This window comes from Leptospira ainlahdjerensis (genome assembly GCF_016919175.1).
Classification (GTDB): domain Bacteria; phylum Spirochaetota; class Leptospiria; order Leptospirales; family Leptospiraceae; genus Leptospira; species Leptospira ainlahdjerensis.
Genome location: NZ_JAFFPU010000063.1, coordinates 1 through 57,671, shown reverse-complemented (window position 1 = coordinate 57,671; position 57,671 = coordinate 1). Strand labels below are relative to the sequence as shown.

Below are 57,671 nucleotides of genomic sequence, written 5' to 3'. Positions count from 1 at the left end.
ATATAAAAAACCATTGTAGTCTCGCATTAGATCCTGTTTAGCAGTATCGCCCGCCTTTATCGTAATTTCTACCATGGTAACGTTTGCATAATTTTGAGTGTTCGATTTTATATCGCCGGAAGATCCTGAAATGACTCGGTATTGAACTCCATCTTCATTCCGTATCGGCGTATCACGATACAAAATATCCTGATATCGCGGCTCGCTCATTTTTTTATCAGCCGGTAAATTTACCCACAATTGAAGTAGATGAGCGAAGTGACCTTCTGGGGCTTCTTCCAAATGCAACAAACCCTTTCCTGCGCTCATCCATTGTGTATCACCTTTATTTAATGTTCCTTTGTTCCCTGTGTTGTCCCTATGATCCATTACACCATCAATCATATAAGATACGGTTTCAATACCACGATGGGGATGAAAATCAAATGCTCCTTTTCGCATGTTATCCTCTGCCATCAAAAGGAATGGATCAAAACGTTCCCAATCACCAGGCGGTAAAATGATGCCGGCTTTATGTATCGGCGAATCAACGCGAGGTATGAGGTTCCATTTTTCTTCTATTTCTCTTTGTATGACGTTATACGTTTTCATAACCTCAGGTTATCGTTAAAAATGAAATCCGTAAATCTAATTTTAGAGAGAGCAATACCATTGTATAATAATACAAGTGATTCATTTTGGAAATTTTAAAAGAATAAAACCATTATAAAAGAATCATAAAGCTTCCTTGAATCAATTTCGAAAATTCAAATTGAGGGATCGAATTGAAAATTCCAAAATAACGCTTTTCTTTCTTTGAAAATCGACTCCTTCCTTGTTTACTTTTGGTGAATTTATTAACCGCATTTTTACCATTTTTTATCTTGTAGCTGGATACGATTACGATTCTCCCTTTCCAATTGAGATAAGGGATCGCGTGAAGTGTATGAATTCACTTTTCCAAGAAATTGATTTGAACAATTGGTCTAAAGATTAAAAATATTTGGGGTTTGTTTGCAAATATCTTTCCGCGCCCACTTCTACCTTAAATTTCGACTCAAAATAAATTTTTGAAATACCGGAGGAGGATTTGTTTTTTTACCGATTTTGTAAGAATCACAAAGTTTGCGATTGTTCTCAGTAGACAAGGTATAATCGCAAGCTTTGCAAATGAAAAGAAATTATGGATTTTAGTTCTAACTTTCCTGACTCGACAATTGCTCATTCTTCGAATTTTGAATTACTGACGAATGGAGTGCTAAATATTTACGATAATCTGACCGAGATGGACTGCAGATCCATTTTAAAGTCAGGTGAACTTAGTAGTATTCAATTTGGGCGACGATTTGAAGTGAGTGATAAAACGTTCGGACTGATCAATCGTAAATTACTGACAATCGCAAAAGCTCCTGATTTACGTCTGATTTTAAATGGATTCGGTGCAGTCGACAATTTGGATTGTTTAGCCCAATTGCCGAATTTAAAATTTCTTCAGGTTGATATGTTCAAAAACGATCAACTCGATAAGATGAATCGATATTTGAAACTGAAATTTCTAAGAATTTCCGGGAACGGCATTTCCATACGTCCTATTGTGGAGCAAACAGAATTGGAAGAGATCTCCCTTGCCGAAAAACTAAAAGATATCGAAGTGATCGGCTCTATGAAAAATTTGAAAAGAGTTTCCTTTACAAAGGTTTCATTAAAGAATCTAGATTTTTTACTACCTCTTAAGAACTTAGAGGAACTTCATTTTATGTTAGGCTCCGCACCGGATTGTAGTCGACTACCTGAAATTGGAAAAATAAAAAAATTGTCTTTCATGTTGGTTCCGAAATTAACTATCGAAAATCTTTTACCGATCAATCGGATGAAATTCTTAAAAGAACTTGAGTTCAGAATGCAACCTCATCTATATCATTTGGATTGGCTTACAAATAAGAAAATTAAAACGAAAGTTGTAAAATGTAAGAATTTTAAACAATAGTAATGCAGTTTATCGTAAGTGTAGAAATTTTGAGGCGCAGTTAAAAAAATAGAATAACAATCGGTTTATTCTAAAATGTTAGAATGCGGAATGATTTGAATTTTCGCAAATTTGATTCTATTGTATTTAAAAGAAGTTTTATTCATGTTTCAGATTGATTCGGAATTATTAATTGGAAAAACGCAAGACAGCAAAGAGGTTGCTAACTTTTTCATTGCTCTCAACGAAAATCCTAATATTGAATCTTTTGCTGAGTTTCAAATTTGGGATTTCCCTCGAAACGGAATCACCTTCTACTTGAATGAAGATCAACAGGTGGTCGTAATATTTTTATTCGGATCGGCTGATGAAGAACATTTAGAATTCAAAGGAGTTCTACCTCGAAATATCTCTTTTGAATGTGGAAGCAGAGATGTTGCGGAGAAACTTGGTTTGCCGAGCTTGAGCGGTGCGGGAAATTCCGATCGTGGAGAATGGGAGCGGTTTGATTTTACTGACGTTTCCATTCATTTTGAATATTTGCTTTCCACAAAATGTATTAAGGTGATCACATTGATGTCGCCTTCGTTTCTCAGCGGAATCGGGTAAGTTCGGGAACGGACTGATCAACGTTATATAGATACCGATAGAATATCATTGAACTTTAAGGAAATGGAATGCCGAATTGCGACTGGTATGGAACCGTAGAAGATCATAGAATCATACTCGATTTTTTATTCCAGGAAAAGAACTGTCTGATCTACGAGCTTTATTCAGACTATGAAAAGCCTCTCAAGTTATTTTCTAATACGAATGAAATCATTGAAGAGTTTGAAAGAACTTATCCAAATAATAAAAAATGGAATACGATCCATTTGAATATTTATGTCCAGGGAAGTGGTCCGAAGTTTAAACCGACAAAAATACGATTGGATCCCAAAAAATGCCAGGGAGCTACATTTCGATACAGCGCGGATGGGTTAGGGATGATCCAGTTATATTTAAGTGTAAGTGAAGATGGGAATTTAAAAAAATCTCATACAAACCATAATTCATTTAAGAGGATTGAGAAATGGAAAGAATTTAATTTTACGAGTATTTTCTCAAAAAAATGGAATTCCGAAATTATCAATAAATTTTCAAATAAACTAGTTAGAAAAATTAGATCAATGGCCTACGCAAAAATTGGTTCTCGAATCATAACAGAGAATGCCTTCCTCCTATGGGAAAATGGATATTCATTCGATCAGTATAAAAAAGAAACGGATCCGATTGAGATACTTTCAAAGAAGCCAAAACTCGGTAAATAAATTTTGCTTCTCGATCATTTTGTGAATTGTATTATTTTTGAAAATCGAGGTTTCTTTCAATTGATTAGCTTTCGATTCTGGTGCGAGTTGTTTGACTCTGGAGTGATTGCTCAGGATCAATTCGAGAAGCGTAAGCGGCTATAGAAACAAAGCCGATTTTGAAGATTGTGCATGATACAGATGTTGAGACCTTTTGTTGTGTGATCCTTCCCGAATTGTAAACCGCTCCGACCTTGAAACACATTTCAACATTCTAAAAAGAAATCGAATGGAATTATTCTTATTGACACTGTCTATTGAGAATGTTAAGAATTTTTCCCATGGCCGGTGCATATTCCTTTCCTACATTTCACACATCGGCAAATCCCCACTCCAACCCGTCTCTCCGGAACGTCCAGGTAGCAGCATTTTTTACTGCTTCGGTAAGAAAAAAATTTCTAAAGTGTATTCCAGCTTCTTTGCATTCTTCGCCTAAACCTAAATTATCGAACGGCAAGGATCGTTTTACTCAAAAAAATCATCGCTTAGACGTCGATAAATATACACAGATCAGTAAGAATCTATTATCTATTCTCAATCCCAAAAATTCTTCTGAGTGGTATTTTTCTTTTAACAAAGAAGTATTCACGAGAGAGTTTGTGACTCTTTGTTCTGAATGGAATTGCTTAGGCTCAAAGACTTCTTCTACTTATTTAGAACATTTGAAATTACCGGTATGGGTGTTCTCTTATCTATCCATTGAATTGATTGAACTCATTCCATTTATTAAGGAATTTGAATCGTTCGTTTAGGAAGACCCATTGGTAAAAAGAAGTTTGGACTATTGCGGTATTGGAGAGAATGGAAGTGCGTCATAAGCTTTGTCGGGCGCTTGCAACACCCTGCGGGATGTGGACCTGCTCTTGCGGGCGAGTCCCGATATTGTTTTAGTCGCTTCCGTGGAACCTCGGTCTGTTTGACAATTTTCAATTCTGAAATAGGAGAATCTTTATGCCGTCTTTTGAAAAAGAACCCTTTCGGGGATTGTTTACGATCGACTGCGATTACATTTCTCCCGGTATCGCTTGTGCTTACCTCGTCGTGGAGGGGGACGAAGCGGCTTTTGTTGAAAACAATACCAATCACTCGGTTCCGATCCTTTTAGAAGAATTGGCAAAGGCCGGTCGCAAACCCGAAGAAGTAAAATACATCATCGTCACTCATGTTCACCTCGATCACGCGGGTGGAACCGGACTTCTTGCAAAACACTGTCCGAATGCTACGATCCTCGCACACCCGAAAGCGGCGAAACATCTGATTTCCCCCGAAAGGCTGATCCAGAGTTCGATCCAAGTTTACGGAGAGGAGAATTTCAAAAAACTTTACGGTGAAATCGTTCCCGTTCCCGCGGAACGTGTGAAAAGCCCCGAAGACGGAGAAGAGATTCGATGGGGAAAAAGAAGATTCAAATTCTATTATACACGCGGTCACGCAAATCATCATTTTTGCATATACGACTCTCTGAGTAACGGAATTTTTACCGGAGATTCTTTCGGTCTGGGTTATAGAGAATTTGCTGTCGGCAAAAATCCCGTCTTGTATCCTTCCACAACTCCGACCGATTTCGACGCGGAGGAAGCGATGAATACGGTGGACACGATTCTTGCGACGGGAGCGGATAAGGCGTATCTGACTCACTTCGGGGTTTGGAGAGATTTGCCTTCCGGCGCACGCCAGATGAAACAAGGTCTCCACGCGATGCAAAATATTCTTTCCTCCGGTGAAAGATCGGGTCTGGAAGGAGAACCTCTCTTGGAATTTTGTACGGGAAGAATTCGTTCTTATTTGGAAAGAGAAATTTCCACTCAGGGAATTGCCTTCGGAGAAAGGGAAGAGAGGCTCCTCGGGTTCGATTCTAAGATCAACGCCCAGGGACTGGTCTTCCAGATTGAGAGGAAAAAGCGAAAGAAGATCTGAAAAAGAATTGTCTTTTAGAATGATTCTAAATAGAATCTATTTTTAGAATCATTCTAAATTAAATAGAGAGAGGAACTGGTATGAAAAAATCTACATTGGGGGCCCTTTTTTTGGTGCTCCTCGGGGTCGTTTTGGTTTCCTGTGGGCCGTCTGAAAAGACGAAGAAGCTGATCGAAGATTCTAAAAAGATCTTCGGAACCATTCCGGAAAAAGTTCCGGGTGGGGAAGGGGATACTCCGGAACTGATCCAACTCGGAGAAAAGTTATACTTTGAAAAGAGGCTCTCTGCGAATGACACGCAGGCTTGTAACTCCTGTCACAACGTTGCCGGAAAGGGCGCCGGTGTGGATAACCTTCCAACTTCTCCGGGAGCCTTTGGGAAGAATGGGGATAGAAATTCTCCTACCGTTTTGAACGCGGGTTTTCACATCGCTCAGTTTTGGGATGGAAGAGCAAAGGATTTGAAAGAACAGGCGAAAGGTCCGATTCTAAATCCCGTAGAGATGGCGATGCCAAACGCCGCCGAAGTTGAAAAGAAAATCGGCGCGATTGCGGAATACCAAGACCTCTTTGCAAAAGCGTATCCTAAGGATGATAAAAAAATTACCTATGAAAATCTCGCCGGTGCGATCGCCGCTTTCGAGAGAACTCTCGTTACCAAAGACCGGTTTGACGATTTTCAGAAAGGCGATCACAGAGCTCTTTCTTCAGAAGAACAAGAAGGTCTGGAGAAGTTTTTGGCGACCGGTTGTACGGCTTGTCACGTGGGTCCTCTTTTTGGCGGTAACTCTTTCCGAAAATTAGGTCAGGTGAATCCTTATGAAAATACCACCGACAAAGGCCGCGTTGCGGTTACAAAGAATCCGGCCGATGCTTTTGTTTTTAAAGTTCCGTCTCTTAGAAATATTGCGATTACCGGTCCTTATTTTCATGACGGGAAAGTCGCTTCTCTGGAAGAAGCCGTCAAAAAAATGGCTCATCTTCAACTCGGTAAGGATCTCTCGGATTCCGATACAAAGTCAATTGCGACTTTCTTGAAGGCGTTGACCGATAAGAAGAGGTCTAATTAACTGGACTTACAGAATTGAAACCTATTCAGCCGGCGGTTGCAAACGCGATTGGCCGGTCTTTTTTGTACATCGGCTTTTGCCGTTTTTTTAGGTGAAATTTGTGGGAACTCCCCGTTTTTCGCTTTGAGGCTTTGCTTTGAAAGCGGCACCTTCTCCGAGAAAAGTGTGAGTTCCTACTTTTTCGAAATCTTCAGAAACACTTTGATCTCCCAAGAAACGTGGGAACTCCCCCGAAAATTCGGATTTTCATTCTAAACCCCGTTTTTAAAACTTTTTTCAGGAAACCTTTTCTTTCAGACCGGACAAACCCTTTCCCGAAGTGTCAGCGTTTGCGAGGAGTTCCCGCAAATCTTCCGGAAGAGGAAGGGAAGCAAGGATCGGAACATTCGCCCCGCCCGTATTTCCGACCGGAACCCGATTGAAAAGAGAACCAAAACCACCGACGGAAACCCGCAAGAGCTGACCCAAAAACTCTCTCCAGTCAGCCCTCCGAGTTGCAAAGACGAGCATTCGAAAATGAATCCCGGTATGCGGAACCGGATGATATTGACCGATCAGGTGAGCCCTCTCCAGAAATTTCCAAGCTTTATCCCAATTCTTCTCTTTGAGATTGAAACGATAGGAATCCAGTTCTTGTCTGTAAGCTGCTTTGAAATGTTTCGGCATTCTAAAATTCATAGGACCTCTCGAATAAAAGATCTTTGAATGATAGAAGAAAACGAACGAAACGTCTTGAAAAAAGGGGCTGTTCTCAGGAAAATATTGTTCGATCGGGAGAAGAGTGGAAAGGGGGACGCGCCGATTTCATATGGAAATCTCCTTCGAGGATTTCTTGCCGCGGCTTTTAGAACGAATCTATGCCGTTTGTATCAAACTGAATGTAGAGTAAAAGAGGCGAATTTTGAAACGGTCCGCTTTGAAAATGGAATCTTTCCATTTTTTCGAATCGATAGAAGGTAGAATTGAAACTTTTAGAATCTTCTTTTCGTATTCTTTACCAAAACAGACGGATATGAAGAGATCCGAACTTTTTTGGATCCACGTTCGGGATATAGGAATCAAAATCGAAACTTCCTTGGAAAGAAGTATATTACAAAATTGGAATCATCTCTGCGAAGACCGTTTTCCAAAAACCGGGATATTGACTTTGTTCTCGGATCTTCTCCCATTCTTCTTCCGTATAAACGAATAAGTTCCATTCGACAGGAATTTGCAAGAGTTCTTGTCTTTTTAAAAAGGGAAGATCCGTTTTCGTAATCACGATCAAATCGACATCGCTATAAGCGTGTGCGGAATTTCTTGCGACGCTTCCGAATAGAAACGTCTTGATTACTTTTTCCCGAAGGGCAGATTGAATATTTTGGATCAATTCTTCTCGACTCATTCCGTCGAGAGGATTTCTTTTTGGAAAAACGATCACGCTCATTTGAGTTTTTCTTTTACGATGCGAATCAATGTTTCCGCAAATACGACGGCTTCTTTCGCCTGTGATTCTTCAAAGTATTCGAACGGCGCTCCGTCCGTAAACGCATCGGGGTAACGAGTGGGAATATAATACAAATCTAATTTTTGTCCGATGGATTCGATTTCTCCGTTTTCGTTCAGCTCTTTTGCGATCGTCTTTACGGAATTTGATTTTACGAGATCAGCACCGCGAAAATAAGCAAGAGCATTGAGAGTTTTTTCTCCCACTTGTTGGCAGACAAAACACGTCTGCGCAAAGAAACCCGATTGCAAAGAAGCTTCCGCCCATTCCAAATCTCTTTCGGCTTGGGCGAGCCAGTCTTTCCCTCTCGGGTTTTGCATCGTCGTTTATCTTTCAGAAAGAGGAACGTATTTTCTTCCCATCTCTCCTGTATAGATTTGTTTCGGACGAGCTTTGCTGTAGTTTCCGGAAACACGCTGTTCTCTCCAGTGGGCTAACCATCCTGGGAGTTTTCCGATTACCTGCATCGCAGTGAAGAGTTCTTTCGGAATTCCTATCGAGTTGAAAATTACGGCGCTGTAAAATTCAAGATTCGGATACAGGTTTTGATTGATATAATATTCATCATTTTGCATGTATTCGTCGATCTTGAGAGCTACTTCCGCGATCGGATTGAGCGGATGTTTTTTATAGAATTCGTGAAATAGTTTTCCGGCGATGATCGCTCTTCTGCTCTTTGCGGCGTAAGCTTTGTGACCAAAGCCGTTTGAAAAAAGTCTTTCCGAATCTCCTTTGAACTTCTCGAAGTATTCCGCGACCGTCTTTCTGGATTTGATGATGTCTTCGATCAAACCGACCGCCGCGACTTGACGTCCGCCTTCTCTGGAACCCCAGAGCGCGTTGATCGCGGAAGAGATCGAAGCAAAAAGATTCGCCTGAGTCGAACCGATCACTTGAACGGTCGTATTGGAAACGTTCTGTTCGTGATCCGCGTAAAGAATCCAAAGTTGATTGAGAATCCGATCCACGTCTTCGCTTGGAACGTGATCCTTGGAAGGAATCGAAAACAACATATAAAGAAAGTTCGTACAATACGGATGTTTGTCCAAGGGATAGACGAAAGGTTGACCCGCGATTTTTTTGTAACTGAAGGCGGCGATCGTTCTTATCTTTGCGAGAAGTCTTGCGGAATGATCGATTCCTTTGTCCAAGGATTCTTCGTATTCTTCCGGATAATAACTGGAAAGAGAAGTCACCATCACGGAAAGAACCGCGAGCGGATGTCCTTTACCGGGAAAGCCGTCGAAGAGATTTATCATATCTTCGTGAATCAAAGAGTGTTTCGAAAGTTTTAAGGAGAAGTCCTTGAGTTGTTGTTCGGTGGGAAGTTTTCCGTAGATCAAAAGATAACTCGTTTCCACAAAGGTGGAGTGTTGAACGAGGTCTGCGACGTCGTATCCTCTGTATTGCAGATCACCGGAGTCCGGATCTCTTCTAGAAATACGACTCACTGCATAGGCGGTATTAAAAAAACCGGGATCGTAAGAAATGAGTCCGGTTTTTTGATGGAGTTCGCGAATATCGATTCCCTTTTTTCCATCCGTTCCGGCGATCAATGGCAACTGGTAGGATTTCTCCCCAACTTTGATTTCAATGAATTCACTCATACCGATAGGGAACCTTAGAGAATGGTATGCGTCAATTCTTCTAATTTCGGGAACGTTGATTTTTCCCGTTTCTTCTGGACAAAACTTCGGGGTCGGCTTTCCTTCTCGCATTTCCTATGTACCCGAATTTCACTCCGGACTTAATCTGGCTCGGCCTCCAATTTTTGATCCAACTCGGTCCCGGATATTGTATTCTTCTTTTTTTCGTCGAGTTAGCCAAACACAAGCGCGGAGAAGAATTTACCGGGATGTTTTTCTTGGCTCTTCTCCTGGCCTCGGTGGAATCTCGGATCGGATTTGTTTCGATTCCAGGAACGGAAACTTATCCGTTTCTCTGGATGTTCTTTTTTTCCTCACTTCTCGCGATGGGCCCGGCGCTACTTCTCGTTTTGGGAAGAATGTTAGAATTTGCACTGGAGAAAAAAATCCCTCTAAGGAGACATTTTTTTCCGGCATATCTCGCGATTCTTTGCGAGTTGATTTTTTTTCTTTTCCCCTTGGATTCGAGGAAGGAACTGCTTCAGGACGCTTTTATTCATCGAGATAAAAGCCCGATTTCTCTACTGATCGGAATCGGATATCTTCACCTAACACTCTATTGTTTTTATTCGGTTTATCTTTTTTGGAAATCCTTTCGGGAAATCGACTTTCATCTTTCGAAGCTCGCGTCTTGGATTCTTCTCATCACGATCGTTTCGGTACAGCTTTCCGGGATCGGATTCTATTTGGATTTTCCGAAACTTTTCGCGTTCGCATCGATTCTAATGACGTTCGGAAACGGTCTCGTCTTCGTGTTCACGGCGCGATATCCGAACTTTTTCAATTCTCTAAAGTTAGAATTACAACAGAAGAGATACGAGAAAACACAACTCGGTGGAATCAACTTGGAAGCGATTCGCGCCCGATTGACCGAACTCATGGAAGTGGAAAAAATTTATCAGGAAGAAGAATTGCGGATGCAAGATCTGGCCGAAAAACTTCTGATCACACCACATCAACTTTCCAGGATTCTCAACGAAACGTATGAGAGGAATTTCAATGAGTTCGTCAACGGATTCCGAGTAAAAGAGGCCCAAAAGATGCTTCTGGAAGAACCGGAAAAGACGATTCTTTCGATCGGATTCGAAGTCGGTTTTAATACGAAGTCCACGTTCAACGCACAATTCTTAAAAATCGCGGGAATGACACCGGCGGAGTGGAGAAAAAAAATCTAAAAATCGGTCGGAAATCATAAGATCGGACGAATACTCCTGTAACATGCGTTAAAATCTCCAAACCGAACCGGCGTCCAAGAGTTCGAAAGGAGAGGAAGAATGTCTCGTGAGTATTATACATCTGCGGATCTAAACGATTTTAAGAATGTGCAAAAACTTGCATACGATGCGGTGGAGTGGGTCCGCGAACGCCTCGTAGAAGGGATGACCGAAAAAACCGCGGCTTCTCTGATCGATTCTTATATCTACGAAAAGGGCGGAAAGAATTTCTTTCATTACGGATTTGCGTGGTTCGGAGACCGTACCTGCTTTCGAGGATTCAGAAGGCCTCTCACTTGGAAACGAATCGGAGGAGACGGACTTCTTCCTCACTTTGGATTTCAGTTTCAACCTTCCGATCGAAAGTTAAAAGAGGGAATGGCTGTGATCTTGGACGTTGCGCCTAACGTGAGGGGTGTGACCGCCGACGTGGGATATTCTTTTTCATTTGGAAAAAACGCGGAAGTAGAGCAGGGACGCAAGGATCTAAAAGAATTTAGAACTCTTATCTTAGAATTGGTTCTCGCTGAAAAAAACATGGGCGAGATCTATCAAGCCTGCGACGATCTCATCCACGATCTCGGTTATTCCAATTGTCATACGATTTATCCCAACGGAGTTTTGGGTCATAAAGTAGGAAAAGTTCCGGCCTCGAGTTTTCCGGCGGGAAGACTTCTCGGTTTTCCGCCTCAGACTTTTCTTTATCTGGTTCCTCAAATTCTCAAAGGGATCTTTGCACCTTCCTCCAACGCTTCTCCTCTTTGGGGAGAATTTACGAAATCGAAAGTGGACGCGGGGCTCTGGGCCGTCGAACCGCATATCGGAAAGATTCATTTTGGTTCGAGAGCCGAAGAAAGTTTCGGAGTGAAATGGGAAGAAATTTTAGTCGTAAGCGATACGGAAGCGTTCTGGCTGGATGAAAATCTTCCTCACGTTCGTTTCTGGGAAGAAGAGGAACGGATTGCAAAATTAAAAAAGGTTCTTCCGAAGACAAAAAAGACAACCAAACTCCGAGTCGGCGCTGCGTAAAACCGGATGGGAACGGTTCCATCCGCGGAGATTTTCCGGAAATGAATCTTACTATAGAAAAAAGTCAATTCTGAACTTAGAATATTCCAAAATAATAATAATTACGGAAGAATAATGAACCAAATCGAAAAGCCGGACTATCCGGTTCGAAAGCCCCGATTTCAATTTTCAAAGGACGTCCCGAAACACTGGTGTGGAGGAAACGCTTCCCTTACTCATGTTTTGAACGCGTGGACGATCCTTTTTCCGGAAGGAGAAAAATACTTTATTCGAACGATTCAGAAATACATTCCCAAGCTCAAAGAGGGAAAGGTGAAAAGAAACGCGATCGCTTTCGTTGGTCAAGAGGCGCAACACGCGGGAGAACACAAAAAATTCTGGGAGAATCTCAAAGACCAAGGATATCGTTTCGAAGGTTTTATGAATTTTGTGGTTTGGTTTGCCTTCGGCCTTTTGGAGAAACTTTTCTCCGAAAAAATGAATCTGGCCGCAGTTGCGGGGTTGGAGCACTACACGTCTCTTGTCGCGGATCTGGGATTACGAAGCGGACTTCTCAAACCGGCTCATCCGGAAATGAGAAGACTTTTCGAATGGCACGCGGCCGAAGAATTGGAACACAAGTCGGCTGCCTTTGACGTGTTGAAAGAGGTCACTCAAAGTTATTGGATTCGAATCGTGGGAATGTGTATCGCGTCCGCCATATTTTTTATGTTTACGTTTGTCGCGGTCTTACTTTTTCTCTGGCAGGATGGAATTCTTTTTCGAATTCAAACTCAGAAAGAATTGTTTCAGCTTCTCTTTACAAAGGAGAAGATTTTGCCTTTGACGATGCGAGCGGCGTTTCGATATTTTAGGTTTTCCTTTCATCCGGAACAAGAAGACAATCTCTACCTAGCCAAAGAAATTTTTTCATCCCAAGAACACCAATACAGAGAAGTGATATGAGCAAATTGAAAGAGAAGACGATTTTAATCACTGGAGCCAACGGAGGTTTCGGAAGAGAATTGACCAAACAACTTTTGGAAAAGGGGGCCGATCTGATTCTTACGGATCTTAAGGCTCCAAATACGGACGCGGATTTTTATCTGCAGAGAAAGTGGATCGAAAACTATAAAAACGGTTCTCATCCTTCCTACGTTGGAAAAATTCTCGGAAGTTTTTCCGGAGACTTACAAACGCGAGAAGGTTGTAAGGACGTTTATCAAAATACGTTGCAGATTTCTCCGAAGGGAGTGGACGTGTTGATCAACAACGCAGGCCTCGCTTTTAAAGGCGGGCTTTTAGACGTTCCCGATAAAAATTGGAATCTGATCCTGGATGTAAATCTTTACGCCCCGATTCATCTGAGTCGTTTGTTCGTTCCCGCGATGTTGGAAAGAAAACAAGGGCAGATCGTAAATCTATCTTCCGTAGCGGGTCACGTCGCCGCCGGAGAACTGATCTACTATTCCATTTCCAAATTTGGAATTCGTGCGATGGGAGAAGCGATGGACGCCGATCTTCGTAAAAAAGGAGTCGCGGTGACGAACGTATATCCGTTCTTTGCTGACACCGGAATTCTCAAGTCGCAACAATTCGGAAAACAACAGGATATTCCGATGGGAATCGTGGACAGTCCCGTAGCGGTCGTAAAAGCGATCGTAAAAGGAATGGAAAAAAGAAAACTCCATGTCTTTCCAGGTATAAAATCCAAGACAATCAGCTTTTTTAGTCGAATGACTCCGAATATCGTTCATAAGGTCACGAGTCTCAGCGACCGACTTTAGGAAAGTAGATTAAGAATACATTGTATAACCTCCGGCCCTATTTTGATAAGCGAAATCGGGTCCATGTGATTCTTATTTTAAAATTTACGCGGGGAGAATCTGGTAACGATCGAAAGCCGTTTCATCCAGGCACGAGCAAATTCTTAAAAATGGAAAAATGAAATGATAGCCTTATCATCCGAAAAACAAGAAACATTCCAAAAAACGAAAGCGATTTCTTCGTTTCAAACTACCTTTGTTTGTAACGGAAATTTGAATCTCTTTTTAAAATACAATACGACCGCTTCGCAACGTCCGGATCGAGAAACAATTCTTTTTGTCCACGGATTTCCGGACGAACATTCGACCTGGGATTCGCAGTTACATTCTTTATCAAAAGAATTCAACGTGGGCGCTTTTGATTTGAGAGGCGCGGGAAATTCGAGTAAACCCGAAAAACAAAAAGATTACAATGCGCAAGTCGTCTTTCAGGATTTTGAAGCTGTGATTCGTTTTATGGGAAACGGAAAACCCGTGCACCTCGTGGCTCACGACTGGGGAGCCATCTTATCTTGGGGGTTTGTAGGCGATTTAGAATATTCTAAAATGATTCTTTCTTACACCGCGATGGGAGGACCACATCCGATCCTCGCGAGAAATCTGATGTTGAGTTATTTTTTCAGCCTGAGTCCCAGGAAAATCTGGACTTCTCTGAAACAATCGGCGAAGTCGTGGTATATTCTATTCTTCCAGATCCCTTGGCTTCCGAATTTCTTACTTTCCAAGTTTACTATGTTTTTTTGGAAATATCTGATGTATGCGGCCGAGATTCCAAAAAAAGATCCGATGCGAAATTTTTCAAGAGAGGAAATTCTAAAAAGCGCCCTTTATCCGATCCACTTATACCGAGAACTCATCCAAGGAAAAAAATTTCCAACGCCTAAAAGAATTTCGATTCCGGTTCGAGTTTTCGTGCCGTTACGCGATATGGCGATTTGTCCCGAAAGTTACGATTCCCACGCGAACGTTTGCGATTTTTTAGAATCGACTCTTGTGGATTGTAATCATTGGATTCAAAAAGAAAAACCCGATTTTGTAAGCGAAGAGATTCGAGCTTTTGTGAATCGAAATTCTTCCCAAAAAAATCGAAACCGCAAATAAACCGAGAATTTTCGGCGTATATCTTGAGAGATGGATTTTCATTCGGAGTTTGAGAAAAGGTAAAAGAAAAAAAACATAGCCGTGAGGCTCACTCGCGTAAATTTAGTATTTTGATATACTAGATTAGAATTTTTCACCTGCTCCATGATATATGCACAACTTAGAAATCAAACGATTTCAATCCGGCCGATTTTAGGCGTTTTTCTTTTTTGCTTTTTAGTTTTTCCTAATTTTGCGGAAACAAAATCAAAAGATAAAGATTTACAAGACATCGTTCCTTTCGCTCAGGCGAACCTGGAGACAAAAATAGATCCCGTTCCGGCTAACGTAGATCCGAAAAAAATTGAGGCTGAACGAAGGGTCGATCAACGAAAGGGGAATTGGAGTTTTCAGTGGGGTTACAACCGCGATTATTACACACAGAGCGATATCACGTTTAAGGGACCGGGTTACAATTTTACGCTCAAAGACGTAGTTGCAAAGGATAAACCGGAAAAATTCGATACTTCGGTTTATCTCAATCCCAGTCTTTGGGAAATTCCGCAATACAACTTCCGCTTAACTTATTATTTTGCGGACCGATTTTTCGTCGCCTTCGGTCAGGATCACATGAAATACGTGATGAGCCGCGGTCAGGCGTCGAATATCACCGGTTATATAGATCCGCTCGCGATTCAAAGGGCTCATCTTGGGACTGCGTCCGATATGGCGGTTTATCTTTTTTTATTTCCGGATGCCTACAAAAGATTGGAAGGATATCACGGCGGAGAACCGATCAGCGTTACCCCCGACTTTTTGAAATTCGAACACACGGACGGTTTAAATTTTCTCTACCTGGACGTGGGGACGATTCAGCCTTTGTGGGTTTCGTCTAACGGAGAAAATGCGTTGAGTTTTGTTTCTTCCGTGGGCGGAGGGCCGATCATCGCACGAAGCGACGTACGGCTGTTTGGCGAAGGAAAGAACAATCACTTTCACACATCCGGATACGGAGTATCCGGTTACGTGGCCGGAAGAGCTGATCTTTATAAATATTTCTTTTTTGAATTCGGCGCAAAGGGGGGATACATCGACCTTCCGAATATCTTTACGACGGGGCGCTCCAAAGATCGTGCAAGTCAGAATTTCGGTTTTTTGGAGATCATAGTTTTCGGCGGAGTTAATTTCTAATTCGTCTAATGTAGGAATGTATCCTTCCAAACTTGTTTTCTTTTTTTATCTGTGTATGATCGCGGTTTGTTTTGCGATCTTACACGGAGAAAAAAAGAATCCGGACGAATCCGAACTTCGGAAATACTTTCAGATCAATCATAAAATTTCCATTGGCCCGAAGGATTCTCTTTCTCTCTATAAAGAAGTCTATCGTTGGCTCGGAACTCCTTACAAAGATTACGGAACCGACGAATCCGGGATCGATTGTTCCAGTTTTACGAGTAAAATTTTATCTAAAGTTTACGGATCGAATTTGAGCGGACCGAGTTATACGATGGTTCCTCGAACCACTTTCATCTCAAAAGAAGAATTGAAGGAAGGCGATTTGGTTTTTTTTACGATCTCCGGAGAAAAGGTGAGTCACGTAGGAATCTATCTCAAAGATCAAAAGTTTGTTCACGCTTCTACAAAACGAGGTGTGACGATCAATTCCTTAGAAGAAGAGTATTATAAAAAATATTATACTTCTTCCGGAAGACTTTAGATTCAAGATTCAACCGCCTTGCGGCTTTTATTCGAGTTCTCGTCGTTAGAAATCGTAAATTCGGAAAATGGAATATTCGGAAAATGGGATCCATTCCCCGCCTACGAAATTGGAGGACGGGGAATCTTGAAAGACACAGAGGTCATTTTCAAATTATCTTATTTGATCGTAACGTTACAATCACCTGAAATTTTATTGTCGGTGTCGATCTTGATATCGCATGCGACGTCATAAGTGAACTTATCCTTGTTATAAGTTCTGCTTACGTTTACTGTACCGCCGCCCACGGAGCCGGAGACGGAGACGGTTCCTGTTACGATATCCACATAGCTTGCCTTGAACTTGAAGTTGTTGCTCGAAAATGTGGGAGCTTCCGTAATCGTAGGTTTGCTATTGAGTTCGATATTTACGTCTTGTGTAACGCTTACTGCCTGTGCAGAGCCGCCGTTGATCGCCAAATTGGGAGAAGTTGTAGTATTTTTTTCCACATACTTGATGGTCATCGTTTGCGTTGCCATGTCCGCACTTGCAAATTCTACTTTAGAATCTCCTGTTAGGGTGATATCTCCGCTTGAGACCGAGGTTGTTAAGCTTGGATAGTTGAACCAGTCGCTGCTCTGAGAGGCACATTTATCCATTTTCACTTTTCCGTCCAAGTTCATAGAAAAGGACATTCCACCTGCTCCCATTCCGGCGGTATAAACTACTTTCATTTTGTCCAGGGTTGCGGTTCCGGAATTGTTACCTCCGATTTTACAATCGACGGTACCGTTTAAAGTAGCCGAACAAGAAGTCGCGTTGCATGTACCGGACTCTCTGGTTAGGCTCGTTGGGAAAGATTGGATCCCCTTTTGTAAAACGGCTACACTTGATTTTTTTTGGACATACGCTACCAGTTTGTTCTTTTCCATTTTTGGAACCGAAAAATTAAAATTCGTAGCAACGCCGCCTTGAATACTGGAGCTGATCGAATTGGATAAACCGGCAACCGCGGCTCTCACCTGCGTACTTGTTTTAGTGGCGTTCTCATTCGCACCCGTAGCGATTCCTAACAGAAGTAATGCGCTGACATCGTCCGATTTCTCCTTTTTACAGACATAGAATTGACCGATCAGTATCGTTAGGCAAATTATTTTTGTAAACTTTCTCATCATTAAATACACTTCCTTATAAGCAGAAAAGTGATAATACGACACGAAGATTTTGTCAAATAAATATTTCTATATATATATGAATTCTTAGTATAGGTCGCGCAAAAAAACTTTTAGGTAACCGTAAGGAATCACCAATCCGATTTGACTGCCTTCGGTGATACCGATTGAAGAACGGACGATTCCAAATGCTTTTCCGTTTTCCAAAAAAACACAGGAGCCGCTTGCTCCGGGATAGGCGATCTGGTTTACTTGAATAAAAGGAATTTCCGGAAAGGATGGATCGAATTTTCTTCGTTCAACATGGGAAATATATCCGAAATAAATACCCGGTGTTCCTCCATAAGCGCCGGTCCACGCAAAAACTTTAAGGCCTTCTATAATTTCGGAACGGTCAACAAATTCTAAATTATCTTTTGGGAAGATGTCCGAAGTTTCTTGAAGCTGGAGCGAGGCCAAATCGAATTTTTTCTCCACCTTAAGTAGTGTCACTTTGAAGAAATTTTTTCCATCATAGGAAACTAAAATTTCGTTATAAAGATCCCGAAGAATATGTTCCGTTGTCAGAATTTGATTCTTTCCAAAAACACATCCGGTTCCTAACGGAGCCAAATTTTTATCTCTATAAATCAAAACGGAGCGATTTTTTTTATCCTCCCATTTCCCTGCGGATTCTTTAGGAGTGTGGCAATTCGTAATAAAAAGAAAAAGAAAAACGTATAAGAAGGATAATTTTTTATGTTCTTGCATGAAATCGTCTCCGAGAAACTTTCGATACAGCCAAAATGATTTTAAACGAATCATCAAGAAATTTATTTTTTACAATTCTCGCACAAAACTAGCAGTCGAATCGTTCCCGTTAAAATAGAAATGTCATAAAAGTCAAATCGACCGATTTCGTAAACGTTAGCCGTCAGTGTTCCTGTGAAACGATCTTTTGAAGAATGAATTTCGGTTCAACGGAGATTCGGATCGTTGGCCGGCGATTCTAATTCTTACAAAGATATTCGTTGATTCCCGTTAAAGACATTTGTGAAAACGATGAAGCCGAATCGTTTCATAAAAAATAAAAAGACCGGACGCTTTTAGAAAAAGCTTTTTGATTCACGGAAGACATTCTCAAAGAAAGTTAGCGATCTTTCGACATTCTTCGATCCAATGGGAACGCTCCAAGTCGGTTGCGTGTTTCAGATTATGGCGATAATACCGTTCGACGTTTCGAAACCCGCAAAATCGGAATATGCCGTATTTAATCGCAAGCCAACCCGGATCTATAAGTGCGATGAGAAAAGGTGCATCGAGGGTGTAAAAGCAGGAGATCTTTTTTTGACTCATGTATCCTTGCGGGAAAATCGAATTACGTGGACGATCCTTGAATGAATAGACGAAATCGGATGTGATCACTCTATCGATAAAACCTTTTAGAATCGCCGGGAAGCCGTGCCACCAAACAGGATAGATAAACACAAGATGATCCGCTTCCAAGATGAGCTCGCGATAGGAAGCCATAGAGGGATCTTTGTATAAGTCGCGTCTGCGATGAGCTTCATCCACTTGTAAAACGGGATCGAATTTTTCGGCGTAGAGATCGATTATCTTCACAGAGTGATTCAGAGATTCGAGCGTTTCCGAAATCGCGTCTAAAATCGCCTTGGTAAAACTCTTAGGATTGGAATGACAATAAACGAGAAGAAATTTCATAATGGAAAACTTTGACCGATTTTATTTACAACGATTGAGTTGAAGTTCGAAGAATCTGACTAAAAACTTTTTAAAAAAGACTCTCTTTTTTTCGGAAAAATACAACCTTAGCCTGGATTTAATAACGCCCGGATTCTCATTTCGACATCTAATGAATTTTAGGAAACATCCTTCTTAGAAAGGATCACCTTACCCAAAAGTTGTCTGGATTTTTGGAAAAACCGTCGGAACTACGACAATTCATCCGTAAAAGTCGCGGGCCCCACCCAAGTTTTGGGTGGGGGGCGGGTGGTGGAAAAATTCCGGAAACTTTCCTCTATCACAAAATTCTAATTTTGCAAGCGCAAATTCCCGTGTAGGAATTCCTACAAAACCTTTTCTTGTAGGATGCTCTCGTTGCAGTTTGCGGGTAAGGATTTTCTTAGAAAGCGAAGGGCCGTTTGATAAAAGATCTTTCCTTTTTGTTTTCGAAGTTTGCGGCCAAAGGGAATTTGCGAGCACTCAGTCTTCCAAGAAGAATTTCTTTTTAAGCCGAGTATTTTTTTACAAAGTTCTGAATGAGATCCGTCACTACTTTCGGTTGCTCTCTGTGTACCCAGTGATTGGAATTTAATCTGTGGATTTCAATCTTCTCCACATAATCGCGGGAGTTTTCGTAAACTTCGGGAAGGACTATGAAGTCCTTTTCCGGAACGATCAATTGTACGGGAACTCGAATGGTGGAAGGTTCGGAGATTACGGTTTTACCGAATAATAGTTCTCGAAAGAGATTGATCGGAGCGATCGTCGCGCTATAGATATCATTTCGACTAATCTGCCTTAGACGATCCTTCTCGGGAACACCTCCCAGGTCCATCATCAGTTTATAAATGGGCTCTCCGAAATTCTGCCAGAGAAACTCCGGCAATATAGGAATTTGATAAAACCAAATATACCAGGAACGAAAACCTTGATCCAATACCTTTCTCCAATTTTCAAGTTTGAGACTGAAGACGTCGTCGATCATTCTTTTTCCGGCGAGCCAAGGGTGAGGTCCGGAGATAGCGGTAAAGGATTTGATATAATTTGAATATTCAGGATCACTAATAAGTAACCATCCTAAGGCGGCTCCCCAATCGTGTCCAACAAGATGTATTCTCTTATCCTTGGAAAGAAATCGAATCGCTTCCATAAGATCCGGAAGTATCGATGCGTAATTGTATTCGGATTGCTCCAAGGGCTTTGACGATCTCCCAAAACCTCTCAGATCGATTGCTCCTAGTCTATAAGAAGTTTCCAAAGCCTCGATCTGCAGATCCCAGGTTCTATGAGTATCCGGATAACCGTGAACGAAAAGAATCACGTCTTTGGATTCGGTTTCGGAATAAGTAAGAAACAATTTTACTTTTTGATTTTCGAGGTAAGTGTATTTCAAGATTTCTCTCCCGGTTTTTTCGGACCGAATCTTCGCAAAAAGGCCAGGCTATCCTCGATTTATACTGCAAATTTTCCAGTCTTTTTAAAGATTTTTAATTTTTGTTCTGGTTGGATTTTCGAGCGGAGATTCTATCTTGGTTTCATGTCTGAGAATGGATCCGAGGAAGCAAAGTCGCTTAACGATTCCGGAAATCCTAAGGTGATGTTTCGAAACCGTCTCTCCAGAATGTCCAAACACTGGAGGAAATGGGCGCGGAAAAGAGGGCTTCAATGCTTTCGAATCTATGACAGGGATATCCCTCAAGTTCCGGTGAGCGTCGATCTCTACGGTCCTTACTGTCAAATTTCCGCCTATAAGAATAGATACGAAATTTCTGAAGAAGAAAGAGAGAGGGAAAACCGAGAAATCGGCCAGATCGTATCCGAAGTTCTAAACATCGATTCGAAACGTATCTTTTGGAAAAAGCGAGAACCTAAAAAAGGAACACAACAATACGAAAAACATTCCGAACAATCGGAGTTGTTGGAAGTAGAAGAGAACGGTCTTCTTTTCTACGTGAATCTTTCCGATTATCTGGATACCGGTTTGTTTTTGGATCACAGAATCACTCGGGATCTAGTTCGTAATGAGGCAAAGGATAAGAAATTCTTAAACTTGTTTTCGTATACCGGTTCCTTTACGGTTTATGCCGCCGGTGGAGGCGCCTCCAAAAGTCTCAGCATCGATCTTTCCAACACGTATTTAGCTTGGGCGGAGGAAAATCTTCGAGCGAACGGATTTTCGACGACGAAACATAGAATGCTCCGCGCAGACGTTATGGAATGGCTGCGAACCGAACGAAAAGAAAACGACCGTGAAAAATACGACTTGATCGTGGTCGATCCTCCGACCTTTTCCAATAGCAAGAAGATGGCCGATATTTTCGACGTGCAAAGAGATCACGTTGAAATCCTGAATATTCTCTATCGAGACTTTGCACTTCCCGGTGCTGTCCTATACTTCTCCACCAACTTTCGAAAGTTTCAGCTCGCGGAAAGATCGATTCTTTGGGATCAAATAGAAGATATTTCTAAAAAGACATTGCCTGAGGACTTTCGAAACGAAAGAATTCATTTCTGCTGGAGAATGCAAAAACCAAGTTGATCTTTTGTAAACGGGAACGAATGTATTACACCAACTTAAATCGTAATCCAAAACGAAAGGATTTTAGAATCCGTCAAACTTCGAATTCGATTGTTCAAAGTCTGATCTGTTTTTTTATCGTTCGTGATGAAATAGGAAGGACTTCTTTTTTTTCGGCCTATAACGAGACAAAAAAACGGGATTCGATTTCTAAAAATATTCGAAAAGCTCAGACCGAAATGTTCTTAGTTTGAAAAATATATCCTTGGACGAGAGGGAAACGCATCTCGGAAGCCAAACGAAGGTCTTCAGTCGTTTCGATTCCTTCCAAGATACAAAGAATATTCGAGTCCCTGGCAAAATCAAGAAAACCCCAGAGTAAGTATTTGTATGATTCCTTTGTCTGGATAAGATTCAGCCAGTGTTTATCAAATTTAACAAATTTAGAATATTCCAAAAAATCAAAACAGAAAAGATTTTCTTTTCCGCCTACGTCGTCCAAGGCTAAAGGGATATCCGCTTCAAATAACGTTTTTAAGCAGAAACGTGTATCGGAAATCAGAGTTGAATCCGTATTTTCGATGATTTCACAGACAAGATTTTTGTGTCCGCTCAAAAGTTTGCGCCAATGTTCCGCTTGATTTTCACTTTTGCAAACGTGAGGATCCAGATTTAAAAAAAGCGGTTTGTCCTCGGGACGATTCCGAATTTGAAAACGTTTTAGATTTTTCTCAAATTCAAAAAAGAGCTCTTCCTCGTTGTGTAATTCTTTGAATACAAAGTCAGGAGGGATATATTTACCGTCTATTTTAAAACGAGCCAGAGCTTCGTATGCGAAAATTTGCCCCGTTTCGAGTGAAAGGATCGGCTGGTATTCGGTATGAAAATTCTCCCGTTCTAAAATTTCAGATAAGGTTTTTAGTAGGGTTTCCTTTTCTAGTTTTGAGGAGGTGGGATTCGGAAGATAAGGATTCGTACCTGAATTTTCGTTTAACAGTTCGCTTAGAACGTCTTTTGCAAGCGCTCGCTCCGGATTAAAAAAGAAAAGATTTTGAAATACTCTTTGATCTAAAACGGAAGCAGATTCGAATCCCAATAAATCAGTGTTAGGCGCGGATTTGAAAATTCCTTTCATACAAAACCTCATTTTCCCAATTTAGGAAAGTTTCTAAAAAAGTCAAGATAAATGAGAATAGGACTCAATATCATAAAATATTTTAAACCTTCACCAAAAGCCGATTTGAGCAAGTTTAGATTTTTGAAAACGTCACCTCGTAGATCCGTTCGTTCTACCTTGGTTCTTTTTCCAATTTACGCATTCGGATAGGAAATAAATTGTCTTACAGGATCTCTATGAAATTCAATCCTCTAACTTCGAACTTCTTCGCACTTTTTTTGTTCGTATTTTTTATCCTGTTCTTTCCTGAGCCCCTTCGTCCGAAAGAATCTGATTCTTATTGGATCGGAAATCAAAACGACCTAAGGACACAAAAGACTTTTTATATCGGAGGTTTTGGCATCAACGAGCTTTCTTGGTTTCAAGCTGGTTATAATCTCGGTGAAAGATTCTCGGTTTCCTTCTTGGCTCATCAAAGACGTCGTGCTGATCATTTTGATTTGGACCAAACCGGATATCAACCCGGTGCGGTCGCATTCTCCTTACAAAACAAGGACTTCGTTCAAAATCAGTATTCGATCGCACTCGAGTGGTTTCCGTTTACGATTCCTTACTATTTTAGCGTCGGCGTTGGTCAGGAGTTTTATTTTCAAAGGGATCGTAAGAGTGAATTTTGGGTTTACTCCGATGCGAGCGTCGACGGTAAAACCTGGCAGTATTCCATCTCAAATAAAAGAACCTTTCTCGCTCCTGGCGCTGGTCTACGTTATGTGTTCTCTTCGGGGATTTTTTTGAACGGCGGTTTTAGCGTTTTACTTTTTGCAAACAACTCGGCCCATGTTCAGAGGGAAGAGATCGGTTTTTTTAACCAAAAACCGGATCCGGCGACTCTCGAAAGAATCTGGAAAGACGGAAAGGAAAAAGAATTGGATCGTGCAAAAGGGATCGGGATCCAACTTTTTTTATCCGCGGGGATTTCGTTTTAATACGATTTATTTTAATCAGAAGTTGACGACGAGCCTGTATCCGACTCCGGGTTCCGTTAAAAGTACTTCAGGATTGGACGGATCCGATTCGATTTTTTTTCTAAGACTTGCTACGTGTACTCTCAAGGGTCCGGATTCGTTTTTTGCCAAAGGGCCCCAGATATGACGAATGATTTGTTCCTGAGTTAATACTTTGCCGGCGTGTTGAATCAATAGGGAAAGGAATGAAAATTCGATCGGAGTCAGATGGATCGTCGCACCCGAAACCTGGACGATTCTTCCCGCTAAATCCACGTATAAATTTCCGGAAATAAAAATTGGGGATCCAGGTTCTTGCGTTTTGTTACGAAGCGCCACTCGGATTCTTGCGAGAAGTTCCCCCATACTAAACGGTTTTGTAATGTAGTCGTCGGCGCCTGCATCCAAGAGGGTGATTTTTTCGGGATCGGAAGATAACACGGATAAGACGATGACGGGCGTTTCACTCCAGGTTCTGATTTCTCTCAGAACATCGATTCCGTTTCCGTCCGGAAATTGAAGGTCCAAAAGAATGACATCGGGAGATTCTCCGGCAGCTTTTAGAATCGTTTCTCGAACGGTGCCTGCTTCTATCACGTCATAGTGCGAAGCCGTGAGGCTGATCCGAATCATTTTTCGAATTCGATCGTCGTCGTCCGCAACGAGAATTTTAGAGTTCATAGGTTCAAACCGGCTTTATAGGAATGTCGATACAAAATCTTGCGCCGCCTTCTTTCTTATTTTCAGCAATCAAAGTTCCTTGGTGAGTTTCCACGATCGACTTGCTGATAGAAAGACCGAGTCCGCTGCCTACGTGGTTGCGGTTCTTACTTCTATAAAACTTTTCAAAGATTTTTTCAAGATCTTCTTCGGCGATCCCTGGGCCGTTGTCTTCCACGATATAACGGATCCTTTCTTTTCCGCAGATCAATTCGATCGAGATCGGAGAACCTTCCGCGGAAATTTGGACCGCGTTGAATACGATGTTAAAAAGGGCCTGCTCCATCAAAGTAAAATCCATCCAAACCGGAATCGGATTTTCAGGAATATGAATCACACAACGGCTGTTTTTGACGGTTTGTCTGAGTCTCCTTACTACGACGTGAATCAGATCCGAAGGATCGTGCCAGTCTTGTCTGAGTTTTAGAAACCCGGATTCAAAACGGCTCATGTCCAAAAGGTTGCCCAAAAGCAGATTGAGAATCATACTACTTTCATTGATTTCGTTTAACAATTCTTTGCGTGCCACGGCGGAATTGTCGATTTCCGGCTCTAAAAGCGCGGTCACCGCACCTCGTATCGTAGCGAGCGGGGTTTTTAATTCGTGAGAAAGAGAATTAAAGATGATCGTATAGAGTCTTTCGGATTGATTTGCGAGATATCTGGTTCTTGTCTCTTCGGATAACAATTCCCTTTCTAGTGCGAGGGCTATCTGATTTCCCATCGTCAGCAGAAAGTTTTCCTGATCCAGATTGAGTCTTTCGTCTAGGATGATTCCGAGTACGCCGATGATTTTTCCGGGAGCGACCATCGGAAAGTAGGTCCCGAGGGACATCGAAAGAGTATCCGAATGTTTTCCCGCGCTCGTTTTGTTTTTATATACCCAGTTTGCGACTGCTGTTTCTTTCGAATCCGGGATAAAGTTTCCTGCTCTGAGCGAATTTGAATCAATGGTGCCCTGATTCTCCAAAAGAATCGTTACGTCGGTTTGAAATACTTTTTTAAGATGTTCGGCCCCGATCTCTGAGATCTGACGAATCTCCCTCGCGTGTCCCAATTCTTTAGAAAGCTCGTATAACGTAGCCAAACGTAACTCCCGATTTACGAGAACCTTTTCTTTTTGTCTCAATCTGGAAGTGACGTTTCCGATGATGATCGAAATAAAAAGAAAGGAACCGAACATCAGAATGTCTTCCAGCTTTTCTATAAAGAACGTGTATTTGGGCGGAATGAATAAAAAATCCCAGAAGACTCCGGAAAGAAGACCCGCAAGAATCGTGGGGCCCTTTGAGAAAAAAGAACCGATACCCGAAACGAAAAAAAGATAAAGAAACGAGATACTCCAATATCCGGTAATCGGTTCTAAAAAAAGGCTTAGGCTCGTCGCCAAAAGAATCAAAGCAACCGAGGCAACGTATTGTTTGCCTCCGGAAGAGGTCCTTAAAAAACGACTGAGAATCGATTCCTCACCTGAAAACAAAGTGTGATCGTAAGGAACCAGACATAACTCAAAGTTAGCCGTAATCCTTGCTAGTTTTGAAGCCGGAGAGTTCCATTTTTTCCACCAAGACATCGGCGGTTTTCCGAGAACAACGCGGGTGATGTTTTTTTGTTCCGCGATTCGAAGGATCGCTTCCACGGGATCTTCATCGGCGGAATATAATATTTCAGATCCAAGTTCTCTTGCAAAACTCAGATTTTTTTCAAGCTGATTGATGTTCTCTTTGGAAAGATTCTCCCTAGTCTGATTGTATAATGAATACAATTCCCCGTTTCTTTCGTAGGCGAGACGTTTCGCATAACGTAACAAAGAATAAGAATTCGGACTCGCGCTGATCGCAACAAGAATTCTTTCCCTAAACCTTTTAGTATCCGGAGAAGTGTTTACGTGTCTTGCGGTGTAGTTTAACGCTGTTTCTCGAAGGAACGAAAGATTCTCCTTTTTAAAAAAATGATCACCGGCAAAATTCGCTTTTTCGGGGACGTAGACTTTTCCTTCCTGCAAACGTTTGCGTAGATCGTCGGGAGACAGGTCGATCAAAAGAATTTCATCCGCGACATCCAAAACTGAATCCGGGATCGTTTCCCGGATCTTAACCGAAGTGGTCTTTTCAACGGCTTCGACTTGGCTTTCCAAATGTTGAACGTTTAGAGTCGTGAAAACGTCTATGTTGTGTTTTAGAATTTCGATCACATCTTGGTATCTTTTTATATGCCGGCTTCCCGGAATGTTTGTGTGTGCAAACTCGTCGACTAAAACGACTTCGGGTTTTCTTTTGAGAATGGCGTCTATGTCCATCTCTTCGAACGGAATTCCCCTGTGTTCGATGACTTTACGGGGAAGAATTTCTAGTCCTTCCAAAAGTTCTTCAGTTTCTTTTCTGCCGTGTGTTTCGATATAACCTACTACGACGTCCACACCTTCTTTTTTAAGAGCACGCGCGGCGTTTAACATCGCGTAAGTTTTTCCAACCCCGGCGACCATTCCAAAAAAAATCTTTAGTTTTCCGGAAGAGGACTTTTGTTCCTCCGCTTGAATCTTTCGAAGGAGTTCGTCCGGGTCCAAACGGGATTTATCTTTCCATTCCGTCATGGACCGATTTTTCCAAATTTAGAATTCAGATTCAAGTTCAATCTTAAGACGTTGATGCGTTTCTCTCCTATAAACCCGAAAGAAGGTTTTTCGATCGATTTCTCTATCAGTTTTTTTAAATCTTCAGTTTGATCAACGTCGAGTTTTCTTGCGATCGCAACCCTTTGCATTTGAAAATAGGCGCCTGCGGGACTTATATGCGGGTCGAGTCCTGATGCGGAGGCGAATAGAAGATCGGGGGGAACGATCGTCTGATCGGGGTGTTTTTTAAGTAGGAATTGTTTTTTTTCTTCGATTCTTATCTTTAACGCGGCGCTTGTAGGGCCCGCGTTAGACGCGCTCGAAGGAATCGTTCCGAAATTTCCCGCCGATGGTCTGGGCCAAAAGTATTCATCTTTTGTAAAGTTCTGAGCGAGGAGGGCGGATCCAATCACTCTTTCGTTTTCAAAGATCAAACTACCGTTCGCTTGAAAAGGAAACAATCTTTCCGAAAATCCGGTGACGATAAGCGGATATAGAACCCCGGTGATCAATGTCAGAAATAACAGGGTTCTGATCGCCGTAAATGCAGTGTTTAACATAAATTTTTCCTTAATTAAGTCCCAATAAAACCAAGATCCAGTCGATCGTTTTGATTCCGAGAAACGGAGTCGCAATTCCTCCTAAGCCGAAGATCAGAAGGTTTCTTTTGAGAATGGTGTTGGCGCCTAACGGTTTGTAGGCGACTCCTTTGAGGGCGAGGGGAATCAGAGCCGGAATCACGAGCGCGTTAAAAATCACTGCGCTCAAAACCGCGCTCTTTTGCGAACTCAATTGCATAAGATTGAGAATCGAAAGTGGTCCGTTTGACGGATCCGAGGTTGCATAGAATGTTCCGAACAAAGCCGGAAGAATCGCGAAATACTTCGCAACGTCGTTTGCGATACTGAAGGTCGTGAGCGCGCCTCTTGTCATCAGAAGCTGTTTGCCGATCTCGACGATCTCGATAAGCTTACTCGGATTGCTGTCGAGATCGATCATGTTTCCCGCTTCTCTCGCTGTCTGAGTTCCCGTGTTCATCGCCACTCCAACGTCCGACTGCGCAAGCGCAGGTGCGTCGTTGGTTCCGTCCCCGATCATCGCAACGAGATAACCCTTTGCCTGTTGTTCCCTGATTCTTTTGAGTTTGGTTTCCGGCGTGGCTTCGGCGAGAAAGTCGTCGACTCCCGCTTCTGCGGCTATCGCTGCCGCGGTCAGTTGGTTGTCTCCAGTTATCATAACGGTGCGGATCCCCATCTTTCGAAGACTCGCAAATCTTTCTTTCAAACCGCCTTTGACGATGTCCTTTAATTCGATTACGCCCAGGAGTTTGTTGTCTTCCGCGACCAAGATCGGAGTGCTTCCTCTTTGGGAAATTCTTTGAATTGTATCCTCCATATCGGAAGGAATTTTTTGACTGAAGTTATAAAGATAGGTTTTGATCGCGTCACCCGCACCTTTGCGAATTCTTCTGATCACCTTACCTTCCTTTTTGAGATCTACTCCGCTCATCTTTGTGGAAGCGCTGAATGGAATGAACTCACCTTCCATTTCGGAAAGATTCCGTTCTCGGATTCCGAATTTCTCTTTTGCTAATACGACAATGGATCGTCCTTCCGGAGTTTCATCCGCCAAGGAGGAGAGTTGTGCAACGTCGGCGAGATATTTTTCTTCCACACCGTGTGCAGGGTAGAATGCTCTGGCCTCTCTGTTGCCTAACGTGATCGTTCCCGTTTTATCCAAAAGAAGAATGTCGATATCCCCCGCGGCTTCGATTGCCTTTCCGCTTTTAGAGATAACGTTAAAACGAATGAGACGTTCCATACCGGAGATACCGATTGCAGAAAGTAATCCCGCGATCGTAGTCGGGATTAAACAGACTAAAAGTGAGATCAAAACAGGAATTGAGAGATCGGCTTTTTGGCCGCCTTCTTCGGCTACAAACTCGGCGAAGAAGGGAAGGCTGATGACGGCGATCAAAAACACGAAGGATAAACCGGAAAGAAGCATCGTAAGTGCGATTTCGTTCGGAGTTTTCTGACGTTTAGCTCCTTCGACGAGCGCGATCATCTTATCTAAAAACGTGTTCCCTTGTTCCGCGGTGATGCAAACCGTTATCTTGTCGCTTAATACTCTGGTCCCGCCGGTGACGGCGCTTCTGTCTCCGCCGCTTTCCCTCACGACAGGAGCGGATTCTCCGGTGATCGCGGACTCGTCAACGCTTGCGATTCCTTCGGTGATCTCTCCGTCTCCGGGAATCAAATCGCCCGGCTCGCATAACACGCGATCGCCGATCTTCAAAGAGGTTGCCGGAACGAGTTGAATTTTTCCGTCTACGATTTTTTTCGCGACAATATTCGTTCTGGTCTTTTTGAGGCTATCCGTTCTTGCCTTTCCGCGGCCTTCCGCGATCGCCTCGGCGAAATTGGCAAAAAGGACCGTGAACCATAACCAAAGCCCGATCTGAAGATTGAAGGAAGAATAGGCTCCTGCGCTCAGGTCTTTGAAGAAGATCCAAGTTGTAAACAGCGCTCCTAAGAATACGATGAACATCACCGGATTTTTAGCTTGAGCCCGAAAGCTCAATTTTCTAAAAGAATTGATAGACGCTTCCTTTAAAACGCCCGATTCGAAAAAAACTTTTGATTTACGACTCATTTGTTCTCCTTAAAAAGTTCGGCCTTGAAGCATTAGAAAATGCTCAAGTATCGGACCGATCGTAAGTGCCGGAAAAAAAGTAAGAGCTCCGACGATAATGATGACGGATAAAAGAAGAATAAAGAAGGTTCCACCCTCCGTCGAAAAAGAACCCTCCGATACGATTTCGGATCTTTTTTTTACGGCGGCGCTTCCAGAGATCGCAAGGATGGGAAGAATCACTCCGAACCTTCCGATTAACATCGCAATTCCCAACATAGAATTGTAAAACGGAGTATCGGCACCTAGTCCTGCGAAGGCGCTTCCGTTATTTCCGGCTCCAGATGAGAACGCGTAGAGAATTTCGGAAAGACCATGTGGTCCTCGGTTTCCCAAAGAAGACAAACCTTGAGGAAGGCCGCTTGCGACCGCAGTAAAAAGAAGAATTACGGTGGAGGGTAATAGGATTCCGAGTAAGGACATTTGGATTTCCCTTTTTTCGATTTTTTTTCCTAAATATTCCGGGCTTCTTCCCACCATGATCCCGCTCAAAAATACAGTGAGCAGAATGAATAAAACCATCCCGTACATTCCGGCGCCTACTCCCCCGAAGATCACTTCTCCGAGTTGAATATTCAACATTCCTATCATACCGCCGATCGGAGAAAAACTATCGTGCATCGAGTTGACGGAGCCGTTAGACGCCACTGTGGTGGCAACTTCCCAAACGGCGCTGTTTAAAATTCCGAACCGTGTTTCCTTTCCTTCCCAAAAACCGAATGTCCCGGAAATGGGATTAAAAGAGGATTCCGCAATCCAGACGGAGATCACTCCGAAACAAAAGACGGTGAACATAACGCTGAAAATAACCCAAGCGTGTTTCATGTTTCCGATGATTCTTCCGTATAAAAAAACGCAGGCTCCGGGAAGCAAAAGGATCGAAAACATCTGAATAAAATTAGAAATCGGAGTTGGGTTTTCGAAAGGATGGGCGCTGTTCACACCGAAAAAACCGCCTCCGTTTGTTCCGAGTTGTTTGATTGCGATCTGAGCCGCCGCCGGACCCATAGGAATGATTTGTGTTTCTCCTTCCAATGTGATTGCGGTCACGTAATTCGAAAAGTTTTGGATTACTCCGGAACCTGCTAAAGTCAAGGCCAGAATCAAGGATAAAGGGATAAGGACGTATAACGTGCCTCGGATTAAGTCTCTCCAGAAATTTCCGATTCCAGGGTTTGAATGCGAGGAAAGCCCCCGGGCTAAAGCTAATAAAACACAAAGGCCGGTAGACGCGCTTACGAAGTTTTGGGTTGTAAGGCCGATAAATTGCGAAAAGTAGCTCAAAGCCGCTTCTCCGGAATAAGCCTGCCAGTTGGTATTCGTCGTAAAGCTTATTGCCGTATTGAAAGCGAGAAAGGGGTTTAGTCCCTGCAAATTGCCCGGATTGAGGGGAAGAATATTCTGAAAAATTAATATTCCGAACAGAACCAAAAAGCCGAACAAATTGAAAAAAAGGAGTGAAGCCGCGTATTCTTTCCATTCCATATTTTTTTGGGGATCGATTCCGCAGATTTTATACAAGCCGGCTTCTATTTTGAAAGTTGTCGATGAATCGAATACTTGATAGAGATACGCTCCGACTAAAGGCGAAAAAATTACGATCGAAAATAGAAAGATCGAAAGTTGGATCCAATCAGTAGCCATAAACTCTCCTTAGAATTTTTCGGGTTTGAAGATCGAGAACACGAGATAGACAAGACAGATCGCACTTAGAGAAAGTGCAATGGTTGTTTCCAAATTCATAATATTATTTTCCTAAATTCCTCTATCTAAAGTAAATCACGACCGAAGTTTCGAGTCAAGATCTGTCAGGTTAAGCCGGAGAAAAGGAGATTAAGAAGTTGTTAAGTTTATAAAACTTCAACGGAAAGGAAGGTGATATCGTCTTGGGTTTTTTGTCCCGAAAGAAAGGCTTCTAAATCGCTGAATATGGATTTTACGAGATCTGGAACCGATTTGGAGGATTCCTTGAGTATCGAATCGAGTAGCCGTTCTTCTCCGAATTCCTCTTCGAAAGCGTTGAACTCCTCTACGATTCCGTCCGAAAAGAAAAACATCTTATCGCCCTTTGCTATTTCCAAAAACTGAGATTGGTATTTAACCTTCTCCGAAATTCCGATGATCGGACCACTTTTGGAAAGCCGAGTGACCGTACTTCCGGTGAGACAGAATTGGTCAGGATGTCCGGCAGCGGAATAAGAGAGTGTTCCTTCCCCCGTGTCCACGTCGGCGATGAGACAACTGAAAAAGGATTTGATCGCGCTGTATTTCGCGATGATTTCTTTGTTCAATTCCGAGATAACTTCTCCCGGAGGTAGATCTAAATATTTCAGACTTTCGTATTCGGATTTGATCAGCATTGTGACTAACGCAGCTTGAACGCCGTGCCCAGTCGCATCAGCGAGGAAAATCCTTATCCTGCCGGGAGCTATTTCAGCGTAATCGTAAATGTCGCCGCCGACTTCGTTCATCGGAATATACTTCGTTAGAATGTAAATTCCGCCTAACGTAGCCTCGGGTTTTGGAAGGATTCGATCCTGAATCTTTTGTGCGTAGAGCAAGTCCTTTTGAATCAATTTAATTGTATTGTTGAGTTCGGAAGTTCTTTCCACGACCTTCTCTTCCAATTCGGCGTAGAGGTTCGCGTTTTCAATCGAGATCGCCGCTTGTCCTGCGATGAGTTCCAGGGTTTGAATCCGATTCTCCGTAAAAATTCCTTTGACGAGCTGGTTCTCGAGATAAAGAACCCCTTTCAGACCGCCCGCGTGAACCAGAGGAATACAAATGACAGATTGAGGCCTTTTTTCTTTGATGTATTGATCCGTAAAATCTTTGATCGAAGACGAATCGAATCCGTTCGTAGAAATCATCTTTCCGGTTCTGAATACGTAGTTGAGATAAGATACGGGATATTGGGTTTCTTCGAGTTCGGGAAGGTTTTCCACTATGATCCCGTCCTCTCCGCTCTGGCCTGCCAAGTAGACCATTAGATTTTTATTATGTAGGTGAAAGTAGATCGCTCGGGTGGCTCCTGCCGTTTCCATTGCGATTTGAATCAATTTTTTCAAAAGATTGTCTAATACGATTTCACCGGAAAGTAAATTATATGTTTTTAATATGATTTCCTGGTCCAGATCGGGAGTCTGATTTTGTATTTTTCTTCCGATCGCCTCGGGAGAAAGGGAAAGATCGAGTCTGTTCGAAAAGCGGTTTTCCAGGTCTTCTACCTTAGTGGCGGCTCCCCATCTGGAATAAAGATCGATGGCGTGCTGGATATAATGATTTCCTAATGAAAAATTTCCGTTTTTGTAATGAAATTTTGCCGCGATTTCGCAGGTAAGCGCCTGAAAGGAAAGAAAACCGGATTCTTGAAAAAGTTTGATGGCTCTTTCGTAACCGGAAATCGTTTCGCCCACCTTGCCTTTGTTTCTATCCCTCTCCGCTTTTAAGAGTTCCAAATGACCCATAAAGTTTTCGGGGCAATCCTTGCTCCAGTTTTCGAAAAGTACAAAAATCTTTTTCAACTTTTTAGAAAACCGAGTTCTGTTGGAAAAAGATAGATCCCTAAAGTTTTCGAGGATGGTAAGTCCGTAATAAAACCAAAATTCCGCGTAGGGGATCAAGCCGAAGGCGTTTTGAATCAACTTCTCGCCTTCTTCTCCCGCTTCCAAACCCTTTTGGAAATTTCCGGAAAAGTAATGTAGTTTCGTTAGATCGTGATAGAAGTAAGAAAGCGCGGTGAAATTTTTATCCTCTAAAATTCCTTTTTCAAATTCCTTACTGTGGAAGTTTTCGTCGTCGAGAGAATCGGGTGATTGTGTCTTTCCCGAAAGAGCCTTTATGAATTGATGGGAACTTTTGGCTATCGTAAAAGCGAAGTTGTCCCGGGACGCAGTGAAGTATTGGTCGGCGTTTGCGATGTCGTTTAACAATTCTTCGATAGGAAAGGATGCGAATATCTTTTTTTGAGTTTTGGCCTGCATACTGAAGCCTGCGTAAAAAATATCCCCGTTTTGCAACGCTCCGTTATGTACGTCGTCAAGGAGGCTGATGTCCAGAGTTATATGTCTTTTCCAGTGGCAAAGATAGGCGGAATAAACATACTGAACTTTCCATTTTACCAAATCGAAAGGAATTTTGTCGTTTAGGTCCATCGCCAGTTTAGAATAACGAATCGCCTGATCTAAGTCCTTTAATGCTTGGTTTACGATCATGCCGTAGCCGCTGTAGGCGATCGGACTGCTTCTGGAAACCCCTTTTGTCAAAGAAGTATTAAACATTTTTAATACAATCAGAGCGAATAGATTTTGATTATACGTGAACGCCGACGGTCCTAAGTCCGCGAAGAGGTCGATAAGAGCTTGGTATTCAGGTTCTCCGTTTTCCCTGACGTGGACGAGTTCGATATCGTTCTTTCCTTTGGAAAGAATCAGAGAAAGCAGAAGCTCCTTGAAAAGAACGAGTGTGACCCTGAACGGAGAGGAAGGAATGTTGATTTTAAAACGCCTCATCGCTCTAAGACCGGCGAGCACCGCATTCTCCACTTTATTCATTTTGGAATAGAGCCTTACCTGAATTGCATCAGCCCGGATATGCTGAAGATCGGGAAGATTCATATTTTCTAATGATTCTAAAAGTTGCATCGTCCGTTCGTAGTTGTTCAGAAGATATTCTGTTTCGGCCGTTTCCAGAATGACGTTGGAATACAACTCCAAGTCGCCGATCATCGCCGCCTGATCCAGAGAGCCCATAGCGAAATTTAGATATAGAAGGGAGCTTTCGTAAGAGCCGGAATTCTTTGCCTGCAAACCTGCTTTGTAGTTGAGGATGGTTAGTTTTTTTCTAAGAGTATTCTCTTCTATGATCTCCTGAGACTGATTGAGATGATTCGTAATTTGAAAAAGGACCCTGTTTTTAGGATCGGGTCCATGCAGGTTTAGAAGTGCGATGCCAACCTTTTTGTGAAACTCTTTCCGTTTAGATTCTTCCAATAGGCTGTAGGCGGCTTGTTGGACACGGTCGTGTGAAAAACCAAACGCCTGTTCGGCGGAAATATTCTCCTCAAAAAGGGAATGGTCTTGGCTGTGGGAGGGCGCTAAAAGTCCCTCTCTTACGGCTTCCCATAGGATTTGATTGAGCTTTCCGGCGTCAAAAAAATGTAATTTAGAAATAAATCCCGAAGTAAACCTCTCGCCGAGACAGGAGCAAACTCCGAGAAGTTCCTGAACGCCGGGGGAGAGATCTCTGATCCTTTGACAAAGAAGATTGATAACGTTATCCGCAACCGGAAGTTGAAGCGCTTTTTCAGTGTCCCATTTCCAGAGTTTTGTTTCGAACTGATAGGAAATTGAGTTCGTTTTTTCGGAAGTTCTGAGTAACTGAACCACCGCGAACGGGTTTCCCAGAGTTTTTTTGTGGAGGATCGAAGATACAATTCTGATTTCTTCGACGGGGGCGGGGGCCAGATCCTGCAAAAGACGATAGATACTTTCTTCGTCCAAAGGATGGACCGTGATGAGGTTCTTCTGAACCTTGTTACTTTCTAAAGATTCCAATATTTTCGAGAATGTATTACTTTTCTCCGCTGCTTCCGGACGGTAGGATAGAATACATAAGAAATTCTTAATCTTTGAATAGATTAAAAACGTTTCTATCAGTTTTAAACTCGCGGGATCTGCCCACTGAAGATCGTCCATATAAAGGACGAGGGGGCGGCTCATTTCGGAAATCGCTCTTATAAAGTTTCTAAGGGTAAAGTAGAATCGGTTTCTATTTTCATCCGGAGGTAGTTCCGCTAATTCGGGTTGAGGTCCGATGATAAATTCCAATTCTGGAATTTGATTCAATAGTATTTTACCGTTCGCCCCGGTGTACTGCTGTATAAGTTTTTTGAATTCTTTAATGTCCTTTTCGGGTTTTGATAAAAAGATCGAAACAAGATCCCTAAGAGAATGGATCAATCCTCCGAAGGGAACCGAAGTTTCATATTGATCGAATTTTCCCTGAACTACGATTCCGCCCCTTTCGGAAATACTTTTCAGAAAGGATTTCGCCAAAGCCGATTTTCCCGATCCGGATTCTCCGGTGATTAAAACCAACCCCGTTTCGCCTCTGAATACCTTATCCAGAGAAGATTCTAAAACCCCTTTCTCGCGATCCCTTCCATAGAGCGCGGAAGGATCGAAAGTCAGTTCCGGTATATCCCTAGTCCCCGGGATAAAAACCGTTTCGTTATTTTTATCCTCGAATTCTTTGAGGGAAAGTTCCAAATCGTATATCAATCCGTTAACGGACGCATAACGTTGTTCCGGATCTTTTTCCAAGAGTTTTGCAATGATAAGCGAAATGGAAACGGGGAGGTCGTCCCGAAGGGTGTGAACCAGAGCCGGCTTTCTTGCCAAATGCGCGTGCAAAATTTCGTTTCTGTCCTTTGAAACAAAAGGTAACATTCCGGTTATCATCTGATAATAGATGATTCCCAAAGAATAAAAATCGGTTCGGAGATCCAAAACGCGAGAAAGTCTTCCTGATAATTCCGGAGGAAGATAGGATAGAATTTCAACGGAAAGATCCGGTGTAATGGAGGGTGACGTGTCTTTTCCTGAAAAGGTCGCGGATGAAAAGTCGGTGATTCTCGCTAATCCGGTCTCGGGTTGGATCCAAATATTTCCAGGCCGTAAGGCTTGGTGCAAAATTCTCTTTTCATGAATTTCTTTAAGCGCTAAAGATATACTCATGGCAATCTCAAAAAATCTTTCTACAGAATTAACACCATTTGGATACATTCTAGAAAGAGGCACTGATCCGTTGTCCTCGATAACGAGTACCGGAAGGTCTTCGTGCCGGATTAATTCGAGGGAGTTTTGGATTCTTGGTCCTTTCGCAAAACTGGAAATTCTAAAATCGTGATGAATCTTCTGAATATCTTTACGTGAAGGATTCTTCTGGCGAAGAATTTTGAGAAGAACGTGCTTCCCCGATCTTTGATCCAGAGATCTGTATATCAGAAACTGATGATCAATGGAAAAGGATTCGAAGGTTTCAAAGCCGGGGAGTTCCATCCTGGAAGAACTGTGATATTCTCCCTAGGATTAAAATCAAAAAGAAAAAAATTGATTTTAGAAAATCAGAGGAAACATTTCGCCGCTTCGATTCCGCTCACAACGGTGCTTTCCACACAACCTGCGTTTAAGATCGGATTTTGTATCCAGTCTCCAGTGATGACAAGATTGGAATAACCGTTGTTTCCGGCCGGAAGTCTATATTTCGTCGATCCTTTCGCCGATAAGACATATCTTTCCGTGGGTTGAATGTTTAAACGGACAAACTGGCCTTCGACTCTAGTTACTCCGCTTTTCTCCTCTTTATCCAAAAGAAGGTTCCAGTCGAATCCACCTCTGGCGCCCGTTGCCGTCGCCGCCGGCCAAAGCGTGCTAACGTCTTGGTTTAAAAAACTCGCAACTCTTTCCCTTAACTTTTTCATCTCCGCCTCAATGTCAGGGTTTGCAAGAGGATTTTTCGGCGCTGTTCCCGGAGGAGAAGGTCCGCAGAAGTAGGCGATGTGATTCGGAGTCATTGAGTCCGGCCAAGATTCTCGATTGATGAGATGGCTCATGTCGCACCAGGTATCGAAGGGTTCGACAAAAGAACCCAGGATCGGAGGTTCATTCTTCCAATACTTCCAGCCTAAACCGGCCGTGTCCGGAAACATCCACAGTTGAAACGCGTCCGTCAAACAAGTTTCGATCGTTTCGGTCATCATCTTCCACTGCGAATTTGTTTTTAGGATTTGAGGACATAAGAATGGAATAGCCCCGATCGAAATTCCGAAGACGATTCGATCATAGTCTTTTCCGTATTCTAAAACTATTTCCTCCCTGTCTTTCCAATCTGACCAATAGTTTTCGAGATCTACATTCTCTTTTTTTAATATTTCTCCTTCTACGATTTGATCGTAGAGAGGTTCCGAAGGCCAGCAGCCAAGACCTTTAACATCGATTAGCGGGGAATATTCTCCGGTTTTTAAGGTTACTTGTCTTCCGATTCGAATACTTTGAATGTTCTCTTTTCCGTCCGAGGATCCCGGAACCAACTCCCGAACCCTATGGAAGAATTTGATCTTTACGCCTTTTTGTTTTAGAATCTCGTAAAGTGGAGTCATGATCGTATCTCCCATGCCCGCCTGCATTCTATAAGCGACTGCACCCTTGTATGTGAAGACCATTCGAAGAGCCCCTTTGAGCGCTGTTCCGGCGGCGAAGGTGTATTGATTCACTCCTCCAAAGACAAGGCCGTAGATTGCCTGGACGATGGCGGAGTTGATCGTGAGTTCGCTCGCGCCGTGATGTCTCAGCCATTCTCTATAGTCGTAGTCGTCGATACTCTCGAAACCTTTTTCAAAAAGACGATCCTCGATCATACCTTTGATGTTCGTAAGAGAAAAATCGACCATGATCCAGAAACGTCTCGCCTCGGTATCGGATTCGATTTTTTTCTCGACCTTTGCCCAAAGGGTTTTTATAAAGAGGTCGAGAATTTTTAGGAATCGATCCTTTGGAAAATCGCCGCTGAGTTTATCCAGAAGCGTTTTTAAAACCAGGATCGTTTTGCCGATCATGTCGAGTCCTATGTCTTCGATCGTTTCTTCGAACCATTCTAAGATCTGACTCCAGATCCCGTTTTTGTTCTCGTCTTCTTTTTCAGGAAAGATCGTGTCGGCGTTTTCGTTATAATATTCACGAAGGAAGTTTAGAATCAGGGACGGATAGGTTGTCGGATCCGGAAGATCCACACTGTCGCCCGGGACTTGATCGTTCATCGGGAACTCGATGGGCCAAGGAACGTAACCTTCATTCACCTTTTCTTCCAGGACAAAGTAGTTTGCGGGTTTAAAGGCTTCTTCCCAGGTGGCCAAAGGTTGGGTGAGAGGTCTTCCCGCTTCTTGGTAACATTTTCGGATGAGCTGAAACGCGTGGTCGTAGAAACCGAACCAGATATGAAGACCGTGTTCTTCGATCCGATTGTAGATTTTCTGATTTCTTCCGCTTGCTCCTTTCCCTCCGAGTCTCCAACCCATGTGATACAAAGTAAGATCGTATTTTTGATCCCAACCCGGTTTTGAGGTGATTTCGTAGGCGGTCACGAGTGAACTCAAACCTCCTCCTAAAATGACTACTTTTTCCTTTTTGTCTGCCATCTTTCTACCTAACTTATTTGAAATGTTAATATATTATATTTAGAATATTCTTAAAAAATTATGTATTTTTATGAATAATCTTTCCCGGAGAAAAATCGAAATCGAAATCGCACCAGATTCCGAATTGGACCGGAACTGAGGTCCCTTTGAGACCGAAGTCGGTGATAAAAGGAAAATACGGATTGTCCAGAAGATCTAAGACGTAATTGCCTTCTAAAAGTCCTCCTTTGCGAAAATGGGTTACGTTGCTGCTCGCTTCCACAATCGCCTGGTAACACGCCAGGGTCGGGTCAGCGGCGTCCCTGAATTGTTTTAGGAAGACCATTCCCAATTCGGGAGAGAATAAGAAGTCCAATAGGTTGACGACGAGTCCCATGCCGGGGATTGCGATCTTGGAAGGATCTCCAAAAAGAATTTCCGCAAACTTACTTCCGATCTTTGAAAAGTCGTCATAGGATTCTTTTTTTTGGGAACCGCCCGGAGGACAGGTAAGAGTGAACATTCTTTGGGATATGGCTTGTCGATCTTTTCCGCGCGGTGTGATCGCATCGACCGAAAAGTATTCCGGAGGAACTTGCAAAGAAGGCATTTGAAAATCGCCGTGGATCTTATGAAACCCATAAATTTCTCTTCCCGTCGCCATTGCAGTAGGAATGTCCACAAAAAGATAAGGTTGATAAAAACGGATTCTCAGAGGATCTTTTGCAAAAAGTGGAATCCAAAACCCGACGTCGGTTTCTTCCACCCAACCGCAATCGTTTCCGGGAACCAGATATTGTTGTTTCGCAAAAACAAGAAATAATTTATCGGTAAATACTGAATAGTGGGCGGAACCGTTGGCAGGACCGTTTAAATCACGATCCACAATCGTTTGAATCGCATTCTGATTTCCTTCTATGCAAAAAGAATAAAATTCCACCTGTTTCATTTGATAGGGAGGAGGTAATTCCTGTTCTCCGCCGCGTATAACGTAGTTTGCCATGAGTTCTCCTGTTTTGATCGGGGTTCATGGTTTCTTAGAAACTTAAAATATTGTAAATAAGAAAATTACGAAAAAATGATGGTTCTTTTGTCTTTGGTTCCGGAGCTCCGGACTTTTGAAACATTCCGAAGTTCTGGGTAGAAGAATGATTAGATTGGCTGAGAACGGTTCAGATTTCTCTACAATGGCTTTCGTCCCGTGAGTTTATGCCAGAGTTCAATCTCTTCGGTTTTCTTTTTCCGAAATTGAATAAACCTTTCCTTTGAATCCGGATTCCATATTAGAATTTCATGTTTCTCGCAGAATATGCTCCGATCCGGTTCTCCGAATTCTTTTTTTAATTTATTTTTATTCAAACCCGGAAGTACGGCGAAGTTATATTCTTCGTTCGGAGTTTTTGTAAACCAATTCCAGGAATTTTGCCAGTATTCAGGATGCAGGTCTTCCAGATAGTTATCGACTCGTAAATCGGTTCGTGAAAAGATTCGGATTCTTCTTGAATCCCAAAAATTGGAAAGTCCTCTTGATAAAAAGTGGATTTTTCGATTTTGATCCAGACAAGAGGTTAGGGAATCTTGATACATTTTCGGTTTTAAATCCCCCCGATAAAAAGAGCATACGACTACGATCAAAAAAAGAAACTCAAGTCCTCGATGGATCCGTTTTGGACCGAAACTTGATAAACGAAAAAGTGCGATGATGAGAAGAGGAATCCAAAAGAAAAGAAACGGCAAGAGATAACGAATCGCAACTCCTTCTTTCTGGAAAATTCCCGAGACTGTTCCCGAAATCAAAATTCCTAAAGAAGAAATGATTACACTTTCGACGAGAAAAATAGACCGTTCCTGAAACGGATCTTCCGTATTTCTTTTACTCTTTGAGAATCGGATGAGAATCCAGAGCGAAAGATAAAGAACGATCAGAGCTCCAAAAGAATAAGGATTGTTTGCTATTTGGTTTTGCAACGTGATCCAAAGAGGAGAAAAAAAGTCTCCCGTAAATTCTCTCTTGTAATAACCAGTGGGAATAAAAATCAGATCCGATTTCGTAAGACTCCTATAAAAATAAACGCCGATCCCGAAAATAAACAGGGATAGAAAAAAAGAATTTCGATCTTCCGGTTCTTTTTTCTTTTTCCATTTTGATCCCAAAAAATACAAACATGGAAATGAAAAATAAAATAAATACAACGGATCGGATGCGATCAAAAGAATCTGAAGGATTCCGAACAAAAACCAAAACTTGTTTCCGCGTTCGTTTTCGGAAAATAAAAGGCCCGCCGAGAGTAGGCAAAAAACGAGCGCTCCTCCGTGGGCGACAAATCCGAAAACCGGAAAAAAATAAGAATCCAGAGAAAAGTAAATTAAAAAAATAGAATATATGATAAGAGTAATTTTTGAAGCGAGAATCTTGTCTTCTGCGGATTCGATTCCGGAGCTCACAAAAAATAAAAGCGCGGCCAGAAGCGTCAGCGCCTGAATAAAAAAAGCGAGGTATAGGCTTACGATTCCGTCCTCTATAAAAAGTTTGATTAGAAAGAAGAACGCAATATCCGGAAAAAAATACGGAGAAGGGGTCAGGCTCCAGCCGAAAAAAGAGCTTCCATCCGTAACGATATCCTGATAGAGAACCGCCGGATAGAGGATATCGGCGTTGAACACGATATCCGAAATTTGCGGTTGATTGTTAAACGAAGTCAGAAAAACAAAAAAGGAAATCGTAACGAGTACGATTTCCTTTTTGAACTTCCCGATCATTCGGTTTTTATCAAGGAGCGGAAGTGTTGGATGAGGATTGTGTTTTTGGGGTTGTAGATGGAGGGGTTGTGGTCATCGGTTCTTTGTCCACGACCGTAATTCCGTTCTTTTTATCCACGGTTCCGCCTTCCACCATAACTTGAAGGGAACGAAGTCCAGGCTTATTGCTTGAAAGCCATTTTTGAAAGTTGGAGATTTTTTGGACACAATAGTGAAATCCTCTGTCCGTGGAAATTTCCGAACCGGGGGACCAAGGGAACAAGTCCCTGCGGACTGAAATGGTTCTTACAACCAGGGATTTGTCGTCTATGGGAAGATTGATAAGCGAATTCTTAAATTCTTGCGGATAGGCAAAATATTCTTCCGCGTTGCTGAAATAGATGATCCCGATTTTGTGACCTACTTTTTTCAAAGTATTTCCGATTCCGAGAAGAGTCGTATTCCCGAGTAGATTTCCTTTTACCGGAAAAATTCTGTCCTCGACCGCCAACTTTCGAATATAAGAATATTGTTCATCGTCGGTCTGAAACATCTTATAGTTGTATTTTTTCGAAAGCATCAAATTGGTTTTATGACGTTTCCGAATAAAAGGGGAAGCTTGTTTATAAACCTTCTTGTAAACTTCCGGAGTGGCGAACGAAGTTTGAATCAACTCGAGCGCTTCCTTTTCTCCTTCCTTTCCCCAATAACGGATAAAATCTTCTTTTTTCTCGCCCTTCTTTAAGAATAAAATTGTGATTTCATTTGCGTGAACTACGATTTGAGTGAAGTCCATCAAATAGATAAAATCCGATTTCGCCCAAGCGGCGATGGTAAGATTTTGTTCCGAACCGACCCCTACATAAGCGTTGCCTACGTTTTGAACGTGGGGAATCAGAAGATCCAATCTGTCCTCGTTGGAAACGGTTGTGTCGCCAACGTCCCATTTTGTGGGAACTAAAACTTCCTGCGGAGTTTCTCTGAGCGTTCCGATTTTGGAAACAAGGGTTTCTTCGCTGAGGGAGCGGTTTTCTTTTACCTTTTCGGAACCTGAACAAAACGAAAATCCGTAGGCGAAAAATGTTAGAATAAAATAAATTCCTAATTTAGAATTGTTGAACATACTATTTGTTTGCGTCCTTGGCACAACGGAATCCAAAGTGATGGTATTCCGGAAAATTTTCTGGGATATGAGCTCTTCTTTTGGAACCTCTGGCGTAACCGGCGGGCCACCACCAAGATCCGCTTTTCAAAACCTTCTTCGTAAAACCGGGACAGGATTCTTTTCCTGCACAAGGGCCTTTCGGATCCTTTCCCCTGCATGCTTCTCCGCAGGATTTAAACGAGGAAGAATACCAATCCTGAGTCCATTCCCAGGAATTTCCCGCCATATCGTAAAGTCCGTAGACTCCCGGCGGCCTAGTTCCCACATTTGCGGTCGGCATCAGATGAGGCTTGTCCGTTTTTTTAGCTACACATCCCTTGATATCTCCCACTTCAATGATCGCTCTTTCGCAGGTAGCCGGTTCGTTTCCCCAAGGATATAAATTTCCGTTGGGGCCTCTCGCGGCCTTTTCCCATTCGGCTTCGGTGGGAAGGCGTTTGCCCGCCCATTCGCAAAATTCCTTTGCCGTGTACCAACTGATTCCGGCGGCGGGTTGTTTGGGTCCTAAATAGGGTTTACCATAACGTGGTCCGATATAGTTGCACTTTCCCGTCTTAAGACAATCTTGGCATCTTCCTGCGTTCTTACATTTGTCGAATTCTTCGTTCGTGACTTCGTAGATATCCATGTAGAAGTCGCTCACGTAAACTTTTTCTTCTGGCTTTTCGTCGGCGTCGTGCGTGTTGCTTCCGCGTAAAAATTCTCCGGCGGGAATACATTTCATTCCGGGAATTTCTTGACCACCGCAAGAGGAAGAGTCCGCGAAAAGTTTGCAGTTACATTCTATACAAACGGCCGAAACGATCACGACCCAAAGAAGAATGTTCTGAATTTTCGATTTCATTGAAGGGTTCCTGTCCTAAAAAATTCTCTTATAAAGAATCCTTTAGGTTGAGGATAGACTGGAAAAGGAAACGGACAAATCAAGAGAAAATTCCCCCGATCCGCGGGCTGCCGAGGAGAACTCCTTCTGGGATCCAGATTCTTATCCTGAATCCAAAGAAGAATCTGTCGGAACTACGAAGCACCTTCCGTGAAGCGGCGCGCTCCGCCCAAATTTCGGGCATATCCTTATCCACAAGTTGTCTGGATCTTCAGATAATTTGTCGGAACTACGACAACTCTTCCGTAAAAGTCGCGCGCCCCACCCAAATTTCGGGTGGAGGGGTGGGTGGCGGGGAAGATTCCGGAAACTTTCCTCTATCACAAAATTCTAATTTTGCAAGTAAAAATTCCTATGTAGGAACTCTAACAAAAATCCTTTTCCTGTAAGGACGATTCTCGTCGCAGTTCCTCCCAACTTTTGGTTCAGGATCTGTTTTGATCGGATGGTTTTTGCTCCGGTGAAAACAAGCACGGATGATCGATCGGAGCTTTCGTATCGAGGGCAAAAAATATCTGGATTCTGAAACGGATGAAAGCAAAGTAGTTCCAGTCTTAGAAACGAATGAAACCGCAATTTGCTCTTGCCATCCGAGCCTTTCTCTTCCTCAATCTGAGCTTGATTTTCCTCGTTTCCTGCGCGGGTTTCTTTCGAAAGAAAATACCGAATTCTCCTTTAAACGATACAAGGAAGATGCTTTTGGTAAAAATCGAACCGGGCCGTTTGGGGGAATTCAAAGAAAGAACAAAAAGAAAATATAGGATCAGTTATCAAGAATCGGACGCCTATTATTCGGTGATGAGCAAAGAAGACGTCGAAAAAACCGGATTTCCGTCTCCGGGTATCACTGTGATCAAACAGAATTATCCCTTCAAATATTACTCTGGAAATTATCAGGAATTGATAAACGAAACCTTCAACGGATTGGATGATCTGAAAAAGGGTTATAAGGATAATATATTAAATATTCATTATTTACTCGGGATTGCCAATCATCATTCCAAACTCGCTCGTGTGGAAGTGATCGGAAAAAGCGCCCGTGGAAGGGAAATTCCCGCCTTACTTCTCACGGATACGGACGTTCCTGATAGGGAAAAGATTTCCGTACTTTTTAACTGCGCTCATCACGCAAACGAAGCAATCTCGATTGAACACTGTTACGATATCGTTTATTCCATTCTTTCCAAACCGAAAGAATATGACGAAATTCTAAAGAAGATGAAAATCTGGGTCGTTCCCATCGTCAATCCGGACGGAGCCAGGCATTTTTGGCACGTTTCCAATCTGATGGGAAGAAAAAACGGATATCCTGGCGTCGGTCCGGTAAACGACAAGATCAATCCGGGGGTCGATATCAATCGTAACTATCCCTTTTTCTGGGGTAAAACCGGAGGCGGTTATTCGTCGTCAAACCCCGCCAATTATTTTTATCGGGGCCCTTCGGCCGGATCCGAGCCCGAAACCAAGGCGATGATGGATCTCGCAAATAGGGAAAGATTCGTAGCGTCCATTAGCTATCATGCATATGCAAATTGTCTGTTGATTCCCTATTCGATCGATTCTCTGACGAATCCGGAGCCGGACATGGCATCCGAGCTCGGAAAGAAGATAGCGTCTTCCGTTGTCAGTCTGAATCCGGAAAAAGAATTCGAAGCAAGAAAAAACATCTATCCTATCGACGGAGTGGATCAGGACTATTTATATTTCGCATACGGAACCCTCGCCTATCTTTTGGAAACCACCCATCTTAACCCGGTTTATCAGGAAGTGGAAAAGGTGAACCTAAGTCTGAAAGATTCCTGGAACATTTTGTTAAACGAAGTGATAGAGGGTAGAAAGATCTTTTTAAAAATCACCGACGAACAAGGAATCCCGCTCGAGGCAAGAATCGAAATCGGAAGAATGAAATACTTTCAGGAAGAAACCAGATTCTCCAATCCCAAAAACGGATTTTACTTTCAGTTGTTTCCGGATCGAAAGGAAACCAAGGTAAAAGTGTCAAAAGACGGATACGAGTCTTATGAGTTTCAAATCCGCCCGAATCGAAGTTGGGAACCGTTCAAAATACTACTTAAGAAAAATAGATTCTGATGTTACGTTCCGGTAAATTTATCAACGAAGCAGCCCTGGTTTTTTGCACCCTGATTTGGGGCGGAACTTTTACGATGACGATTTTCGGGCTCAGGGATACTTCCCCTTCGGTTTTTTTAGCCTTACGTTTTGGAATCGCGAGTCTGATCTTTTTACCCTTTGCTTGGAAAGAATTTAGAAAGGGCAAATTCTGGTATCCGGGAGCCTTTTTTTTGGGAATGTTTTTGTTTTTGGGATTCGCCTGCGAGACCGTCGGGCTCAGGACAACCACGGCAACAAAATCTTCTTTTATAATCGGAACGTTAGTCGTCATTACTCCGTTTTTAGAGGCGATTCTTAAACGAAAAATTCCCTCCAAGGGAAATCTTTTCGGGGCTCTGGTCGTTTTCGCCGGGATTTGTCTGATATTTTTAGGAGAATCCGGAAAGGAAGGTTCGTTGCAGATTGCGAGCGGCGACTGGATCACGTTAGGCGGCGCACTCTTTTTTTCGCTCTATATCATCCAGATGGATCGTGTGAGCTCTCAAACTCCGATCGGAGTGTCGGTCTTCTACCAATCCTTTACTGCCGGTCTTTTTGCGTTTGTTTCGGTGATCGTTCTGCATTTCAGCGGGTGGGAAGAACTGAAACTGGATTTGAACGCGCGTCTGATACCTGGGGTTCTCTACAACGCACTTCTGGCCTCGGTGTTGACCACATTCTTACAGACTAAGTTTCAAAGATTCGTTTCACCGACACGAGTGGGAATTATTTTTTCCCTGGAACCCGTATTTTCCACCATCATCGCTTATTTTTTGTTAGGCGAGGTCTCCGGTCCGATCCGAGTTTTCGGATGTTCCATCGTGTTTGCGGGACTGATCTTGGCGGAATCCGTAGGGAAGGATCGGGAACCGGAGTAAAAAACTTAGACTCTGAATTTTTCCATCAAGGATTTCACCCTCATGGATTGTTTATCCAAAAGTTTAGCGCCCGACGCGATTTCTTGAGAGCCGGAAGAAATCAATTGTGCGCCCTTGGAAAGATTCCGCACCGAATTCTGAATCGAATCGTAAGCCGATTTATTTTCCAAAGAAGAATTTTCCAAATCCGTAATATTCCCAGCGATGTCGTGCATCTTCGTAGAACAGGAATTCAAACTTGCCTCCTGGTTCCGCATGTCTTCCAAAAGTTGAAAACTGAATTGAGCCATAAAGGAAGTATCGGATTGGATCGTCTTGAAAAAATCCGAGAATTGGCTCATCTCTCCGTCTCCGAGTTCCACATTCACTCGGGTCGATTCGATGAGGTCTTTGATTTCACGAGTGTTTCTCATCGTAAGATCCGCGAGTTCGGAAACCTCTTCCGCGACCACCGAAAAACCTTTTCCGTGTTCGCCCGCTCTCGCGGCTTCGATCGAAGCGTTTAACGCAAGCATGTTGGTTCTGTTCGAGATTTCTCCGATCTTTTCGAGGGTTTCCTTGATTCTTCTAACGCTGGTTTTCGCCTGTTCGAGAGATTTTTGAACCACGTCCACTTTTTCCCTTCCTTTGACCGCGGTTTCGGAAGATTCTTTCGCCTTGATCGTAAAAGAGTTTAGGGAATTGGTGACAGCTCCCAAAGATATTAGATTTTTCTGAATCTCTTTTTCCAAACTCCTAAGATGCTCCGCGGAATGCAGAATGATCGAAGTATTTTTTTCGACAAGATCGCTGAGACGATCGATCAGATCCGTTACGTTTTGGGAATTGTTAGCCTGTGTTTCCGAAGTTTCGATAAATTCTTTGGAGACTTTGGAAAATTCGCGGCTTGTCTTTTCGGAACTGGAGATGGAGATTCTGGCTTCTACGATGATCTCCCGAAGGGAGGATTCCATACGTTTTAGAAATTTTAGCAATTCTCCCATTTCATCGGAACTTTCGATTTCGATTTTCGTATTCAAATTTCCGTTTTCGATGGCGGATGCGAGATCGATCGCTTTATTGAGAGGGAGTGTGATCGATCGGATGATGGATTTGGAGAAAAAGATTCCCGCCGCGGAGGACAACAAAGTGAGAATTGTGATTAAATACAGGGAAAAGGTAAGTTGGGAATCCGCGTCGTCTCCGCTTCGTCGAGAAGTTTCATTCTCGAATTCAACCCATTTTTTGATCGTGTCCCGCATCGATTCGCTCAAAGGATGAATTCCCCTAACGTAAAGAATCTGGGCTTCTTGTCTTTGATTTTGTTTCCAAAGGCGATGTATGGTTTCGTTGAATTGAAAGAATCGATCGAGTTGTGTTTTGAGTATGTTTAGATTCTCCGTTTCCAATTCGTTTAGGGGATAGTTTCTAAATTGATCGAGATTGTTTTTTAGTTCTTCGAATAATTTCTGGGTTTTGTTGTATTCCTCCTCCGAAAGAAGGGAATCGACGGTGGATACTTTGGAAGAGATTTTTAACTCGATGAGAATGATCTTTTCCAATGTCAGATTGAGGAGTTGGAACTTAGGTTGCGAGTTGTCCATCATGGAACGAATCGTCTTTCTATAAGCGAGTGTGCTCGTCGCGATCACGATTGACGAAGCTATAAAAACGGCGATAATCGTTCCGAAACTAAGTCTGAGTCTGGATTTGATGCTGAGATTGCTGAGTGGATTCACTTTGTTTTGAACGTTCCTAAAACCTCTATTTCGTTTTTGAAATGAAGTTGATGTATGAAATTACGTCTTTGATTTGTTCGTTGGAAAGTTCGTCCTTCCAGGGAGGCATAAATGGAGAACGATTGACTCCCATTCCTCCCTTGCGAATGATCTCTTCCTTTTGCGCGTCGTTTAAGAACGTTTTGGTGAGATTCGCCGGAGGAGGAACTTTTCCTTCGGCGAGACGACCTTTTCCGTCCGCGTTTTCGCCGTGACAAAGGGCGCAATAGGTTCTGAATACGATGCTCCCTCGGATTACGGATTTATCGTTTGCGTCCAGAGCCGAAAGGTTCGAGCTCAAGGATAAAAAAAGAATCCAAGTAAGAATTTCGATTTTTCTCATGGTTGCACGTCGATGGTCATCTTCATGCCCGGATGGATCGCACATTCCACGAGAATTTTTCCCGCTTTGTCAAACTTAACCTTTTTGGTTTGACCTTGAGAATAAGACCCTAAATCGAAAATCTTTTCCGATGACAAGGAATAGATATTGTGGAAGAAGGAATCGTAGTTTGGAAAACTCACGACGTCTCCGACTTTGACTTTGAGGTTTTCGACCGTGAACTTCTTTTCTTTTTGACCGACTTCGTGTTCTACGGCGGATAAACTTCCCGCCAAACAAACCGCGAATAAGAAGGATGCTAAAATTCGACGAAACATTGGGACGCTCCTGGATTGATTTTATATTTTAAGAATCTGTTTTTATTAATAAGTAAAATAGAATATTCTAAATTTTTGAAACTCTTCTTGCATGTTTTGGATTTATCTCGGAAGTTCCGGAATCAGCACCGGTTCCTTTTTTCCGGTGAGGCTATGCAGAAACGCGGTTAGATCTTCCTTTTCCTGTTTTGTAAGACCGAGCGGTTTCATATTCGGATCCAGATTGGAGCGATCGTCTCCTCCTCGATCATAATGATCGATCACTTCCTCCAAGGTCTTATAACTTCCGTCGTGCATATAAGGACCGGTGAGAGCGACGTCCCGCAAAGTTGGGGTTTTGAAGGCGCCTTTCATCGATTTGACGGGAACCAATTTGAAACGGCCCGGATCTTTTTCCTTGGATTTGATTCCGATATTGTGAAACCCGTCGTCCGTAAAGTTATTTCCGAAATGGCAGGCGTTGCAGTTTGCCTTTCCTTGAAAAAGGGCGTGGCCTCTTTGTGCCGATTCCGAAATCGCTTTGTTGTCGCCTTGGATCCAGGCGTCGAACGGGGATTGAAACGAAAGAATACTTCTTTCAAAACTTGCGATCGCCTTTGCGATCGTTTCTTTGTTGATACCTTCGCTTGGATAAGCGCGATCAAAACGTTCCTGATAACCTTTGATTTTTTGGAGTTCGAGAACGAGTTCGTCCGGATCCTGATTCATTTCATCGGGAGAAGAGACGGGGCCTAAGGCTTGGTCTTCCAAAGAGTCGGCTCTTCCATCCCAAAACATCTTGTTTCCGAATGCGGAGTTAACGATCGTAGGTGTGTTCTTTCCCAAAACTTTCATGTTATGACCCACGGCCGTTTTAAGGCCGTCCGTCCAAGCGAGGCCGGGGTTGTGACAGGTCGCACAACTGATCCAATTGGAACCGGACACGATGGGATCGAAGAATAAAATTTTTCCCAATTCGATCCGAGCGGGAGTCGGTTCGTTGTTTTTGGGAAACGGATAAACGATTTTAGGAGCCGGTTTGTTTACCTTCGGAGGCTCTTCCGCTTTCGGTTTACAAACGGAAAATAGGAAATAGAGGAAAATACAAAATGCGATCGATACAAAACGTTTCATTGGGTTTACTCGTAATTCAGAATTTCTGAATGCTCTTTGAGTTCGAATTTCAAACAGAGAAATCAAAGACTTAGGAAACAAAATTCTGAAGGCTCCAGTCATTGTATCCGTTTTTCTGATTTATTCTTCTGACATTATAATATGGCAGAGGATTACTTATAAAGTATTGTCGAAGGAGTGAATTCGAGGTTTGAGGTTTCTTAAAAATCGAAATGGATGGTAATTTGATAGAATCCGGCTTTGTTTTGTGGCATCCTCTCTTGGGAATCGAAGAGACGAAGGGGAATAGTTTCTAAAATTTGAATATCGTTTTAAAAATCGATAGTGTCGTTATTGATTCCGTGCTTTGGATTTCTCCGGTTTCTGCCTGCAAAAAATACAATTCGATTTGTTGTCCGTTTGTGGTCCGTCTCATTTTCATTTTTTGGGGCGGAGATAAACAAATTATAAATTCGGGAATCTTATTTTCATGGTACGCAACTTTATCTATCATAGAGGAAAATCGGAAAAATTCTGGTCGATCGAAACTAACGTAAAAACGTTCACGGTTCGCCAAGGGCAAAGATATGGAGAACCGAAATCTACGACCGAAAAGTTTACCTCCGCAGAACTCTGTCAAAAGGAAGCGGATCGGTTGATTACTTCAAAACTCAAAGAAGGTTTTGAAGAAGTCCCGATCGCGATCAAAAATACAAACGTCTTCGATCTGAAGTTGATAGCCGACGCAAAAAAACAAAAGAGTGAACGTTTGAGTATCAACGTGCAGGGTTCTTCCGAACTCTTAGAGGAAGTTTTTCAATTGGATTGGTTGAAACATCTGGAGTTGCAGAATGTGACTTCCATTTCGGAGAACCTCGGAAATTTTAAGAATCTCAATCATCTTGAGATCAAAGAAAGTCCGTCTTTAAAATCCATACCGGAATCTATCGGAGAATTAAAAACCCTGACTTGGTTGAGTATCGAACGGACCGCGATCCAGTCTCTTCCGGAATCGATCGGAAAACTTTCCAATCTTCAACGTCTGAACGTCCAACACAATCAGGATCTGAAGGAATTGCCGAAGAGTATCGGGTCTTTAAAGTTTCTGGAAACTCTTTGGGTGAGTTATAATCGGGAAGACCATCATTCCGGAAAAAAACAAAAAGGTCTCACTCCGATTCTTCTTCCCGATTCGATCGGAGATTTAGAACAGCTGACCGACCTGTCTTTGAACGCGAATTATCTTACCGATCTTCCGAAAACATTAAGCAAACTCAAAAATCTAACGGATTTGGATTTGAATTTTAACAAATTCACGGAAATTCCTAAATGTATTTTCGAATTGGAGAATCTGGAAACTCTGGAAATGATCTATTCTCCTCTCAAAAAAATTCCATTAGAATTTTCTAATTTAAAAAATCTTACCCGTTTCGATATTGAAGGGCACAAGATCGAAAATGTTCCCGAGGAAATTTTGTATGAAGGAATCGAGGCCATTCAGAATTTTCTGAATCCGACTCCGATCCGAAAACAGGAAAAGGTTCGAAGCGCAGATCCGCAGGAGTTTAAGGCGAGTCTGGAACTACACAAAGACCGACTTGAAAAATTCTATCGAGCGGTCCGGGATAAGGCTTATAAGGAAGATACAAAAAGAAAACTGACGACCCTTCAGAACTTTTTTTCGGGAGAAATCGACGAAGTGCCGAAAGCGATCAACGAGGATCAATATTACTTCCGAGATCTTCCAGGCGTTCTCGCTCCGTTTCGGCAATGGACGATCGTGGATTTTAGAATTCTTTCCTACATCACACAAGGAGCCTGGTCTTTCAAAAAAAACAAAGAAGGTTTTTTCGAATCTTTTTACAGATGGTTAAAAAAAGAGGTTCTCGGTCATCCGGAGGATGAAGAACTTTTTTCGGAGGTCCTTGCCACTCTGAAAGAATACGGAGTGGACGAGACAAAAACGCTCGTTGAAAGAAAATACGAGATCAGAGAAATGGCGCTCACTCCCGAGGGAAAGGTCACTTCCTTCGGAAAATATCTTCTTGTTCATTTCGACTCTTTGATAAACGACTTTATAGAAGCGGGACTTCCCACCCAGTTTGTAGAACTTTTTGTTAGAGAAGAATCGGCAAAAATGGAAAGTCAGATTCCAAAAATAACACGAATCAAAGAATACGAAGGGACTGACGGCAACAAACACGTTCCTTACGAAACGATCGAAATTCTCTGTAAAACGTCTCCGAAAACGATGGAGCCGATTCTTATAAATCATATTCAAAATATTGATTGTGTTTCCTGCAAAGCAGAGCTTGCTCGGATCCGTTACCAATTCTTCGGAGAAAAATACCAAACGCAGACGATCGACTTCGCAAAAGAAGTTTTGAGTTATATATCGGACAAAAAAAATAAAAATCTGGATCGGGGATACAGTTTTGATTGGTCCGGCGGAAAGGGTTATTACCGGGACGACACTCCCGATTTTATCGAGTGGTTGTTAAAAACCTTCGGAAAAGAAGTGAAGGACACGGTTTTTGAATATGTCGAAAAAACGAAAGTCCTCGATTTGAACGTGATCGGAATTGCAGTCAAGTATTTAGGTCAGGAAGCGATCGATATCGCCGGAGAAGCGCTCGATATGACGATCCAGAACGACGAGATCGCGGGTCATTTTCGACAGATTTTCAACATTCTTTCCCGGTTGGACTACTCGAAATATTACGATAAAACCTGGGAAATCGCCAAAAGCGAGTTCAAAAAGGTAAGCGAAACCGCGTGTTTAGCGTTGAGCAAACTTCCCGAAAAGACCGTAATTCCAAGAGCTGCCGAACTTTTGAAAGAGAAACAAACCCATCTGAGAGAAGCGGGAGCCTTGATTCTTAATTTAATGCGAACTCAGGATTCGATTCTCGCTCTTAAACCTTTGCTTGAAAACGAGAAGAATGACGAAGTCCGCAATCTTGCCGTGGAATTGTTCTGCGAAAAATCGAGATCGATTTCCATTGCGGAAGCGAAGAGTCGAATCGGCATCGCTAAGAAGCTGGGAAAACTCGAAAAACCTTTGGCGAAGTGGCTGGATGAGACGAAACTTCCTAAAATTCTCTGGAAAGACAAGAAGACATTGAGTCCCGAAGAGATTCGATATCTTTTTTACAGACAAAAAACACGTTCCGAAATCGTTCTCGATCTTGAACTGAAGGACGTCGTCGAACAAATCGATAAAAATTCCTGCGATTCATTTTCCAAAAGTCTTCTACAGTCGATTCAAAAAAACGGAGGTTTTAAGGCGCCGAATCGGTTTGCGATTTCAATTCTTGGAATATTCGGAAATGAAAATGTTGTTTCCGAGTTGGAAGCGATCTCTAAAAAAGAAACCAATCTCAACGCATGCGCTTGTCTGGGATTAATGGATTCGATGGCTGCGGCCCGCGCCTTGGATCGGATCGCGCAGACGTTTCGAACAAAATATCCGAACGTTCGGGAAGCCGCAGAACAGGGATTTTCTTCCATAGCTTCCAAGATGTCACTGACCCCGTATGAATTGCAGGATCGGATGTTGCCGGATTGGGGTTTTGAAAATCTCCGTAAAAAAATAAACATCAGTAAAACTGAATATACGATAGGGATTTCAAAGGACTTGAAGTTCGTCTATCGGAACGATTCCGGTAAGGAGATAAAAACTCCTCCGAAGATGAACGAAACCGAAAAGAAAAAGAACAAAGAAGATTCAGCTTTGCTCAAGGATTCCGTAAAACAATTCGGAATCAATATGGAATATTATCTCGTGGTTCAGAGAAGATGGCCCTCGCAGGATTGGAAGGAATTGTTTCTTAAAAATCCGATCGCAAACGCATTCGCCAAAAATTTTGTCTGGGTGAGAATTTCTAAAAATCAGGAGAAAGAATGTTTTTACGTTTCCGAAAGTGATTCGACTTTGAACGTCGAAGACAAACCGATCACGATCGACGAAAAATACAAAATTCTCCTTTTGCATCCCCTTTCTGTCGGAGAAAAAGAAAAGGAATCGTGGAGTTCGAAATGGAAGGAGCTTAAGATCAATCCTCCTCTGCTTCAGCTTGAAAGGGAAACGTATTTGATTCCGGATGAAGATCTAAAGAAGAAAATCTCCTTTCAATTTGAAGACAAGTCCATGTCGGGAAGTACTTTTAAATACAGAGCCGAAAAATACGGATGGAGAAGAGGTTCGGTCGTGGACTCGGGCGGGATTTCCTCTTATCACAAATTGTTTCCGAACGAAAACGTGGAAGTGTTTCTCAAGATAGAAGGGTTAAACGTACAGAGTTACGATTTCGGTGAACCGATGACGTTCAAAGAATTCTTTTTTGTAAATCAAGGATCGATCACGACCGGAAGTTACGTCTACGACGAGCCGAGGGGAGAAGAAGATCACAGACTTCTTCCGTTCGAATCCGTAAATCCGATCGTCTATTCCGAAACGCTCTACGATCTTCACAGAATTTTACAGTCCAAGAATGATGAAGAATGAAACGGGAATTGGATCTCGAACAGAGGTGTAAAAATCTCGTCGGATCGAGAATTCAAGCCGTTCAATACTATGGTAGTGTTCGAATATTCGAAAAATATCATGGAATTTCAAAGGCGATTTATTGTATTACGGACGAAAACGAAATTTTCAGATTCGGCTTTGAGGATGAATTCTCCCTTCGCTGGGGTTTTGGGATTTCCGTCAAAAAAGTGAATCGAATCTTCCCCGACGATCGTGAGGAGGAAATTCACGAAGCAGGTTCTTTGTGGACGGATCCTTTTGAGATCATCGATGTTCGATTGCACTGGAGATATATCGGCGACAGCCATCGAGTTCTCTGGCATCATTACAATCGTTCCGATTATCCGCAGGACATCGAACTCGTTCTTTCCGACGAAAAACGCGTCTTTATCGGGGTAGCTGAAATTTTGAACGAAAGAGAATGTAAACTTTTTACAAATCACCTTACCGTATTTTTCGATCCGGATCTGCGGGAAACAATGTATGAAAACGCGATTCTTTGGTAACCGTTTTTGTGGCGCGGTTCCTTGTTGAATGAATTGAAAATTTTACTTTGATTCGACCGTATCTATATTATAAAAATAAAACGTTGTTCAAAAGAAGAACGGTTAGATTCTAACTTTTATTTTCCGTGGCAAGTTTTTTCTCTTTATTCCTTTAGAAAGAGGAATGCGAAAAGCCAAGTCTTATTCGTCGCGCAGGGTTCTTATTCTGTGTGAAAGAGTTGCTCTGAATGATCCTTTTTTATTAAAGACTCGCGAAGATGATCGAAAGCCCTTCATTCGGTTTCGGTTTGAAAAATCATAAATATTCTCCATTTCGATCGAAAATTCTCGACTCATTTTAAAATCATTTTCCGTAAAATGGAACTGGGCTGGCAGATATAGAAAAGTATAAAATAAGAATGTTCTAAAGTTCGAATTATTTTTTAAGGATTTAAAAAACCGTTTTGTGTGGGTTTGTTTTCGAAAGTTAGTTCGTTTTTAGATCTTTACCGAGATGAAATTCGGAGCGATAGGATACAATTTTCGGATTTAGATTGAGTGGGTGTTTTATTGGAATCAAATGTCTGTTATCGGGAATAAAACCGCAGAGAAAGTCGTAAAGAATTTTTCTTCCCTGAAAAATAAACGGTTCGAAAGGTTGTTAACAGTAATCGCAACGGTCGCGTTTGTGTTCGAAAACGAAGGTTGTTTTGTGATCGGATGAAAGCTACGTTAAGTGTGCTTGACCGGTATTTGCGAAATTAGAATGGAATCAAAAAGAGTGAACTTTATGAATTTTAAGATGAAATATGTTCTTTGTCTATACCTTGTCGCGTTTTTAACGGTGACGGGGTGCGCTGAAAAGCCGAACGACGCGGAGGCCGATATTTCCAGCTTAGCGTTGTTATTCGGAAGTGTCGCGGTCGCTAACAATTCCTTTTTTCCTGCGGAGATGGAATCGGTTTCACCCTCGCACAAGGACAGGTTTCGATCCGCTTATACGGAGGCCGGCGAACATTACAATTCGAATCAGTGTCAATCCGGGGGAATACTTCGTTTGGAAAAGGTGGTTCCGTTGGATAAAATCACGGTCACCGCGGTTTTTAAAGAAGACATCTCCGAAGGAACCCTCGTGATCAAAAAAGGAGGAGTTCCGATCAACGGCACCGTAACACGGCCTAACGCGAGAACCATTCGTTTTGTCTCGGATTCTCCCGGAGATTTGTATCAGAAATACCATGCGAGTACGACTGGCGTTAAACTCGCGTTAGATGAAAAAAAAATCTCGGATTCATCCTGGTTTTTTCATTACGATCTAAACGGGGATAGAGGGGATAACCCGAACAAGATCACAATTCGTTGTTCGGAAATTTCCGGAACCAACGTGTGCAACTTCGAGGCTAAATACCACTTAGGAAGATTGGACCAAGGTGAGGTAAGCCCTCAGGTCGTTTTTAACGAAGCGGTTCCTTATTTTAGAACCGACGTTGGAGTTCAGGGAAACGAACTCGGAGCAGTTACTCTTTGGTCTTACGAGGTTTGTGAAACCGGTTCGGCGGGAATTCCCGCAAAACCGGCAGGGACTTTTCTTTTTGCAAAGATGACCGGTCAAGTGCCTTGGGAAATTCCTCGAAACGTCGTGGAAGCGAATCCTTTTTATGTGGGAGCGATGACTCAAACGTTTCGAAACGTTTTTAATCAGAGTTATTCCCATGCGATTTACCCGGAAGAATTACCCACGATTCAAGCCATTCAACAATAGAATTTCGATTAAGAATAGAATCATAGGACTGTTCGCTGGTTCTATTCTTCTTTGTTTTTAGATAAGAATCCGTTTTTTTTGATCATCACTTTGCCCGATACGCGTAGCCGACTCCGTCGATTTCTTAAGATTTAATTTAAGACAAACTCTTACTGGAAGCTGGCTCCGATCCTATTCTATGACTTGAATATAGACGCCTCTTTCCGCAATTCTCGATCTCTGCAAAATTAAATTATAAATATAGAATATTCTAAATTTTGAATTCTATGTTCAATGGACTATATGGTCTATCAAAAAAGCCCTTTTGTGGGAACGGGCTTGCTCAAAAATGACACACACGCCGAAATTGACCGAGTCGTTTTTGCGAAAAAAAAGATGTGTGAGGGAAGTTTTTCTTCCGGATTCGGAACATTTTTTACAATAATTACTTGCCGGCTCACTTCGTTTTCTTACATTGGTTTTTACGAAGAAATCACCGCATGGTGAGCTTCTTCGAACCAAGCGCTCAACTGACTTGCTTCTTTTTTTCGTTTGCGAGTAATTGCAGACCAGATAAGGGAATCGGGTGTGGGAAACGCGATAGATCTTTTACAACATATATACTGCGATAGAGAGGTTTTCAAGAGTAGAGGTGCTC

45 protein-coding genes (1 of these 45 running past the window's edge) are annotated in these 57,671 nt (G+C 42.5%); 19 read left to right on the top strand and 26 right to left on the bottom strand.

Annotated features, from left to right (window positions below; translation table 11 throughout):
* On the bottom strand, positions 1-591 hold the 5' portion of the coding sequence (locus tag JWG45_RS15855; RefSeq protein ID WP_205280618.1) for a pirin family protein. It extends 261 nt beyond the left edge of the window; 591 of the gene's 852 nt are visible here — the first part of the coding sequence; the start codon lies at positions 589-591; the stop codon falls past the left edge of the window.
* Positions 592-1,330: 739 nt separating this feature from the next.
* Between JWG45_RS15855 and JWG45_RS15850 the strand changes: the two genes are divergently transcribed.
* From JWG45_RS15850 to JWG45_RS15830, 5 genes are all read left to right on the top strand, one after another.
* Complete coding sequence (locus JWG45_RS15850) at positions 1,331-1,966, top strand: leucine-rich repeat domain-containing protein (RefSeq protein WP_205280617.1); 636 nt, start codon at positions 1,331-1,333, stop codon at positions 1,964-1,966.
* 297 nt (positions 1,967-2,263) lie between these two features.
* The gene (locus JWG45_RS15845) at positions 2,264-2,554 is read left to right on the top strand and encodes a hypothetical protein (protein WP_205280616.1); all 291 of its coding nucleotides are present in this window, start codon (positions 2,264-2,266) and stop codon (positions 2,552-2,554) included.
* A 68-nt stretch (positions 2,555-2,622) separates the two neighbouring features.
* Positions 2,623-3,255, top strand: a complete 633-nt coding sequence (locus JWG45_RS15840) for a hypothetical protein (protein WP_232380718.1) — start codon at positions 2,623-2,625, stop codon at positions 3,253-3,255.
* Between the two features lie 990 nt (positions 3,256-4,245).
* Positions 4,246-5,211: an MBL fold metallo-hydrolase gene (locus JWG45_RS15835; protein ID WP_205280615.1), complete on the top strand. Its 966-nt coding sequence runs from the start codon at positions 4,246-4,248 to the stop codon at positions 5,209-5,211.
* Between the two features lie 80 nt (positions 5,212-5,291).
* Positions 5,292-6,281, top strand: a complete 990-nt coding sequence (locus JWG45_RS15830; protein WP_205280614.1) for a cytochrome-c peroxidase — start codon at positions 5,292-5,294, stop codon at positions 6,279-6,281.
* 276 nt (positions 6,282-6,557) lie between these two features.
* Here the strand turns inward: JWG45_RS15830 and JWG45_RS15825 are convergent, their stop codons facing one another.
* From JWG45_RS15825 to JWG45_RS15810, 4 genes are all read right to left on the bottom strand, one after another.
* Positions 6,558-6,959 (bottom strand): DUF3703 domain-containing protein, encoded by a 402-nt coding sequence (locus JWG45_RS15825; RefSeq protein ID WP_205280613.1) that lies wholly within the window; start codon positions 6,957-6,959, stop codon positions 6,558-6,560.
* Between the two features lie 412 nt (positions 6,960-7,371).
* On the bottom strand, positions 7,372-7,707 hold the full coding sequence (locus JWG45_RS15820; protein ID WP_205280612.1) for a nucleotidyltransferase domain-containing protein: 336 nt from the start codon (positions 7,705-7,707) through the stop codon (positions 7,372-7,374).
* Positions 7,704-8,087, bottom strand: coding sequence for a HEPN domain-containing protein (locus tag JWG45_RS15815; protein WP_205280611.1), 384 nt, complete (start codon positions 8,085-8,087; stop codon positions 7,704-7,706). The genes JWG45_RS15820 and JWG45_RS15815 overlap by 4 nt, the downstream gene beginning before the upstream one ends.
* A 6-nt stretch (positions 8,088-8,093) precedes the next feature.
* Positions 8,094-9,374 (bottom strand): citrate/2-methylcitrate synthase, encoded by a 1,281-nt coding sequence (locus tag JWG45_RS15810; protein WP_205280610.1) that lies wholly within the window; start codon positions 9,372-9,374, stop codon positions 8,094-8,096.
* A 116-nt stretch (positions 9,375-9,490) separates the two neighbouring features.
* Here JWG45_RS15810 and JWG45_RS15805 point away from each other — a divergent pair, with 116 nt between their 5' ends.
* From JWG45_RS15805 to JWG45_RS15775, 7 genes are all read left to right on the top strand, one after another.
* Positions 9,491-10,588, top strand: coding sequence for an AraC family transcriptional regulator (locus tag JWG45_RS15805; protein WP_205280609.1), 1,098 nt, complete (start codon positions 9,491-9,493; stop codon positions 10,586-10,588).
* 99 nt (positions 10,589-10,687) lie between these two features.
* Positions 10,688-11,656 (top strand): M24 family metallopeptidase, encoded by a 969-nt coding sequence (locus JWG45_RS15800; protein WP_205280608.1) that lies wholly within the window; start codon positions 10,688-10,690, stop codon positions 11,654-11,656.
* Positions 11,657-11,770: 114 nt separating this feature from the next.
* Positions 11,771-12,601 (top strand): metal-dependent hydrolase, encoded by an 831-nt coding sequence (locus tag JWG45_RS15795; RefSeq protein ID WP_205280607.1) that lies wholly within the window; start codon positions 11,771-11,773, stop codon positions 12,599-12,601.
* A complete protein-coding gene (locus JWG45_RS15790; RefSeq protein WP_205280606.1) occupies positions 12,598-13,422 on the top strand; it encodes an SDR family NAD(P)-dependent oxidoreductase in 825 nt (274 codons plus the stop codon). Before JWG45_RS15795 ends, JWG45_RS15790 begins: the two co-directional genes overlap by 4 nt.
* Positions 13,423-13,584: 162 nt before the next feature.
* A complete protein-coding gene (locus JWG45_RS15785; RefSeq protein WP_205280605.1) occupies positions 13,585-14,562 on the top strand; it encodes an alpha/beta fold hydrolase in 978 nt (325 codons plus the stop codon).
* Positions 14,563-14,706: 144 nt separating this feature from the next.
* Positions 14,707-15,732, top strand: a complete 1,026-nt coding sequence (locus JWG45_RS15780) for a hypothetical protein (protein ID WP_205280604.1) — start codon at positions 14,707-14,709, stop codon at positions 15,730-15,732.
* Between the two features lie 16 nt (positions 15,733-15,748).
* Entirely contained in the window at positions 15,749-16,258 is a 510-nt protein-coding gene (locus tag JWG45_RS15775) for a C40 family peptidase (protein ID WP_205280603.1), read from the top strand.
* A 158-nt stretch (positions 16,259-16,416) separates the two neighbouring features.
* On the opposite strand, the gene JWG45_RS15770 is transcribed toward JWG45_RS15775, so the two are convergent.
* The 4 genes from JWG45_RS15770 to JWG45_RS15755 form a co-directional block, all read right to left on the bottom strand.
* Positions 16,417-17,412, bottom strand: coding sequence for a hypothetical protein (locus tag JWG45_RS15770; protein WP_205280602.1), 996 nt, complete (start codon positions 17,410-17,412; stop codon positions 16,417-16,419).
* 84 nt (positions 17,413-17,496) lie between these two features.
* Entirely contained in the window at positions 17,497-18,159 is a 663-nt protein-coding gene (locus tag JWG45_RS15765) for a S1 family peptidase (protein ID WP_205280601.1), read from the bottom strand.
* A 369-nt stretch (positions 18,160-18,528) separates the two neighbouring features.
* Complete coding sequence (locus tag JWG45_RS15760; RefSeq protein ID WP_205280600.1) at positions 18,529-19,110, bottom strand: NAD(P)H-dependent oxidoreductase; 582 nt, start codon at positions 19,108-19,110, stop codon at positions 18,529-18,531.
* Between the two features lie 526 nt (positions 19,111-19,636).
* Positions 19,637-20,524, bottom strand: coding sequence for an alpha/beta fold hydrolase (locus JWG45_RS15755; RefSeq protein WP_205280599.1), 888 nt, complete (start codon positions 20,522-20,524; stop codon positions 19,637-19,639).
* Positions 20,525-20,668: 144 nt separating this feature from the next.
* Here JWG45_RS15755 and JWG45_RS15750 point away from each other — a divergent pair, with 144 nt between their 5' ends.
* Entirely contained in the window at positions 20,669-21,670 is a 1,002-nt protein-coding gene (locus tag JWG45_RS15750) for a class I SAM-dependent methyltransferase (protein ID WP_205280598.1), read from the top strand.
* 208 nt (positions 21,671-21,878) lie between these two features.
* Here the strand turns inward: JWG45_RS15750 and JWG45_RS15745 are convergent, their stop codons facing one another.
* Positions 21,879-22,784, bottom strand: coding sequence for an EAL domain-containing protein (locus tag JWG45_RS15745; RefSeq protein WP_205280597.1), 906 nt, complete (start codon positions 22,782-22,784; stop codon positions 21,879-21,881).
* Between the two features lie 218 nt (positions 22,785-23,002).
* On the opposite strand from JWG45_RS15745, the gene JWG45_RS15740 reads away from it, so the two are divergent.
* Positions 23,003-23,752, top strand: coding sequence for a hypothetical protein (locus JWG45_RS15740; RefSeq protein ID WP_205280596.1), 750 nt, complete (start codon positions 23,003-23,005; stop codon positions 23,750-23,752).
* A gap of 15 nt (positions 23,753-23,767) precedes the next feature.
* On the opposite strand, the gene JWG45_RS15735 is transcribed toward JWG45_RS15740, so the two are convergent.
* The 12 genes from JWG45_RS15735 to JWG45_RS15680 form a co-directional block, all read right to left on the bottom strand.
* A complete protein-coding gene (locus tag JWG45_RS15735; RefSeq protein ID WP_205280595.1) occupies positions 23,768-24,451 on the bottom strand; it encodes a response regulator in 684 nt (227 codons plus the stop codon).
* Positions 24,452-24,455: 4 nt separating this feature from the next.
* Positions 24,456-27,083 (bottom strand): sensor histidine kinase, encoded by a 2,628-nt coding sequence (locus tag JWG45_RS15730; protein WP_205280594.1) that lies wholly within the window; start codon positions 27,081-27,083, stop codon positions 24,456-24,458.
* The gene (kdpC, locus tag JWG45_RS15725; RefSeq protein ID WP_205280593.1) at positions 27,080-27,664 is read right to left on the bottom strand and encodes a potassium-transporting ATPase subunit KdpC; all 585 of its coding nucleotides are present in this window, start codon (positions 27,662-27,664) and stop codon (positions 27,080-27,082) included. Before kdpC ends, JWG45_RS15730 begins: the two co-directional genes overlap by 4 nt.
* A 10-nt stretch (positions 27,665-27,674) precedes the next feature.
* Positions 27,675-29,759: a potassium-transporting ATPase subunit KdpB gene (gene kdpB, locus JWG45_RS15720; protein ID WP_205280592.1), complete on the bottom strand. Its 2,085-nt coding sequence runs from the start codon at positions 29,757-29,759 to the stop codon at positions 27,675-27,677.
* A gap of 9 nt (positions 29,760-29,768) precedes the next feature.
* Entirely contained in the window at positions 29,769-31,442 is a 1,674-nt protein-coding gene (gene kdpA / locus JWG45_RS15715; protein ID WP_205280591.1) for a potassium-transporting ATPase subunit KdpA, read from the bottom strand.
* A 9-nt stretch (positions 31,443-31,451) separates the two neighbouring features.
* Positions 31,452-31,541, bottom strand: coding sequence for a potassium-transporting ATPase subunit F (locus JWG45_RS15710; RefSeq protein WP_205280590.1), 90 nt, complete (start codon positions 31,539-31,541; stop codon positions 31,452-31,454).
* Between the two features lie 107 nt (positions 31,542-31,648).
* The gene (locus JWG45_RS15705) at positions 31,649-36,859 is read right to left on the bottom strand and encodes a trifunctional serine/threonine-protein kinase/ATP-binding protein/SpoIIE family protein phosphatase (RefSeq protein WP_205280589.1); all 5,211 of its coding nucleotides are present in this window, start codon (positions 36,857-36,859) and stop codon (positions 31,649-31,651) included.
* Positions 36,860-36,924: 65 nt separating this feature from the next.
* A complete protein-coding gene (locus JWG45_RS15700) occupies positions 36,925-38,994 on the bottom strand; it encodes an NAD(P)-binding protein (RefSeq protein ID WP_205280588.1) in 2,070 nt (689 codons plus the stop codon).
* Positions 38,995-39,052: 58 nt separating this feature from the next.
* Complete coding sequence (locus JWG45_RS15695) at positions 39,053-39,976, bottom strand: hypothetical protein (RefSeq protein ID WP_205280587.1); 924 nt, start codon at positions 39,974-39,976, stop codon at positions 39,053-39,055.
* 179 nt (positions 39,977-40,155) lie between these two features.
* The gene (locus JWG45_RS15690) at positions 40,156-41,733 is read right to left on the bottom strand and encodes a hypothetical protein (RefSeq protein ID WP_205280586.1); all 1,578 of its coding nucleotides are present in this window, start codon (positions 41,731-41,733) and stop codon (positions 40,156-40,158) included.
* Positions 41,734-41,743: 10 nt separating this feature from the next.
* The gene (locus JWG45_RS15685; protein ID WP_205280585.1) at positions 41,744-42,835 is read right to left on the bottom strand and encodes an LIC_10091 family lipoprotein; all 1,092 of its coding nucleotides are present in this window, start codon (positions 42,833-42,835) and stop codon (positions 41,744-41,746) included.
* A gap of 1 nt (position 42,836) precedes the next feature.
* Positions 42,837-43,721 carry a formylglycine-generating enzyme family protein gene (locus JWG45_RS15680; protein WP_205280584.1) on the bottom strand — a complete coding sequence of 295 codons (885 nt, stop codon included), beginning with the start codon at positions 43,719-43,721 and terminating at the stop codon, positions 42,837-42,839.
* 603 nt (positions 43,722-44,324) lie between these two features.
* Here JWG45_RS15680 and JWG45_RS15675 point away from each other — a divergent pair.
* On the top strand, positions 44,325-45,851 hold the full coding sequence (locus JWG45_RS15675) for a M14 family zinc carboxypeptidase (RefSeq protein ID WP_205280583.1): 1,527 nt from the start codon (positions 44,325-44,327) through the stop codon (positions 45,849-45,851).
* A complete protein-coding gene (locus tag JWG45_RS15670) occupies positions 45,851-46,750 on the top strand; it encodes a DMT family transporter (RefSeq protein ID WP_205280582.1) in 900 nt (299 codons plus the stop codon). Before JWG45_RS15675 ends, JWG45_RS15670 begins: the two co-directional genes overlap by 1 nt.
* 5 nt (positions 46,751-46,755) lie before the next feature.
* Here the strand turns inward: JWG45_RS15670 and JWG45_RS15665 are convergent, their stop codons facing one another.
* From JWG45_RS15665 to JWG45_RS15650, 4 genes are all read right to left on the bottom strand, one after another.
* Positions 46,756-48,468, bottom strand: a complete 1,713-nt coding sequence (locus tag JWG45_RS15665) for a methyl-accepting chemotaxis protein (RefSeq protein WP_205280581.1) — start codon at positions 48,466-48,468, stop codon at positions 46,756-46,758.
* 25 nt (positions 48,469-48,493) lie between these two features.
* Positions 48,494-48,850, bottom strand: a complete 357-nt coding sequence (locus JWG45_RS15660) for a c-type cytochrome (RefSeq protein ID WP_205280580.1) — start codon at positions 48,848-48,850, stop codon at positions 48,494-48,496.
* Positions 48,847-49,167 (bottom strand): methylamine utilization protein, encoded by a 321-nt coding sequence (locus tag JWG45_RS15655; protein WP_205280579.1) that lies wholly within the window; start codon positions 49,165-49,167, stop codon positions 48,847-48,849. The genes JWG45_RS15660 and JWG45_RS15655 overlap by 4 nt, the downstream gene beginning before the upstream one ends.
* 102 nt (positions 49,168-49,269) lie before the next feature.
* Positions 49,270-50,280, bottom strand: coding sequence for a cytochrome-c peroxidase (locus JWG45_RS15650; protein WP_205280578.1), 1,011 nt, complete (start codon positions 50,278-50,280; stop codon positions 49,270-49,272).
* 469 nt (positions 50,281-50,749) lie between these two features.
* Here JWG45_RS15650 and JWG45_RS15640 point away from each other — a divergent pair, with 469 nt between their 5' ends.
* The 3 genes from JWG45_RS15640 (at position 50,750) to JWG45_RS15630 (ending at position 57,034) form a co-directional block, all read left to right on the top strand.
* Complete coding sequence (locus JWG45_RS15640; RefSeq protein ID WP_232380715.1) at positions 50,750-54,766, top strand: leucine-rich repeat domain-containing protein; 4,017 nt, start codon at positions 50,750-50,752, stop codon at positions 54,764-54,766.
* Positions 54,763-55,293 (top strand): hypothetical protein, encoded by a 531-nt coding sequence (locus tag JWG45_RS15635; RefSeq protein ID WP_205280577.1) that lies wholly within the window; start codon positions 54,763-54,765, stop codon positions 55,291-55,293. The genes JWG45_RS15640 and JWG45_RS15635 overlap by 4 nt, the downstream gene beginning before the upstream one ends.
* Before the next feature lie 745 nt (positions 55,294-56,038).
* On the top strand, positions 56,039-57,034 hold the full coding sequence (locus tag JWG45_RS15630) for a hypothetical protein (RefSeq protein ID WP_205280576.1): 996 nt from the start codon (positions 56,039-56,041) through the stop codon (positions 57,032-57,034).
* Positions 57,035-57,671: the final 637 nt, after the last annotated feature.

Coding starts and splice junctions, on each gene's coding strand:
- JWG45_RS15745 (WP_205280597.1), bottom strand. CDS start 22,784: ATGAAAGGAATTTTCAAATCCGCGCCTAACACTGATTTATTGGGATTC.
- JWG45_RS15635 (WP_205280577.1), top strand. CDS start 54,763: ATGAAACGGGAATTGGATCTCGAACAGAGGTGTAAAAATCTCGTCGGA.
- JWG45_RS15640 (WP_232380715.1), top strand. CDS start 50,750: ATGGTACGCAACTTTATCTATCATAGAGGAAAATCGGAAAAATTCTGG.
- JWG45_RS15690 (WP_205280586.1), bottom strand. CDS start 41,733: ATGATCGGGAAGTTCAAAAAGGAAATCGTACTCGTTACGATTTCCTTT.
- JWG45_RS15835 (WP_205280615.1), top strand. CDS start 4,246: ATGCCGTCTTTTGAAAAAGAACCCTTTCGGGGATTGTTTACGATCGAC.
- JWG45_RS15780 (WP_205280604.1), top strand. CDS start 14,707: ATGATATATGCACAACTTAGAAATCAAACGATTTCAATCCGGCCGATT.
- JWG45_RS15650 (WP_205280578.1), bottom strand. CDS start 50,280: ATGAAACGTTTTGTATCGATCGCATTTTGTATTTTCCTCTATTTCCTA.
- JWG45_RS15760 (WP_205280600.1), bottom strand. CDS start 19,110: ATGAAATTTCTTCTCGTTTATTGTCATTCCAATCCTAAGAGTTTTACC.
- JWG45_RS15750 (WP_205280598.1), top strand. CDS start 20,669: ATGTCTGAGAATGGATCCGAGGAAGCAAAGTCGCTTAACGATTCCGGA.
- JWG45_RS15795 (WP_205280607.1), top strand. CDS start 11,771: ATGAACCAAATCGAAAAGCCGGACTATCCGGTTCGAAAGCCCCGATTT.
- JWG45_RS15705 (WP_205280589.1), bottom strand. CDS start 36,859: ATGGAACTCCCCGGCTTTGAAACCTTCGAATCCTTTTCCATTGATCAT.
- JWG45_RS15810 (WP_205280610.1), bottom strand. CDS start 9,374: ATGAGTGAATTCATTGAAATCAAAGTTGGGGAGAAATCCTACCAGTTG.
- JWG45_RS15685 (WP_205280585.1), bottom strand. CDS start 42,835: ATGTTCAACAATTCTAAATTAGGAATTTATTTTATTCTAACATTTTTC.
- JWG45_RS15800 (WP_205280608.1), top strand. CDS start 10,688: ATGTCTCGTGAGTATTATACATCTGCGGATCTAAACGATTTTAAGAAT.
- JWG45_RS15765 (WP_205280601.1), bottom strand. CDS start 18,159: ATGCAAGAACATAAAAAATTATCCTTCTTATACGTTTTTCTTTTTCTT.
- JWG45_RS15630 (WP_205280576.1), top strand. CDS start 56,039: ATGGAATCAAAAAGAGTGAACTTTATGAATTTTAAGATGAAATATGTT.
- kdpA (WP_205280591.1), bottom strand. CDS start 31,442: ATGGCTACTGATTGGATCCAACTTTCGATCTTTCTATTTTCGATCGTA.
- JWG45_RS15735 (WP_205280595.1), bottom strand. CDS start 24,451: ATGAACTCTAAAATTCTCGTTGCGGACGACGACGATCGAATTCGAAAA.
- JWG45_RS15675 (WP_205280583.1), top strand. CDS start 44,325: ATGAAACCGCAATTTGCTCTTGCCATCCGAGCCTTTCTCTTCCTCAAT.
- JWG45_RS15820 (WP_205280612.1), bottom strand. CDS start 7,707: ATGAGCGTGATCGTTTTTCCAAAAAGAAATCCTCTCGACGGAATGAGT.
- JWG45_RS15695 (WP_205280587.1), bottom strand. CDS start 39,976: ATGGCAAACTACGTTATACGCGGCGGAGAACAGGAATTACCTCCTCCC.
- JWG45_RS15815 (WP_205280611.1), bottom strand. CDS start 8,087: ATGCAAAACCCGAGAGGGAAAGACTGGCTCGCCCAAGCCGAAAGAGAT.
- JWG45_RS15785 (WP_205280605.1), top strand. CDS start 13,585: ATGATAGCCTTATCATCCGAAAAACAAGAAACATTCCAAAAAACGAAA.
- JWG45_RS15770 (WP_205280602.1), bottom strand. CDS start 17,412: ATGATGAGAAAGTTTACAAAAATAATTTGCCTAACGATACTGATCGGT.
- JWG45_RS15680 (WP_205280584.1), bottom strand. CDS start 43,721: ATGAAATCGAAAATTCAGAACATTCTTCTTTGGGTCGTGATCGTTTCG.
- kdpC (WP_205280593.1), bottom strand. CDS start 27,664: ATGTTAAACACTGCATTTACGGCGATCAGAACCCTGTTATTTCTGACA.
- kdpB (WP_205280592.1), bottom strand. CDS start 29,759: ATGAGTCGTAAATCAAAAGTTTTTTTCGAATCGGGCGTTTTAAAGGAA.
- JWG45_RS15775 (WP_205280603.1), top strand. CDS start 15,749: ATGTATCCTTCCAAACTTGTTTTCTTTTTTTATCTGTGTATGATCGCG.
- JWG45_RS15840 (WP_232380718.1), top strand. CDS start 2,623: ATGCCGAATTGCGACTGGTATGGAACCGTAGAAGATCATAGAATCATA.
- JWG45_RS15805 (WP_205280609.1), top strand. CDS start 9,491: ATGTACCCGAATTTCACTCCGGACTTAATCTGGCTCGGCCTCCAATTT.
- JWG45_RS15830 (WP_205280614.1), top strand. CDS start 5,292: ATGAAAAAATCTACATTGGGGGCCCTTTTTTTGGTGCTCCTCGGGGTC.
- JWG45_RS15790 (WP_205280606.1), top strand. CDS start 12,598: ATGAGCAAATTGAAAGAGAAGACGATTTTAATCACTGGAGCCAACGGA.
- JWG45_RS15655 (WP_205280579.1), bottom strand. CDS start 49,167: ATGTTTCGTCGAATTTTAGCATCCTTCTTATTCGCGGTTTGTTTGGCG.
- JWG45_RS15710 (WP_205280590.1), bottom strand. CDS start 31,541: ATGAATTTGGAAACAACCATTGCACTTTCTCTAAGTGCGATCTGTCTT.
- JWG45_RS15740 (WP_205280596.1), top strand. CDS start 23,003: ATGAAATTCAATCCTCTAACTTCGAACTTCTTCGCACTTTTTTTGTTC.
- JWG45_RS15670 (WP_205280582.1), top strand. CDS start 45,851: ATGTTACGTTCCGGTAAATTTATCAACGAAGCAGCCCTGGTTTTTTGC.
- JWG45_RS15730 (WP_205280594.1), bottom strand. CDS start 27,083: ATGACGGAATGGAAAGATAAATCCCGTTTGGACCCGGACGAACTCCTT.
- JWG45_RS15825 (WP_205280613.1), bottom strand. CDS start 6,959: ATGAATTTTAGAATGCCGAAACATTTCAAAGCAGCTTACAGACAAGAA.
- JWG45_RS15660 (WP_205280580.1), bottom strand. CDS start 48,850: ATGAGAAAAATCGAAATTCTTACTTGGATTCTTTTTTTATCCTTGAGC.
- JWG45_RS15700 (WP_205280588.1), bottom strand. CDS start 38,994: ATGGCAGACAAAAAGGAAAAAGTAGTCATTTTAGGAGGAGGTTTGAGT.